A 51037-nucleotide genomic window follows, 5' to 3' on the forward strand; every position below is an offset into this window, starting at 1 on the left:
CATCCCGAACACGGAAGTTAAGCTCTTTTGCGCCGATGGTAGTTGGGGGTCTCCCCCTGTGAGAGTAGGACGTCGCTGGGCACCTGAAAAGTCGTTACCGTAGCCGGTAACGGCTTTTTTTGCGTTCATTTATCTAGATGAATGAAACGGTCTGCTTAAAAAGAAGTGAAGAATTTCTGTATAATGGAGTCTATTAAAGCAAATAAGGATGGCGATTATGACACAGCGAAAACCTTTAGTAGAAGCGTTAACCGAATTTCAGCGGAAGCGGCCCATTTCTTTTCATGTGCCTGGGCATAAAAATGGATTGCTTTCAGAGCTTCCAGCCGACTTTAAACAAGTACTTCCATATGATATGACAGAGCTCACCGGCTTAGACGATTTGCATTATCCTGAAGAAGTAATCAAAGAAGCTCAGCAACTGTTAGCAGAAACTTATGGCGCGGAGCATAGTTTTTTCTTAGTAAATGGTTCCACTGTTGGGAATTTGGCAATGATTTATGCAGTTTGCGGTAAAGGAGACCAGGTAATCGTCCAGAGAAATTCGCATAAATCCATTTTCCATGCCTTGGAGTTGACCAAAGCATGCCCTGTTTTTATCTCACCTGAATGGGATGGCACTTCATTGACTGCTGGAGGGGTGAGGTTAAGGGATATCGAGGAAGCGATCCGAGAATATCCAAAAGCCAAAGCTGTAATTCTCACGTATCCGAATTATTATGGAATGGCTTCAAGCGACATGGAAAAAATCATCGAATTATGCCATGAACAAAGGATGCCCGTATTGGTGGATGAAGCTCATGGAGCACATTTTCAATTAGGATCGCCCTATCCTTTATCCTCTTTAGCGATGGGTGCAGATGCGGTCGTCCATTCCGCACATAAGACATTGCCGGCTATGACGATGGGGTCGTTTCTGCATGTTCAAGGACCGTTGCTTTCCGCGGAGAAAATAAGAAAGTATTTGCGGATGCTTCAATCCAGCAGCCCGTCATACGTCATTATGGCGTCGTTGGATGATGCCAGGGCCTACCTGCAAAACTACTCGCAGCCGGACAAGAAGAATTTTGCTGAAAAGCGCAACCAATTCATAGAGAGTTTGAAGAGTTTGCCGAATTTAGAAGTTTACGAAGCTGACGATCCGTTAAAGTTGTTGCTTCGTGTGCCACATCATAGCGGTTATCAATTAAAAGAACTATTCGAGCAGGAAGGCATTCATGCCGAGCTGGCCGATCCTTACCAGGTCTTATTGATTTTGCCTTTATTGAAGTGGGGGCAGGACTTTTCGTTTGCAGAAGTGAGAAGCCGAATTAAAAAGGCTTTGGAGAAATTAAAAGAAGTACCGCACAATGCGGCAAATGTGACGGTGCATCCTCAGGAGGCGTTGAGTACGTTAGAAGCAACGTTTGCTGAATTGGAGACTGAAGGGGAATGGATTTCTTATACGAAGGCTCAGGGGCGTATATCGGCAGCTATGATTGTGCCTTATCCGCCTGGAATTCCGCTCGTATTGGCAGGAGAGAGATGGAGCACCGATAAATTAAAGAGTTTGCTGGACTATTTGGCAGCCGGTGCACAAATTCAAGGAGAGCACAGGCTTTCTGAAAAATTAATTCGGGTGCTTCCTGAAAAAAGCCGTCGATGAATGCTTAAAAATGGGTATGGAGGAGTATAAGAAATCCTACAGTCAGGAAGTGATGGTCATGATGAGCGAGGAAAAGTATGCGATTGTGGATATCGGTTCTAACACGATGCGATTGGTGATCTATACGCGGGATAAGAGCGGAAGATTGACGGAAAGCGAAAACGTCAAGGCAGTGGCACGCCTGCGCAATTATTTGACGGCGTCTGGTGCAATGGGAAGTGAAGGGATTGACGTCCTGGTACATACTTTGCAGAGTTTCCAGGAAGTCACACGGCATCATCAGTTGCAGGAAGTGAAATGTGTAGCTACTGCAGCGATTCGCCAAGCCAATAACCAGCAGGAAATCATTGAGCGGGTAGAAGAGGAGACCGATTTCTCGATCCGTATTTTATCGGAATACGAAGAAGCCAATTACGGTTTTTTGGCAGTCGTCAATTCAACCCCTTTTAGAGATGGGATAACCGTGGATATTGGCGGGGGCAGTACTGAGATTACATTTTTCAAAAATCGCAAATTGATTTATTTCTATAGTTTTCCGTTCGGGGCGCTGTCCTTAAAACAGCAGTTCATCAAAGGCGATATGCCGACGAAAGATGAACTGCGAAAGCTGCGGAAGTTTTTGCAGGAGCAATTTGAAAGTTTGCCTTGGCTAGCGGATAAGAAATTGCCGTTGATCGGCATTGGAGGCAGTGCCCGAAATCTGGCGCAAGTTCACCAGGAGTATATCGAATACCCGGTTGCCGGCATCCATCAATACATGATGTCCATCCATGAGGTTAAAAAAATGAACGAGATGCTGCTGTCTTTGGATTTTTCCGATGTCCAGAAAGTAGAGGGCCTTTCCAAAGACCGGTCCGACATTATCATTCCAGCCGTTGAAGTCTTTTCTTGCCTCATGGACTTAATCAAAGCCGAAACCTTTGTCTTGAGCCGAAAAGGGCTGAGAGATGGGGTGTTTTATGAAGAATTGACGAAAGACTTCGAGCTGTCCATTTTTCCGAATGTAATGGAAGAAAGCTTTTATGAGCTTGCGAGTGATTATGACATCAATTTGACGCATGCGACTCATGTCAGCACCCACGCGTTGATGATTGCACATGAATTGGAAAGAATCGGGCTGCTTGAATTAGATGAAGAAGACTTGAAATTCATCCGTCTTGGCAGCGCTTTGTATAATCTAGGCACGTATATCGATGCGGAAGCGAGCAACCAGCATACGTTCTATTTGCTGGCAAACCGGACCATCGACGGACTGCTCCATAAAGAGCGGCTGACAGTCGCTTTGATTGCTTCTTTTAAAAATAAAGAAGTATTTAAACGGAATGCGGCGCTTTACCAGGAATGGTATTCAAAAGAAGAGTTGGCCAAATACAGCCTATTTGGTGCCATTGTCAAACTCGCCTATAGTTTAAATGCGACAAAGCGGAATATTATCGAATCCGTCCATATCGAACCGGCTAAAGACGGTTTATTGTTTCATGTCAAATGCACGCAGGACTGGAAACCGGAACAATATCAGGCGGAAAAACAGAAAAAACACTTGGAGAAGCAATTAAAGAAAAATATCGATTTTCAGTTTACATGATCTTAGCAATCGAATCAGCCTTTAGGCAACAACCCTAATTTCTACGTACTAAAATTGAAGGAGCGGCAAATTGCAGATAAAGGTGGTGGTGATGGTGAAAACGATAAACAAGCAGGAGGAAGAATTGAATAGCCCTTCTTACTATAATAACCGGGAACTTAGCTGGTTGGCTTTCAATGAGCGGGTGTTAATGGAAGCGCTGGATAAGCGAAATCCGTTACTCGAGCGCTTTAAGTTTTTAGCCATCTTCAGCTCAAATCTGGACGAATTTTTCATGGTCCGAGTAGCGGGGCTGCAGGATCAAGTGAAAGTGGGCTTCAGCAAGCCGGAAAATAAAGCCGGGATGTCCCCGAGGCTCCAATTAAAAGAAATTGCGAACAAAACCCACCAATTGGTGAAGCTGCAGCATGAGACCCTTCAAAATGTGCTTATTCCGGCTATGAAGCACGAAGGGGTCAAGTTCTTTAAAATGGAAGAATTGAATCCTCAGGACTTGGCATTTGTCGAGCGTTATTATGATGAACAGATTTTCCCGGTGTTGACGCCTATGGCTATTGACGCTTACCGGCCGTTTCCTATGCTTCTCAATAAAAGCATCAATTTGGCAGTCGTTTTGGAAGACCGGAATGAAGAGCCAGAAATCCGCTATAAGACGGCGATTGTCCAAGTTCCTTCCGTTATTGACCGTTTAGTGCAGTTGGATGCCAAAGCGGGAAAAGAACGCATCGTTTTGCTCGAGGACATCATCAGCCACTTTATCGGGAAGCTGTTTCCGGGCTTTGCCGTCAAATCGGTATCGGCCTTCCGGATTACCCGAAATGCCGATATGACCATCCACGAAGAAGGCGCACGTGATTTGCTGAAAGAAATTGAAAAAGAGCTGAGAAAGCGCAAGTGGGGGGCAGCGGTCCGCCTGGAGATTCAAAAAGAGAGTTTTGACCAAGAGCTGCTGCCGTATTTAATGGATGAACTGGAAGTGCAGAAAAAGGATGTCTATGAAATCCAAGGTCCGCTTGACCTGACCTTATTTTTCAACTTTTATAAAACGATGCAGAAAACCCACGAAAAATTAATCTATACCGCCCGTATTTCCCAGCCGTCGCCTGACCTCGCCTTCAATGAAAACATCTTTTTGAAGGTGATGGAAAAGGATCTCTTTCTCCATCACCCGTATCAGTCTTTCGAGCCGGTCGTCGAATTCGTTTCCGGAGCTGCTGATGATCCGGAGGTACTGGCGATCAAGCAGACCCTTTACCGGGTAAGCGGTGATTCTCCTATTATCAAAGCGTTAAAGCGGGCGGCGGAAAAAGGCAAACAAGTGATGGTGCTGGTCGAATTGAAAGCCCGTTTTGATGAAGAAAACAACGTGCAATGGGCAAGGGAACTCGAACAGGCAGGGTGCCATGTAATTTACGGAATGACCCATCTGAAAACCCACAGCAAAATTACGCTTGTGGTAAGAAAAAGAGGCGATCACATCGAGCGCTTTGTTCATTTAGGCACCGGAAATTACAATGACCAGACGGCTAAAATCTATACGGATATGAGTTTATTTACATCGAAAAAAGAATTTGGCGTGGATGCGACGAACTTCTTTAATTATTTAAGCGGTTATACGGAAAAGCCGGAATTCCATCACCTTTCCGTTGCACCTTTTACGATCCGGTACGACTTTATCCAAATGATCGAAGATGAAATCGAATTTCAGCGGAAACATGGCAATGGCCGCATCATTGCCAAAATGAATTCGCTGACGGATAAAGCGATTATTAAGAAGCTCTATCAAGCTTCCATCGCGGGTGTCCGAATCGACTTGATCGTAAGGGGCATTTGCTGCCTTCGTCCAGGAATCAAAGGGGTGAGCGAAAACATACGGGTGATCAGCATTGTCGGCCGGCTGTTGGAGCATAGCCGCATCTATTATTTCCACCACAACGGCAAAGAAAAGGTGTTTTTGTCTTCAGCCGATATGATGACCCGCAATATGGAGAATCGCATCGAAATCCTTTTTCCGATTTTCGAGAATGAAATCAAAAACCAAGTAAAGCATATTTTGGATGTGTCGCTGCGGGATAATGTAAAGGCCAGAGAACAGGATGCGCATGGCCGCTACCACTACGTAGAACGGAAAAAAGGCGACCCCGAAATCAATAGCCAGCTTGTGCTATACAATGAAGCTTACCAAGTGGCAGAAGATGAAGAGTAGCAGAGAAGCAGATGTGCCGGACATCTGTTTTTTCTTTTAGGCACAAGGCTTACAATGTATTAAGCGGCTCCTTTCCTGTATAGTGAAAGGAGTAGAACATGAGGAAAACGGGTGAATGAATAGTGGGTTATTTGATTACATTAGAAGGCGGGGAAGGCTCGGGCAAAACGACGGTCTTGAAGCTGGTGGCGGAAGCGCTGCAGCAGCAAGGCTTTGAAGTCGAATGCACGAGAGAACCGGGCGGCATTGAAATTGCCGAACAGATCCGCCATGTCATTTTAGATAGCAAGAATACGAAAATGGACGGCCGCACTGAAGCTTTATTGTATGCGGCTGCCAGAAGACAGCATCTGGTCGAAAAAGTCATTCCGGCGTTAGATGCCGGAAAAATTGTTTTATGCGACCGCTACATAGACAGCAGTTTGGCGTACCAAGGGCATGCGAGGGGGCTCGGCGTTGCGGAAATCTATTCCATCAATAAATTCGCCATCGACGACTACATGCCGGATTTGACCTTGTATTTTGATGTCGAGCCGGAAATCGGCCTCAGCCGTATCCAGAAAGACGACGGCCGGGAAGTGAACCGCCTTGACTTGGAGTCGATGAAATTCCATCTGGCGGTCAGAGAAGGGTACCAGATGTTGGTGGAAGCATACCCGGAACGCATCCAAGTGATTGATGCGGCTCAGGAATTGGCGCTTGTGTTTGAAGACGCTTTGGAGAAAGTACAAGCTTTTGTCCAGAAGCCGGAAGCTTAGACAACGGCTTTAAAATGTGCGGAATGCTATCTTATGAAGTTTACAATTCATGGTATACTACTTATAGAAAGACTATAAAAAGGAGTGAGTGCTGATGAAACTCGTCGTAGCAGTTGTGCAGGACCAAGACAGTAACCGATTATCCAACGCTTTAACCAAAAATGATTTCCGGGCTACAAAACTTGCCAGTACAGGAGGGTTTTTGCGCTCAGGAAATACCACCTTTTTGATCGGGGTGGAAGATGGCCTTGTGCCGAAATTGATGGATTTGATCCGCGACAATTGCCGTTCACGTGAACAAATGGTTGCGCCGGTATCGCCGATGGGCGGAAATGCCGATTCTTATATTCCGTATCCGGTAGAAGTGGAAGTAGGCGGAGCCACTATTTTCGTCTTGCCGATCGAGCAATTCCATCATTTTTAAAAATCATTAATTAAATCCACGGTTGCCATATAAGTTGAACTTAAGAATTAGCTTTTACACACCGCTTCGGTCGCTCTGGGCAAAGCTCCCGCAATAAGCCGAGAAGAGCACTCGTCTTATTGCTCCGCTCAGCCCGGGGACGCGCCGGCGCTAAGAGACACCTTGATATGGAGCAAAACAGCGGAGACTCCTGCGGGACCAGTGAAGTGCTGAGATCCACTCGGGCGTCTAGCCCGAGTTAGCTTAGCGCGAGCCCGCGGAAAGCGTAGCTGTTTTGTGGAATATCAATTAGTAAAACTATTTAGTTCATCTTATATAGTCAACTATTATACAAGACACCCGTGCTCCATTCGGAACACGGGATTTTTTACAGAGGCTGAAGGTGAAAATGTGCAGAAGACAATTGAAGAGTTTCAAGAAATGCAGCCGGTCGTGATGAAAAGGCTGCAGGGCGCCTATAAGAAAGATCGATTGGCTCATGCCTATCTGTTCGAAGGCCCTGCAGGTTCCGGATTGACCGAAATCACACATTTTTTCGTGAAGCTTTTGCTTTGCGAAACTCCTTTAGAAAATGTTCCATGTGAAACATGTCGAAGCTGCCAGCTTTATAATTCCGGCAACCATCCGAATATTCTCTTTGTAGAACCGGATGGCCAAAACATTAAAATCGATCAAATCAGGGAATTGATCTTCAAGATGAATAAAACAGGCTTTAGTTCCGGCCGTAAGATATATGTGATCCAAGAAGCAGACCGTATGAATAATTCTTCTGCTAATGCGCTGTTAAAGTTCCTGGAAGAACCGGAATTCAACGTCACGGCGATTTTATTGACGGAACGGTTGAATGCCATCATGACGACGATCCGTTCCCGCTGCCAGCTCGTATCTTTCCAGCCGCTATCCAGGCAAAAAATGATGGAGAAGCTGGTGCAGGACGGCATGACCGCTTCGATGGCGGCGACAGTCAGCATGTTGACGCAAAGCACAGAAGAAGCGGTTCAGCTTGCTTCAGATGAAGATTTCATCCAACAGCGCAAGAGTGTGTTAAAATTAGTCGATGTTGCCAGCCAGAATGTCCACGAGGCGCTTTTATTGCTTCAATCGGATTGGCTTCCTTTATTTAAAGAAAAAGAGGATGCCGAAAGAGGGCTGGACATGTTATTATTTGCATATCGGGACATTGCTTCAGTGAAAGCAGGTCTTGAGACGGCAAGAACATATCCAGACATGGAAGAAACTTGGAAGCAGATGGCGTTGCAGCGTTCGTTTAACGTGTTGTCTAAGCAATTGCAGGCTGTTTTGCAAGCGAAGCAGCAATTGCCGCGCAATATGAACCGAACTCTGTTGATGGAGCAATTAATGCTGAATCTGCAGGAGGGGTAAGCGAGTGTATAACGTAATAGGTGTCCGCTTTAAAAAAGCGGGTAAAATATATTATTTTGACCCAGGGGAATTTGTGATCCAAAAAGACGATTACGTCATCGTGGAAACTGCACGGGGCGTTGAATACGGCAAAGTCGTGGTGCCGACCAAAATGGTTGAAGAACACGATGTCGTCTTGCCGCTGAAGCAAGTGGTGCGTGTAGCAAGCGACCGCGACCGAAAGCAGGTAGAAGAGAACCGCCTGGAAGCGAGCCGTGCATTTGAGATGGGAACGGAAAAAATCGAAGAGCATCGCCTGGAAATGAAATTGGTCGATGTGGAATATACCTTTGACCGCAATAAAGTCATTTTCTATTTCACGGCTGAAGGCCGCGTCGATTTCCGCAACTTGGTAAAAGATTTGGCTTCCATTTTCCGGACACGCATTGAATTGCGCCAAATCGGGGTACGGGATGAAGCGAAAATGCTTGGCGGCATCGGTCCATGCGGCCGCATGCTTTGCTGTTCCACATTCCTTGGCGATTTCGAACCGGTGTCGATCAAAATGGCGAAAGACCAAAATTTATCGTTGAATCCTTCGAAGATTTCGGGGTTGTGCGGCCGTTTGATGTGCTGCTTGAAATACGAAAACGACGAATACGAAACAGCGAAAAAAGAAATGCCGGATGTAGGCGCGCGTGTATCGACGCCGGACGGAGACGGCCGCGTCGTCAGCATGAATATTTTAGAGCGCGTTTTGAAAATCCGTCTTTCTGAGCAGGAACAGACATTAGAGTATGCATTAAGTGAGATCATGGGCCAAGGAACGAGAGCGTGAGGTGGTTTAAGTGAAAGAAAAGAACTTTTTAGACACGGTGATGGATTTTGAGCAGCAGCTCGAATCGATGCAAGAACAATTTCGCGAGTTGAAAGCAGTAGTGGCCCATACAATGGAAGAGCATCATGCCCTGCAGCTGGAGAATCATCATCTGCGCGCACGGCTGGATGAACTTCACAAAGCGGTGCCTGAAACAGCGGCAGTGGATCCGGTGAAATTGAAAAAAGCGGTCATGGATATCGGGGAAGGCTACGACAACTTAGCGCGCCTTTACCACGAAGGGTATCATGTCTGCAATGTTCATTTCGGCAGTTCCCGAAAAGGCGACGATTGCCTATTTTGTTTATCGTTCTTAAACAAACAAAATTAACATGCCATTTTAACCGAAAGGCTTCCGACACTTCGTGTGGCGGCAGCCTTTTGTTATTAAATAAGAAAATAGAGAAACGAGATTTGCGTTTTCTTTAGAGGAGTGGAACAAATGTTGATGGATGATGAACGGCTCGATTATTTATTGGCAGAAGATTTACGGATTATCCAGAGCCCTTCGGTGTTTTCGTTTTCGTTGGATGCGGTGCTCTTGGCGCGGTTTGCTTATGTGCCGTTAAAGCGCGGAAAAATCGTCGATTTGTGTACGGGAAATGGCGCGATTCCCTTGTTTTTAAGCGCCCGTACGGAATCGTCGATTGTCGGCGTGGAGCTGCAGGAGCGGCTTGTCCATATGGCACGCAGAAGCGTCGCGTATAATAAACTGACGGAACAGATCAAAATCATCGAAGGCGACGTCAAAGAAATTCCTGCCCGCTTGGGAATCGAAAAATACGATGTGGTCACTTGCAATCCGCCTTATTTTCCAGCCCATGAAATGAGCGATAAAAACATTAGTGAACATATGGCCATTGCCCGCCATGAACTTCATTTAACGTTGGATGAAGCCGTGAATGCGGCCAGCAAATTATTGAAGCAAGGCGGAAAAGCGGCGTTCGTCCATCGTTCGGGAAGGCTGATCGACATCATTTCTGCCATGCGGGCGAACCGGTTAGAGCCGAAACGCATTCGCCTCGTGTACCCGAAAGAAGGAAAAGAAGCGAATACGCTATTGATCGAAGGCATCAAAGACGGCAAACCCGATTTGAAAATCCTGCCGCCGCTGATTGTCTACAACTCCGAAGGCGAATATACAGAAGAAGTGAGAGCGCTGCTTTATGGAGACAACTGATCATTACTTCTATGTGTTGGAATGTGCAGACGGTTCCTATTACGCCGGCTACACGAACGATTTGGAAAAGCGTTTGTCAGCCCATAATGCGGGAAAAGGCGCAAAGTACACCCGGGCAAAAGGGCCGGTGAAAATGATTCACCATGAACGGTTTGACACAAAACCGGCGGCCATGAAAGCGGAATATGCGTTTAAGCAATTGGCGAAGCCGAAGAAAATCCGGTATATTGCCGAAAAGAAAGGGGAGGGCCAATGAAATCCCAAAAAAGTTTTTTGGAAAACAAAGCCACGCTTTATCTCGTTGCCACGCCCATCGGCAATTTGGAAGACATGACAGTGCGGGCGATCCGTATTTTAAAAGAAGTGGACATCATTGCGGCAGAAGATACGCGCAACACGAAACAGCTGTGCAATTATTTTGACATCCAGACGAAGCTTGTCAGCTACCATGAACATAACCAGGAGAGCGGAGGCTTTAAAATTTTGTCGTATTTGCAGGAAGGCAAATCGGTTGCGCTAGTCAGCGATGCCGGCATGCCTTGCATTTCTGATCCAGGGGAAGACGTCGTTCGCCGAGCAGTGGCAGAAGACTTTCCGGTCGTGCCGGTACCGGGAGCCAATGCCGCGCTCAGTGCGTTGATTGCTTCCGGCATTTCGCCGCAGCCATTTCTTTTTTATGGTTTCCTATCCCGCAATAAAAAAGAGCGGCAGATTGAACTTGAAGTGCTCAGCCAAAAACAAGAGACGCTCATTTTTTATGAAGCGCCGCATCGTTTGAAGGAAAGCTTAAAATCGGTGCAAAAAGCTTTTGGGGAGGACCGGAAGATCGTCATGGCACGCGAAGTGACCAAAAAGTTTGAAGAGTTTCTGCGCGGTACGGTAGGGGAAGCTGCCCTATGGGCGGAAGAGAATACAATCCGCGGCGAGTTTTGCATTATAATAGAAGGAACCGATTCGCCGGACGTAGAAATTCAAGAACAATGGTGGGAATCCCTGTCGATTTCCGCGCATGTCGAAGAATTGATGAAGAAGAAAGAACTTTCGTCAAAAGAAGCCATTAAAGAAGTCGCGGTCGAGCGAAAAATGTCGAAACGCGATGTGTACCAAGCGTATCATGTCTGATAAAAACAGCGCCAAAAGCAAAAAACCGAAACGCCAGATGCGTTTCGGTTTTTTCTAAATGATTTATTTTTTGAGGTTGCTCTGAATCTCATTTACGAGCATTTCAGCGCCTTCTTTGCTCAAAATCAGCTTACCGCCAACAAGTTGCATGTTTTCATCGGAAACTTCTCCGGTAACAGCGCAAGTCATATTTGGTAAGTATTTTTTCAAGATAATTTTGTCGTCGTCTACGTAAATTTCCAAAGCGTCTTTCTCAGCAATTCCTAGTGTGCGGCGCAATTCAATTGGAATAACAACGCGGCCTAATTCATCAACTTTACGTACAATTCCTGTCGATTTCATAATAATAGTCTCCCCTCGATTTTGTCGGATGTTTTCGTCAAAATTCGACATTTACCACTTCCTGTCATAAATCATACCAACTACTGGCAATTTGGTCAATAAAAAACTATCGAAATCATAATAAATTTCATTAATTCGTGACGTGAATTTGATATATTTTTTCATTTTTTTATTCTATTTTTAAAATTTCTTTTTTAGAGGTCAAATTTGCCTTTTTTTATGGAATAATTTGTATTTATTTTGTCGAAAAAGGGTGGAGGAATTGAAAGATTGTACAAAATTGTCGACTTCGTTAAAATAAGAACTATACAAAGAAACTGGAGGAATTTTTCGTGACTGCTAAAAACAAAACATTTTACCTCACCACACCTATTTATTATCCAAGCGGAAAATTCCATATCGGCACGGCTTATACGACCGTAGCGTCCGATGCAATGGTCCGTTACAAACGCTTGCGTGGTTTTGACGTCCGGTTTTTGACTGGAATGGACGAGCATGGCCAAAAAATTGAAGAGAAAGCGCAAGAAGCAGGACTAGCACCGCAAGAATACGTCGACAACATGGCAGCAGCAGCCAAAAACGTCTGGTCGATCATGGACATCACGTACGATGATTTCATTCGTACGACGGAAGACCGCCATAAAAAAGGCGTCGAAAAGATTTTCCAGACGTTCCTCGACAATGGCGATATTTATAAAGGGGAATACGAAGGCTGGTACTGCACGCCTTGCGAATCGTTCTATACCGAAGCGCAACTAGTAGACGGCAAATGTCCGGATTGCGGGCGCCCAGTCCATAAAGTAAAAGAAGAGTCGTACTTCTTTAATATGAAGAAATACGCTGACCGCTTATTGGATTACTATGAAAATCATTTGGAATTCATTGAACCGGAATCACGGAAAAATGAGATGATCAACAACTTCATCAAGCCCGGCCTGGAGGATCTTTCGGTTTCCCGTACTTCCTTTGACTGGGGCATTCCAGTTCCTGGAGATCCAAAACACGTAATTTATGTATGGGTGGATGCGTTATCCAACTACATTACGTCTCTCGGCTACGGATCCGAAGACGATTCGGCATTCAATAAATACTGGCCGGCAGATGTGCATGTGGTCGGAAAAGACATTGTCCGCTTCCACACAATCTATTGGCCGATTTTCTTGATGGCACTCGATTTGCCGTTGCCGAAGAAAATCTTTGCACACGGCTTTATCATGATGAAAGACGGCAAAATGTCGAAATCAAAAGGCAATGTCGTTTATCCGGAAATGCTTGTTGAACGCTACGGCTTGGATGCTACTCGCTATTTCCTTTTGCGTGAGCTGCCATTCGGCTCGGACGGCGTCTTTTCACCGGAATCATTCGTGGAACGCACCAACTATGACCTAGCGAATGACTTAGGGAATCTTTTGAACCGCACAGTTTCGATGATCAATAAATACTTCAACGGGGAAATTCCGCAAATTCAAGGGCAAGTAACAGAATTTGACGGCGTTCTGCAGGAAGTGGCGAAACAGACGGTTGAAACGTATGAACAGCATATGGAAAAAATGCAGTTCAGCATGGTCTTAAGCGAAGTTTGGGCGTTGATTTCCCGTACGAATAAATACATCGACGAAACGCAGCCATGGGTCCTGGCCAAAGATGAAGCGCTAAAAGGCCAATTGGCTTCTGCTATGGCGCATCTGGCAGAAAGCTTGCGCATGACAGCGGTAATGCTGCAGCCGTTCTTGCCAAATGCTCCTAAACAAATCATCGAGCAGCTGGGTCTGACAGAAGAAGCGTTGGCATGGGAGACATTGGACAGCTTCGGCAACATCCCTGCAGGCACCAAAGTGGTTGCCAAAGGAACGCCGATTTTCCCGCGTCTTGAAGTAGAGCCGGAAGTGGCTTACATCCGTGACCAAATGCGCGGAGATACGGCTCCTGCAGAAGCGGAAGAAACAATAGAAGAAACTCCGGAAGTGCCGGATGTTCCAGAGATCACAATCGATGATTTTATGAAAGTCGATTTGCGTGTCGGAACCGTTACGGCGTGTGAGCCGGTGCCGAAAACATCGAAACTGTTAAAGCTGCAGCTGGATATGGGCTATGAGCAGCGCCAAGTCGTATCCGGGATTGCTGAGCATTACAAACCCGATGAATTGGTCGGCAAAAAAGTGATTGTTGTGGCGAATTTAAAACCGGTTAAACTTCGTGGAGAATTGTCGCAAGGCATGATTCTCGCCGGAGAGAAAAATGGCTATTTAACATTGGCGGAAGTCGATCAAAAATTGCCAAACGGTGCCCAAATTAAGTAAACTGAAAGCATGTTTGAAGAACAAAAAAATAATAAAATGGTCTGTTTATTGATGCAGACCATTTTTTATTTTGGCTAAAATTGGTCCATATTTATCAGGTAAAGCTCATTTTGATATCGAAAAAACATGTTTTGTTATACAAATGTAATATTGGTGTGAAGAAAGAAACAGGATAAACCATTAAAATAAGGATTAATGTGAGGAGAATGAATATGTTTATTGATACCCACGTACATTTAAACGCAGATCAATACGATGAGGACTTGCAAGAGGTCATTAACCGTGCATTAGAAAACAATGTTACAAAAATGATTGTCATCGGCTTTGATCGCCCGACAATTGAACGGGCCATGGAGTTAACGGAAACATACGAGTTTATATACGCGGTAGTAGGCTGGCATCCGGTCGACGCGATCGATTGCACGCCTGAGGATTTACAGTGGATTGAAGAATTGGCAGCCCACCCGAAAGTGGTCGGCATCGGCGAAACCGGTTTGGATTACCATTGGGACAAATCGCCAAAAGATGTGCAACAGGATATTTTCCGGAAGCAGATTCAATTGGCTAAGAAAGTGAAGCTTCCAATTATTATCCACAACCGGGAAGCGACAGAAGATGTTTTGCGCATCTTGAAAGAAGAGAAGGCAGAAGAAATTGGCGGCGTGATGCATTGCTTCAGCGGCAGCGTCGAAACGGCCCGTGAAAGCATTGAGATGAATTTTATGATTTCGTTAGGAGGTCCTGTAACTTTCAAAAATGCCAAAAAGCCGAAAGAAGTGGCTGAATTGATTCCGATCGAACATTTGATGATTGAAACGGATGCCCCTTACCTTGCGCCGCATCCTTACCGCGGCAAGCGAAACGAACCTTCTTATGTGCCGCTTGTGGCCGAAGAAATTGCCCGTTTAAAAGGGCTGACGGTAGAAGAAGTAGCTGAAAAAACAACCAAGAATGCAGAGCATTTCTTTAATTTGAAATAAGAAGCCCGAATACTCAGCAGGATGATTTTTTTCTTGCTGAGCCCTTATTTGGGAAAAATGTAGCGATCGTCCCTAAAAGCCTTTATGTTGACACGTTGAATTCGAGACTATATAATCACTCAAGTGAATGAGGAGGAGTTATTTTTGACAGAAAAAGCAAATAATAGTAAGTCCGTAAATGCGTTTAAAGGAAAATCTTTAGTTGTGGCGATCGCTACTGTGTTACTTTTTGCTGCTGTTTTGACGTTTGCTATTTATGAAGGAACGAAAAACACGGTAACCATGACAGCGAATGGAAAAACGACAGAAGTGAAGACGCATGCGGACTCCGTAGGGGCATTTCTTGAAGAACAAGAAATCCAAGTCAGTGAACATGATTATTTAAGCCAACCCAAAGATGCAGCCATCGAAGAGGATGTAGCCATCGAGTGGGAACAGGCAAAAGAATATAAAGTCGAAGTAGACGGCAACAAGCAAACTGCTTGGACAACCGATAACACAGTGGAAGCGATTTTAGCAAAAGCGGACATTGAAGTAACGGAGCACGATAAAGTATCACCTGCATTAGAAGAAGAAGTAGATGCGGATACAGCGATTTCTGTAGAAAAAGCATACGAGGTGACAATCCTTGATGGTTTGGAAGAGAAAAAAGTATGGTCCACTTCGACTACGGTCGCTGACTTTTTAAAACAGCACAAGATTTCTTTAGGCGAACTTGACCGGGTTGAAAATGGAATGGACGAAATGGTCGTTCCAAATTCGAAAGTAAAAGTAGTTCGCGTCGAAAAGGTCACCGATGTAGTTGAGGATTCTGTAAAATTCGCTGAAGAAACGAAGAAAGACGATTCGCTTCTAAAAGGGAAAAAGAAACTTGTTCAAAAAGGTGAAAACGGCGTCGTTGCGAAAACGTACGAAGTTGTAAAAGAAAACGGCAAAGAAGTAAAACGCGTGTTGAAAAAAGAAAAAACGGTAAAAGAACCGAAGAAACATGTAGTTGCTGTTGGAACAAAAGTGATGGTAGCAAGCGTTTCACGTGGAGCGAAAGCAAAAGCTCCGGCTCCTAAACCGGCTACTAAGCAAGCAGTGGTCAAAACGGCTGCATCAAATAATGCAGCGCCATCAGGCGGCAAAGAGTTTTATGTATCTGCCACTGCCTATACGGCCAGCTGTGCAGGATGCTCCGGCATTACGGCTACCGGCATCAATTTAAAAGCCAATCCCGGCTTAAAAGTGATTGCCGTGGATCCGAGTGTGATTCCGTTAGGTTCAAAAGTTTGGGTTGAAGGCTACGGCTATGCGGTTGCCGGCGACACAGGCGGTGCCATCAAAGGAAATAAAATCGACCTATTCGTTCCAAGCCAGTCCGATGCATTGGCTTTTGGACGCAAGCAAGTAAAAGTTAAGGTCCTGAATTAGTATAGAAGGATTTTCTTTAAAGGCTTTCCCTACCCGGGAAAGCCTTTTACATATCCAGGCGGCTGCGTGTAAAATGGAACAAGATAGGCAGGAAAGAGGAAGACGAATGAAGATTAATGAAATCATTGTAGTAGAAGGCAAAGACGACACCGTGGCTATTAAGCGGGCAGTGGATGCAGATACCATCGAAACGAATGGTTCAGCTATTTCAAAAGAGACGCTGCAGCGCATTCGCCATGCCCAGGATAAGCGCGGCGTCATTGTGTTTACAGATCCGGATTATCCAGGGCAGCGAATCCGTGCTATTATTGAAGAACATGTGCCGCAAGTGAAGCATGCATTTTTGGCGAAAGAAAAGACCATTGCGAAAAACGGCAAAGGGCTTGGCATTGAACATGCATGTGATGAAGACATTCGAGAAGCATTATCGGCCATTTACACGCCGCGGGAAAAAGACAGTGCGATTGAGATTACAATGGAAGACTTGATCGATGCCGCACTTGTTGCACATCCTCAAGCTAAGATACGCCGAACACGAATAGGCGAGCTTTTGCAGATTGGCTATACGAATGGAAAACAGCTTCAAAAGCGGCTTCATATGTTCGGGATTACAAAAGCGCAATTTATCGAAGCGGTACAAGCGGTAAATCAGGAGGAACTTTAATGACTAAAGATATTGCAACCCCCATTCGGACCCAGGAAATCATGGCCAAATACGGCTTGAAAGTAAAGAAGAGCTTGGGTCAGAACTTTTTGATCGACCCGAATATTCTGCGGAAAATTGTGGGACAGGCAAATTTGACGAAAGAATCAGCGGCCATTGAAATCGGGCCAGGCATCGGGGCCTTAACCGAGCATTTGGCAAGAGATGCGGGGAAAGTGCTGGCATTTGAAATCGACCAGCGGCTTTTGCCAGTCCTTGAAGATACGTTGTCGCCTTACGATAATGTGGCCATCGTCCATTCCGATGTGTTGAAAGCAGATGTCCTTGCAGAAATTGAAAAAGAATTGGCTGGCTATGAAGACATCATGGTCGTCGCCAACTTGCCTTACTATGTCACGACGCCGATCATTATGAAACTATTGCTTGAAAAATTGCCGATCCGCGGATTGGTTGTTATGCTGCAAAAAGAAGTGGCAGAGCGCATCACCGCAAAACCCGGAAGCAAAGCTTATGGATCTTTGTCGATCGCAATCCAATACTACACAGAAGCGGAAATGGCTTTAACGGTGCCGAAAACGGTCTTCATGCCGCAGCCGAATGTGGATTCTGCCGTTATTCGGATGATCAAGCGTCCGGAACCGCAAGTCAAAGTCATCGATGAAGACTTTTTCTTTACTGTGACAAGAGGTTCTTTCGTCCAACGGAGAAAAACCATTTTCAACAACCTTCAATCGGCGATGCCGCTTGGCAAAAAAAAGAAAGAATTTATTTTGAAAGCGTTGGAAGAAGCGGGAATCGAGCCATCGCGCCGAGGAGAAACCTTGACGATCAAAGAATTCGGTCTGCTTTCTGACAAGCTTTATGCCTATTTCAAGTAATTTGATTGCTTGTTACAATATTGGCACATGAACCCTTTAAAAAAGATATTTCGAATAAAAAAATATTGACAGTAACTATGCAACGCTGATAAAATATTAAATTTGCTTGACAAAATAGTCGTATTTCGCTATAATTTATTTATAGTGAGGTGTAGACAAGATGCCCAAAACTTTGGCGGATATTAAAAAATCGTTAGATCTACATTTAGGGAAACGATTGATTTTGAAGGCAAACGGAGGACGCAAGAAAACGGTGGAACGTGCCGGAATCCTGCGGGAAACGTATCACTCCGTGTTCGTAATTGAGCTTGATCAAGATGAGCATGCATTTGAACGTGTGTCTTACAGCTACGCAGACATCCTGACAGAGGCAGTAGAAATTACTGTTTATGAAGGAACAGAAGAAGAACTTGTTGTTAGATAATGAATTTATATTTATATTTTGTAAAATCCACACTTGTTGATTTCAACGAGATCGTGGATTTTTTTGTTTTTACAAGGAGAGCTGATTTCTGATTTTCTTAATTCTTCCTATTCGGGCCGCTTGTGTTAAAATAGTCTTCATCAGTATAGTAAAGGAGGCAGTGGAATGCTCTACGTAAAGGCGCCTGCCAAAATCAATTTGACGTTGGATGTTTTACATAAAAGGCCGGACAATTACCATGAAATCGAAATGATCATGACGACTGTCGATCTAGCTGACCGCATCGGCTTGAAGGCGACAGAAAGCGGAATCCATATTGAATCCGCTGACCGCTTTGTCCCGAACGATTCGCGCAACTTGGCCTACCAAGCCGCACAGCTGCTGAAAGAGAAGTTCCACATCAAGTCGGGTGTCATTATTTCATTGGATAAACAGATTCCGGTAGCGGCCGGGCTTGCCGGAGGAAGCAGTGACGCAGCTGCCACCCTAAAAGGTTTAAATCAGTTATGGCAATTAAACTTGTCGTTGGACGAACTCGCAGAGCTTGGAGCGCAGATCGGTTCAGATGTATCGTTTTGCGTCTACGGCGGCACAGCGCTAGCTAAAGGGCGGGGAGAAATCATCCAGGAACTGCCGACACCGCCGAATTGCTGGGTGATTCTTGCGAAGCCGACAATCGGCGTTTCGACTGCAGACGTTTACGGCGCTTTCGATGTTGCGAAAGCGGAGCATCCGAATACCCAGGAGATGATCCGGGCGTTGGAAACCGGCGATTACCAGGCTATGTGCGACAATCTTGGCAATGCGCTGGAAAGTGTGACGTTGAATTTGTATCCGGAAGTGGCACAGATCAAAGAACAAATGAAGAAGTTTGGGGCAGATGCTGTTTTAATGAGCGGAAGCGGCCCGACTGTATTTGGCTTGGTCCACCAGGAAGCCCGGATTCCCCGTATTTATAATGGTTTAAGAGGATTTTGCGCAGAAGTCTATGCCGTCCGTTTGATCGGTGAACGGGATCCCCTTGCTTAAATACGTATATTTATGGTAAATTTTCTATAAAACATTCGTGTTTAGGAGAGGGTAGTATGAAGTGGAAGCGCAGTGAACGTTTAGTTGATATGACGCATTATCTTTTGGAACATCCACATAAGTTGATTCCTCTTACATATTTTTCGGATCTTTACGAATCCGCTAAGTCTTCGATCAGCGAAGATTTGGGGATTGTTAAAGAGACCTTTGAAGAAAAAGGAATTGGGCTTTTGATGACCGTGCCGGGAGCAGCAGGCGGCGTAAAGTACGTCCCGAAACTGCAAAAGCCGGAAATCAAAGCGATTATGGATGAATTGATCGAAGAACTTAGCCATTCGGACCGGCTATTGCCCGGCGGCTATCTTTATATGACGGATGTCTTGGGCAACCCAAGCATCATGAACCGGGTCGGCAAAGTCTTTGCCACCGCTTTTGCGGGTGAAAAGATTGATGTCATTATGACCGTGGCGACAAAGGGCATCCCGATTGCCCATGCCATTGCCCGCCATTTAAACGTGCCGGTGGTTATTGTCAGACGCGACAGCAAGGTAACAGAAGGATCTACCGTCAGCATCAATTACGTGTCGGGTTCGTCGCGCCGCATCCAGACGATGGTGTTGTCAAAGCGCAGCATGAAGAGCGGCCAACGCGTACTCATCACCGACGATTTCATGAAAGTCGGAGGCACGATGAACGGCATGAAGAATTTATTGGAAGAATTCGAATGCACGCTCGCCGGAGTCGCTGTATTGGTTGAAGCCGAGCATTCAGATGAACAGCTCGTAGAAAAATACTTGTCACTGGTTAAGTTGCGTGAAGTCAGTGAGAAAGAACGCAAAATTGCGCTTGAAGAAGGAAACTATTTTACAAATGGAGGCGTTTAATATGAAATTTGTAGCAACCGATCAAGCCGCCGCAGCAATTGGCCCATACTCGCAAGGTGTGATTGCAGGCAATCTGTTTTACAGTTCCGGCCAGATTCCATTGACGCCGTCAGGAGAAATGGTGGAAGGGTCGATTGTCGAACAAGCCCACCAAGTATTCGCCAACTTAAAAGCGGTCTTGGCAGAAGCCGGCTCTTCTCTTGAAGGCGTGGTCAAAACCACGGTCTTCATTAAAGACATGAATGATTTTGCCGCATTGAACGAAGTGTATGCGTCGTATTTCGGCGGTCACAAACCTGCGCGCTCGACTGTAGAAGTGGCGCGTTTGCCGAAAGATGCAAAAGTTGAAATTGAAGTTATCGCAGCACTTGCTGAATAAACCATCCTTCGGGGTGGTTTTTCTTTGTTTTTTAAGTTTCAAGAACTTGTAAGGCGGTTTCCGCATTTCTTGGCGCCCAGCTGCAAGAGCCAGCTCATCTTATGCCGGCGAATCTACCCAGCTGCCGCCGCTTTTCTGTTCATTAATTAAATTTTCTAATAAATTTTGTAATTTATGAAGGAGTTTAGTCCTTTGCATCGAATTACCTTAAGAGCATTATTTTTTGCAACTTAGAAGAGAGGTGGTGAAACAATGGAAGTAACTGATGTAAGGCTTCGGCGGGTGCAGACGGATGGCCGGATGCGGGCAATCGCTTCCATCACATTGGACAACGAATTTGTTGTACACGATATCCGGGTGATCGACGGCAATGAAGGATTATTTGTAGCGATGCCAAGCAAACGGACACCAGATGGGGAGTTTAGAGACATCGCCCATCCGATCAACTCCAGCACACGCAACAAACTACAGACAGCGGTATTGACTGCTTACCAGCAAAGTGAAAATGATCCGGTTTTTGAAGAAGCCGGTGTTTAATTGAGCCATCTCTTGAGCCTTCGCCCATTGAAAGGCTCTTTTTTATTTTTCTGAAATAATGTCATCGGATTGTCATCCTCCGAAACCTTGAAAAATCAAGGTTTTTCAGATATAGTTAAGGATAGTGCGGGAACTTGTCATGCAATAAGAGTATCCAGATTCGCACTTTTTTACTCAACAATCGCCTCGTGACCTGTTCTGTTTTCCATACGCAAGATCCAAATCGTCGAATCGGCGTTTTTTTTTGGAGATTTAGTTATGGTTGGGGCAGAACCGGGAATATGGACAAATAGATACGAAATACATACAGACGGAGGATCGACTATATGACAAATACATATGCAGTCATTTTAGCTGCTGGGCAAGGAACACGCATGAAGTCAAAGCTTTATAAAGTGCTTCACCCTGTTTGCGGCATGCCGATGGTCGAGCATGTTGCCAACAATGTACAACAATTGGGTGTTGAAAAAATTGTTACGATCGTCGGCCACGGCGCTGAAAAAGTGCAGCAGCAGCTCGGGGGAAAAAGCGAGTATGCGCTGCAGGAAGAACAGCTTGGAACAGCGCACGCTGTCCAGCAGGCAGCTTCCATGATCGAAGGGCTGCCTGGCACGACTTTAGTCGTCTGCGGTGATACACCGTTGATCCGTCCGGAAACGATGGAAGCTTTGCTTAGCCATCACGCAGAAACAACTGCCAAAGCAACCATTTTAACAGCGATTGCTGAGAACCCAACCGGCTATGGCCGAATTCTTCGCGATGAAACGGGAGGCGTTTCAAAAATCGTTGAGCAAAAAGACGCTTCCGCAGAAGAGCAGAGCGTAAAAGAAATCAATACCGGTACTTATTGCTTCGATAATGAAGCCCTTTTTGAAGCATTGAAACACGTTTCCAATAACAATGCGCAAGGCGAATATTATTTGCCGGATGTGATTGAAATCCTTCAAAAACAAGGTGAAGTGGTGGCAGCATATGCGACGGACAGCTTTGAAGAAACATTGGGCGTCAACGACCGTGTCGCTTTAAGCCAAGCGGAAGGCATCATGCGCAGCCGCATCGCTGAAAAGCATATGCGTGCAGGCGTGACCATCATCGATCCGGCGACCGCCTATATCAGTGCAGAAGCGGTTATCGGAGCGGATACGATCATTCAGCCGAATGTCACGATTGAAGGGAACTCGGTGATTGGCGAAGATTGCGTGATCACGTCAAACACCCATATCAGCAACAGCACGATTGGCAGCCGCACAGAAATCCGTTCTTCGCATGTCTACGACAGCAAAGTCGGAGAAGACACCGCAGTTGGGCCATTCGCACATTTGCGTCCGGAAACCGAACTGGGCAATGAAGTGAAGATCGGCAATTTTGTCGAAGTGAAAAAATCCACTGTCGGAAACGGCAGCAAAGTTTCCCATCTGAGCTATATTGGAGATGCCAGTGTAGGAACAAACGTCAATATCGGCTGCGGCAGCATCACAGTCAATTACGACGGTAAAAATAAGCATTTAACGACGATTGAAGACGATTCGTTTATTGGCTGCAACTCAAACTTGGTTGCACCGGTAACAGTCGGCAAAGGCTCGTTTATTGCAGCGGGCTCGACGATTTCTAAAGACGTTCCAGCAGATTCGTTAGCGATCGCACGCGCTCGGCAAGAAAACAAAGAAGGCTATGTCAGTAAATTAAACCTGAAAAAATAGGAGGCTACACACGTAATGAGTTATCAAATTGATGCAGCGACCACTAAAATGAAAATCTTTTCATTGAATTCCAACCAAGGATTAGCAGAGGAAATTGCACAGCACGTAGGGTTGCCATTAGGAAAAAGTTCAGTTACCCATTTCAGCGACGGTGAAATCCAGATCAATATCGAAGAAAGCATCCGCGGCTATGATGTCTTCATCGTTCAATCGACTTCACAGCCGGTCAACGAAAACCTAATGGAACTCTTAATTATGATCGATGCTGTTAAACGTGCTTCGGCTCGTACAGTAAACGTTGTAATGCCTTATTACGGCTATGCGCGCCAAGACCGCAAAGCTCGTTCACGCGAACCGATTACGGCTAAACTGGTAGCGAACCTACTAGAGACTGCGGGAGCGACGCGCGTTATTGCACTCGATTTGCATGCTCCTCAAATCCAAGGATTCTTTGATATCCTGATTGACCATTTGGTCGCTGTGCCTCTTATTTCAGATTACTTCTTAAAAGAAAGCGGCATCGATTTGGAAAACGTCATCGTTGTTTCTCCTGACCACGGCGGTGTAACACGTGCGCGTAAAATGGCAGATCGCCTGAAAGCGCCGATCGCCATCATCGACAAACGCCGTCCGCGTCCGAACGTTGCGGAAGTGATGAACATCATCGGGAATGTTGAAGGCAAAACGGCTATCATCATCGATGACATCATCGACACAGCCGGAACGATTTCGATTGCGGCGAGCGCATTGATTGAAAGCGGAGCGAAAGAAGTCTATGCATGCTGTACGCATCCTGTCCTATCAGGGCCAGCTGTCGGCCGCATCAACGATTCCGTGATCAAAGAATTGATCATTACGAACTCTATTGCGTTGCCGGAAGAAAAGAAATCGCCGAAAATCAAGCAGCTTTCTGTTGCGAAATTATTGGCTGAAACCATTGTCCGCGTCCACGAACAAAAATCTGTCAGCACGCTGTTTGATTAATGACAAAGTGCAGCTCATGCCGTTGAAAGGTTTGGTTTTTGCAAGATAGGGGTATTTACTCACTATGCATAATTAAACTGGAGGATGAGGTATATGAGTACAAAAATTACAGCACAAAAAAGAGAGAGCGGCACACCGCACTCGTCATTAACCGAACTAAGAGGAAAAGGCGATGTTCCTGGAGTTGTTTACGGCTTCCAGACAGAGACGACGCCTTTAGTGGTATCGGAAATCGATTTGATTAAAACATTGCGTGAGTCTGGACGCAATGGCGTCATCAATTTAGAGATTGATGGAAAATCCATAAATGTAGTATTGAACGATTTCCAAAGAGATGCGTTAAAAGGAAACTTTGAGCATGTCGATTTCTTAGCGATTAACATGTCTGATGAGCTTGAAGTTTCAGCAACTGTGCATACAGTCGGCGAATCTCCAGGGGAAAAAGAAGGCGGCATTGTCAACCAGCCGAACCGTGAAGTGACAATCAAAGTGAAGCCTTCAGACATCCCGGATGCAATCGAAGTGGATATTTCGAATCTGGCGATTGGCGATACGGTGACAGTCGGCGATATCCGCGGAAACGTTTCGTATGACATTTTAGACGAAGACGACTTCATTTTAGTATCCATTGCAGCTCCTCGCACTCAAGAAGAGTTGGATGAACTGGAAGCGCCTGCTGAAGATGCAGCTGGCGAGCCAGAAGTCATCAATGGCGACGCTGAAGACGGCGAAAAAGAAGCTTAATCAAAAAAAGAAAAGGGGCTGTCTCGCGACAGCCCCTATTTTTCTGTTTTAATGAACGTTTATGGTAAAATGTGAAGCAGTGAAAACAGCAAAGGAAGATGGCTATGAAATTGATTGTGGGCCTGGGAAATCCCGGGAAAGCATATGAATCAACCCGGCACAATGTCGGTTTTCAAGTAATCGACTATTTGGCGTCTAAATGGAATGCCCCTTTGACTCAATCAAAATTCAAAGGAATGTATTCGATCATCCACCGTCCGGAAGGAAAAGTCATGTTATTGAAGCCGTTGACCTACATGAACTTGTCGGGTGAGAGTGTCGGCGCTCTAATGGACTATTACGATATTGCGATTGAAGACTTAGTGGTTATTTATGACGATCTCGACTTGCCGACGGGGCAGCTTCGGCTTCGCCAAAAAGGCAGCGCCGGCGGGCATAACGGCATCAAATCGCTTATTCAGCATTTGGGCACTCAACAATTCAACCGCATGCGTGTCGGCATCAGCCGCCCGCCGGCCGGGATGAAAGTGCCGGACTATGTACTGGCGCGTTTTTCGGAAAATGAAGCTCCGGAAATTTCCGAAGCCATCAAGAAAAGTGCAGAAGCCTGTGAACTATGGCTGTCAAAGCCGTATCTAGAAGTCATGAATGATTACAATGCAACGGTCAAATAGAATTTCGCTTTGGCGCAAGACCGCGTCCAGAGCTTTTTTCTGTTTCTGAATGACGCATGAAAATCACGAATACACTGTTTATTTTGAAAGGAGGAAGCGGGATGGACCGTATACTAAAATCGTTTGCTGAGGATTCTCATACCCAGGCATTAATTAGCGATTTGAAAAAAGGGCAGGACCACCAATTGATTTCAGGGCTGTCCGGCAGTGCGCGCCCCATTTTTTACCAGACGGTTTGGGCAGAATCGAATACGCCTTTATTGATTGTGGCCCCGAATTTATTGCATGCCCAGCGCACTTATGACGATTTGGTCAAATTGATGGGAGAAGAGCTTGTCCATTTGTATCCGGCAGATGAATTGATCGCGGCAGATGTGTCATTCTCCGGCCCAGAACTGCGTGCCCACCGAATTGATACACTGGATCACATGAAAAATGTCGGAAAAGGCATTTACATCACACCGGTTGCGGGCATGCGAAAACTGATGCCTTCTCATGAGCAATGGGAATTTTCAACTTTGCGTACGCACATGGGAGATGAAATTGACACAGAAGAATGGATCGGGAAATTGGTGGCGATGGGCTATTCGCGCACGCCGATGGTCACGACTCCAGGCGAATTTGCTTTGCGCGGCGGGATATTGGATATTTATCCGCTGAACTTTGAACACCCGGCCCGCATTGAGCTGTTCGATACCGAAGTCGATTCCATCCGCCAGTTTTCAGCCGAAGACCAGCGTTCACTTGAGAAGATGGAGTCCTTGTGCATCTTGCCCGCCACGGAACTGGTGCTGACGCGTCTGCAAAAGCTTGAGCTGGCAGAAAAAATCGAAGAGAAATTGGCAGCTACTTTGAAAAAAGTGAAAGCGGATGACACAAAAGAAGCGTTGCTTCTGCATATCCAGCATGATATCGATATGCTGCGGGAAGGCAATGTGCCGGAACAGGTGGCGAAGTATGCGGCCTTGGTGGACAGCCAATCAGCTTTCTTGGGCGATTATTTCCCGGGGAATGGCGTGATTTTCTTTGATGAACTTGGCAGAATCCAGGAAATGACCGAAACCTTGGAGCGTGAAGAAGGCGATTGGATCGTTTCGCTGCTTGAGGAAGGGAAATTCCTTCAGGATCTCCCGTTGTCGTATACGTTCCGTGAAGTGCTCCAGAAAACAAAACAGCAAGTCTCATTTCTTTCTTTATTCGTCCGGACATTTCCGTCGATTCAAATAAAGAAATCGATTACGTATTCGTGCAAGCCGATGCAGTCTTTCCATGGGCAGATGAATTTGCTGAAAGCGGAAGCCGAGCGCTGGGCATTGGCCAAATTCCAGGTGTTTATCATCGCGGAAGGCGAAGAGCGGCTGCGCAAAGTGCGTTCGGTGCTCGAAGACTATGGAATGGAAGCGGAAATCATTACAGATGCAACCACCGTGCAAGGGGGACATATGTATTTGGTCGACGGCGATTTGTCGGGCGGTTTTGAAATGCCGCTGCAGCGCATGGCCGTCATCACCGATGCAGAAATGTTCAAACTGCAGGCAAAGAAAAAGACGCGTCCGCAAAAACTGACCAACGCGGAGCGCATCAAGAGCTATTCGGAAATCAAACCGGGCGACTATATTGTCCATATCCACCATGGCATTGGCCGTTATATCGGCATTGAAACGTTGGAAATCGGCGGCGTCCATAAGGATTATTTGCACATTGTCTATAAGGCAGACGATAAATTATTCGTACCGGTCGACCAGATTGACTTAATCCAGAAATACATTGCTTCCGAAGAGAAAGAGCCGAAGCTGCATAAGATGGGCGGAGCCGAATGGAAGAAGACGCGCCGGAAAGTATCCGCGGCGGTTCAGGATATCGCAGATGATCTTATTAAACTCTACGCAGAACGCGAAGCTTTGAAAGGCTATGCATTCTCCGAAGAGCAGGATATGCAGCGGCAATTCGAAGCGGAATTCCCGTATGAGGAAACCACGGATCAGCTGCGTTCGATTACAGAAGTGAAGCGCGATATGGAAAAAGAACGGCCAATGGACCGCTTGATATGCGGAGACGTCGGCTACGGCAAAACCGAAGTCGCGATTCGTGCCGCATTCAAGGCAGTGCTTGATGGCAAACAAGTAGCCTTCCTCGTGCCGACGACCATCCTGGCGCAGCAGCATTTTGAAACGATGAGTGAAAGGTTCAAAGACTACCCGATTACCGTCGGGTTGATGAGCCGCTTCCGTTCGAAAAAGCAGCAGGCTGAAACGGCCAAAGGCTTACGTAACGGGACAGTTGATGTGGTCGTCGGAACCCATCGCATCTTATCGAAAGACATTGGCTATAAAGACTTAGGGCTGCTGATCATCGATGAAGAACAGCGCTTTGGAGTTACCCATAAAGAGAAGATTAAGCAGATGAAGACGAATGTGGACGTTCTGACCTTGACGGCGACACCGATTCCGCGGACGCTACACATGTCCATGATCGGCGTGCGTGACCTTTCCGTTATTGAAACGCCGCCGGCTAACCGGTTCCCGGTGCAAAGTTATGTCATGGAGCACAACGGTGCGCTTGTGCGCGAAGCGATTGAACGTGAAATGGCGCGGGGCGGCCAAGTGTTTTATTTATACAACCGGGTAGATGATATGACCCGCAAAGTAGAAGAAATTCAAGCTTTGGTGCCGGAAGCGCGCATCGGGCATGCCCACGGGCAAATGTCCGAAACCGAATTGGAGTCCGTTATTCTCGGATTCCTGGACGGCGACTACGATGTGCTCGTAACGACGACGATTATTGAAACCGGAATCGATATTCCGAATGTCAATACCTTGATCGTCCATAATGCAGACCGCATGGGCTTATCGCAATTGTATCAATTGCGTGGACGCGTCGGCCGTTCGAGCCGTGTCGCTTATGCGTACTTCATGTACCAGCGCGATAAAGTGCTGACAGATGTAGCAGAAAAGCGCCTCATGGCCATCAAGGAATTTACAGAACTCGGATCCGGCTTCAAGATTGCGATGCGGGATCTGTCCATTCGCGGTGCCGGAAACCTGCTCGGATCGCAGCAGCACGGCTTTATTGACTCCGTCGGTTTTGACCTGTACTCGCAGATGCTTGAGCAGGCCATCGAAGAGCGCCGCACCGGCATTAAGAAAGAGGAGATTCCGGAAGTGGAGATTTCGCTTGATGTGGATGCTTATATTCCAGACAGCTACATTGGCGACGGCTACCAGAAAATCCAGATGTACAAACGCGTCAAAGGCATTGAAACCGAAGAGGAAGTTACGGAGCTGCAAGATGAATTGATCGACCGTTTCGGCGATATGCCGATTGAGACCGATCGCTTGCTGAGCGTTGCGCGCATGAAAGTTTGGGCCCGCATGACCGGTGTCGAGTCGATCAAGCAAACCGGCAAAATCATCACGATCAAGCTATCGGCTGAAGGGACCGCTGCGATGAACGGCGGCAAGCTTGTGGAAGAATCTGCCGCTTACGGCCGCGCTGTCGGTTTCAGTATGGCCGGACAGCAGCTCGTGATGACCATTGATGAAAATAAAACCAAGAAGCACCATCCGTTCGATGTGCTGGAAGGCATGATGAAGCTGCTTCCGGAATCGCTTCGGGAAGAAAAGCCGGTCAGTTAATTTAGTAGAGGGAATGAGTGAAGCCCGTTGGCGAATGAAGGAACAATGAAAACATTTATGAAAGGCGCAGTTCTTTTGACGATGGCGGGCTTTATCGTCAAATTGCTGAGTGCCATTTACCGTGTGCCTTTCCAAAACTTAGTCGGGGACCAGGGCTTTTATATTTACCAGCAAGTGTATCCGTTTGTCGGCATTTTCAGTGTCTGGACTTCTTACGGTTTTGCAGTAGCGGTCTCAAAGCTGCTTGCTGATTCAGAGAAACCGGACCATGGCGCAATTTTGCGGATTTCTCTCGGTTTTATTGCGGCTGTGTCGCTCGCGGTTTTCCTGGTGCTGTTTTTGGGTGCGGAAGGATTGGCCGGTTGGATGGGCGACCGTCAACTCGCCCCGCTTTTGCAAATTGCGGCTTTGGCGGTATTGCTGATGGCACCGATTGCAGTGATGAAAGGGCATTTCCAGTCCCGTAATCATATGCAGCCCGTCGCCTATGCCCAAGTGATGGAGCAGGCCATCCGGGTATCGGTCATTTTGCTTGGTTCTTGGCTAGTCGTCATGGCAGGCTATTCGCTGTATGCGGCAGGAAGCATGGCGATACTCGGTGCCGCTGTCGGTGAACTGGCAGCCGTGCTTTTGCTGTTTTATTTTTTCCGGCGTTCGTACCATCGAGAAGAACGCAGGACTCCAGCGATCCGTCCGTGGCCGATCATCAAAAAAATGACTGTCATCAGTTTGAGCATCAGCATGAGTTCATTGATTCTGCTGTTCTTTCAACTGGTCGATTCGTTTTCGGTCTTTCGTCTGCTGACAGAGGCAGGCGTAGATCGGATGGAAGCAATGGAGCAAAAAGGCGTCTATGACAGAGGGCAGCCCCTTGTGCAATTCGGCATTCTCATGGCCACGTCGCTTGCGCTTGCCATCGTGCCGCTTGTGGCACAAATGGCAAAAAAACCATCCGGCAGGCCGGCTCAAGCTTATGCGCAATTGGCTTTCCGGGTGTCATTTTTATTTGCCTTTGCTTCAGCTGCCGGCCTGTCGCTCGTGATGCCATATGTAAATGAAATGCTGTTTGAAACCCGTGAAGAATCAGCCGCGTTGATCGTTTTCAGCTGGCAGATCGTCTGGATGGCGTTATTGCTGGTTTTGACTTCCTTGCTTTACGGATTGGGAAAAGTGAAGATTCCGGCTTGGCTATTAGCCGGAGGCATCGTGGTCAAAATCATCGGCAATTGGCTGTTGATACCGATTGGGGAAGTGACGGGTGCTGCGCTTGCAGGAAACATGGGGCTCGCCTTTGTCGTTTTCGGCCTCCTTCTTTATTTCAAACGGGTCTGGCCGATCCGGCTGGCGCCAAAGCGCTATTACGGCTGGATTTTCGCTGCAGCTTCAGCCATGGCGATTGCGGTTGCCGGTTGGTCACTGTTCGCTGACGGGGTCCTCTTCGATGGCTTGGAAAGCCGCTTATCTGCTGCCTTGATTGCCGTGACGGCTGTTCTTCTCGGTGCGGCGGTATTTCTAGTTGTGGTGGCGCGCAGCCGCATCATCACGGAAAGAGAATGGTTTATCATTCCGTTCGGCAGGAAACTGGCAGGGCTTCAATTGAAATTGAACGCCAGAAAAAAAGGAGATCGTATATGAACACCATCCATGTAATCGGGCTGGGCGCAGGAGATTTGGATCAACTGCCGCTTGGCGTCTATAAAAAATTAAAGAATGCTTCGAAGTTGTATGTGCGGACGGAAGACCATCCCGTCTTGCAGGAATTGGCCGAAGAGGGCATGAGTTTTAACTCTTTCGATGCCGTTTACGAAAAACACGATACCTTTGCCCCGGTCTATGCAGAAATTGCAGATACGCTGATTGCCTTAGCAAAAGAGCAATCGGTCATTTATGCCGTACCGGGCCATCCATTGGTCGCCGAGCAGACGGTTCAATATTTAGTGGAAGCCGAAAAAGATGGAGGTTTCCGCTTAGTGATCGAAGGCGGGCAAAGTTTTCTGGATCCGATTTTCGGAGCGCTCCGCATCGACCCGATTGAAGGGTTCCAGCTGCTCGATGGCACAGCGATGGCAAGCGACGATGTCAATATGACGCAGCATGTGTTAATTGCGCAAGTCTACGATTCCTTTAGTGCATCGGAAGTGAAGTTGACGCTAATGGAAAAATATCCGGAAGACTACGAAGTGACCATCGTGACCGCGGCGGGTTCAGCAAACGAAGTGCTGCGGAAGGTTCCGCTCTATGAACTGGACCGTGCAGCGGAAGTGGATAATTTAACGACGATTTATGTGCCGCCGGCCGTGGACCAAATGGATCGCCTAAAGGAATGGCAGACGTTCCGCCAGATTGTCGCCCGTTTAAGAAGCCCTGAAGGCTGCCCATGGGACCGCGAGCAAACGCATGAATCATTGCGCCCGTATTTATTGGAAGAAGCGCACGAGCTGCTCCAGGCGATTGAGGAAGAAGATGACGAAGCAATTGCGGAAGAATTGGGCGATGTGCTGCTTCAAGTATTCCTGCATGCACAAATTGGCCAGGACAACGGCTATTTCCAGTTGGAAGATGTCTTGTCAGCAGTCAGCGCGAAAATGATCCGGCGCCATCCGCATGTCTTCGGCGATGTGGAAGCTGTCACGTCAGACGAAGTCGTATCGAACTGGCAAGCGATCAAAGCCCAGGAAAAACCGCAGACGGCTTCCATTCTGGACGGACAGGAACGCTTCAGTTCCTCGTTGATGACGTCTTATAATTACCAGAAAAAAGTGGCCAAAGTCGGCTTTAGCTGGTCGGATGCAGAAGGGGCTTGGGAGAAATTCCAAGAAGAATTGCAGGAATTTCAGGAGGAAGCGGCGAAAGGTTCTAAAGAGCGGCAGCTCGATGAACTGGGCGACCTGCTATTTACTCTCGTCAATATTGCCCGCTTTTATGGATTGTCGCCTGAACAGGCCATGGTCCATGCCAACCAGAAATTCCAGCAGCGCTTCAGCCATGTCGAAAAGCGCGTCAACGAAGGAAGCGGCAATTTCAGCGACTATACATTAGCGCAATTAGATGAATTTTGGAACGAAGCCAAAACATTGGCAAGAAGGGAAGAATGACGATGCGTCTGGATAAATTTTTGAAAGTCTCCCGTTTGATCAAACGCCGTACGTTGGCTAAAGAAGTAGCTGACCAAGGACGGATTACCGTAAACGGCAATAAAGCAAAGGCAAGCTCGGTCATCAAAGAAAATGACGAATTGCAAATCCGCTTCGGCCAAAAAGTGGTCACGGTACGTGTGGATATGCTGAAAGAAAATGCCCGTAAAGAAGAAACGGCCAATATGTACACCATCTTAAAAGAAGAAAAGCTGGATAAAATTGAACCCGAATTCATCGATGACGAAGCGTGAGGGTTTGAAAAAGAAAAAGCTGTTCCGGAAGCCAAGCGCTTTCGGAACAGCTTTTTTGTATTTATTGGCCAGCCATCAAGGCGACAAGCAAGGCTTTCTGTGCATGCAGACGATTCTCCGCTTCCTGGAAAACGACCGAATGCGGACCTTCAAGGATGCCCGTTGAAACTTCTTCTTCACGGTGAGCCGGAAGGCAGTGCATAAAGATATAATTTGGATTTGCGTGAGCTGCCAGTTCTTCGTTCACTTGATAGCCCTGAAAATGTTCCAAGCGCTCCAAAGCTTCCGCTTCTTGGCCCATGCTCGCCCAGACATCGGTGTAAATGACGTCGCAGCCGGCCACTGCTTCAACCGGATCTGTTGTGACCAAAATCGTTGCCCCCGTTTTCAAGGCAATCGCCTGAGCTAGTTCGACCATTTCAGGTTTTGGTGCATAAGCGGCAGGGGAAGCGATTGCGATGTCCATGCCGACTTTCGCCGCGCCGATCATCAGTGAATTCGCCATATTGTTGGCATCGCCGATATAAGCCATTTTCTTTCCTGCACAGCTGCCGAAATGTTCTTGGATCGTGAGCAAATCGGCCAGTACCTGGCATGGGTGAAAATCGTCCGTCAATCCGTTAATGACCGGCACCGAACTGTGGTCTGCCATTTCCTGGACCGTTGCTTGGTCGAATGTCCGGATCATGATGCCGTCGAGGTAGCTGGATAACACTTGTGCAGTATCTGAAATCGCTTCGCCGCGCCCCATTTGGATGTCGCGTGTGCTGAGGTGCATTGCATGTCCACCGAGCTGCAACATGCCTGCTTCAAAAGACACACGCGTGCGGGTGGACGACTTTTCAAAAATCATGCCGAGCACTTTGCCTTCCAATAACGGAAGGTGTTTATTCTCCGGTTTCTTGAGTTCTACTGCGAGCTCAAGCAACTCCAAAATCTCTTCGCTGCTGTAATCCTTTAGCGAAAGCATGTGTTTTTGGGCAATTTGTGGAGCATAAGGCAAAATCGCTGTCATTGGACAAGCACTCCTTTCGGTTTTCCGTTAATGGCTTTGACATATTCCTGGAAAGCACGGATGGTTTCCGTACGCGTCCAAACGTGAAGGCGATGGACAGCGGCTGTAGCTGCCTGGATTTTGTCGGGATCCTGCACTAAATCGATATACGCTTTTTTATTCTCCGTTTTCAGCCATTTCTCGAATGGCATCGATGCAGCGGTCTGGAAGGTGAAGCCTTGAGCGTTCCAAAAGTTCTCATCAATGAGCGAAAGCGAAGCCTCCGTAATGAAAATGGTGCCGCCGCCTTTCAGCGAAGCGAGTTGCTGAGAAGCGCCGTCCAGCGCTTTTTGCATGGCGAAATTTGAGTCCGGGCTGCTGCCGATGACTTCCCCCGTTGACATCATTTCGGGCGACAGGACAGGAGACAAGCCAGGCAATTTAATATGAGAAAATACTGGAGCCTTTACGGTATATTCCGGCTGGCCATTGTAGGATGCCTCGATGCCCAGCTCCTCAAAAGGAACACCGAGCATCAACGCTGTCGCCAATTGCACAAGCGGAACATCGGTCGCTTTCGAACTGATCGGCACCGTACGCGAAGCCCGCGGGTTGATTTCCATGACGTATAGTTGATCCTCTTCATAAACAAACTGGATGTTGAATAAACCCGTGTATTTCATATTGCCGGCGATATGCCGTGCGGTCGCGGTTAAGGCTGCAAGTGCTTTCGAAGACAGCGAAACCGGCGGTGTGATGGAAAGGCTGTCGCCGGAATGGACGCCGGTTCCTTCAATGTGTTCAAAAACAGCGGCAATCCATACATTTTCACCGTCCGATAAGATGTCCGCTTCCACTTCTTTCCCTGTGATGAAGTGATCTACGAGCACGGGATAAGACATGGAGGTTTGCACAAGCCATTGCTGCAATTCTTGCTCGTCGTGCAAAATCGTCATGCCTTTGCCGCCGATGACATAAGAGGGGCGCAGCATGACCGGGTAGCCAAGAACGCCTGCGAACTCTTGAACTTCTTCCGGCGTCTCCGCCGTGAAGCTCGGGATAACCGGCAAGCCGATCGATTCCAAAAATCCATAAAATCGCTCCCGGTCTTCCATTTGATCCAATAGATCCACTTCGGAACCGAGGATTGTGATGCCGGCCTCTTCCAATTCCGCTGCCACATTCAACGAGGTCTGGCCGCCGAATTGGACAATGACTTGCGTAATGCCTTCAAAATCGAGCACATTCAAAATGTCTTCAGCGGTCATCGGTTCAAAATACAAAGCATCTGCAATTTCATAATCGGTGGAAACCGTTTCCGGATTGTTGTTGATCATGATCGCTTCATAGCCATGCTGCTGAAGGGCGAGCACACTGTGCACGCAGCAATAATCGAATTCGATGCCTTGTCCGATGCGGATCGGGCCGGAACCGATCACCGCCACTTTTTTCTTCGTGGACGTTCGTCCGTCTGCCTGGCCGTTCCAAGTGGAATACAAATAGTTCGTCTGCGAACGGAATTCCGCTGCGCACGTATCAATCACCCGGTAAGACGGGAACAAGCTCCAGCTTTTGCGCTGGCCCCAAATCTCAGCAGGAGAGACATGCCATAGCGCCGCTAGTTGCTTGTCGCTGAACCCGAGGGCTTTCGCCTGCTTCAACCGGCTGTAAGTCATGCTGTTCCAGGACAATAAATGCAGTTTATGCCATTCATCAACGATGCGTTTCAAGACATACAAGAAATAAGGGGCAATCGCAGTCACATCATGCAATTGCTGGACTGTTTTATTGCGGATCAGCAATTCGAATAAAACGAAGAGCCGGCGGTCATCCGGTTCTGCAGCCATTTTTTCAAGCGTGCCGATCGGCAATTCGGCGAGGGCCGGCAAACGGAAGCCGTCGAGCGGCATATCGAGTGACCGGATGGCTTTTTGAAAAGCGGCTTCCATGCTGCGTTCAATCGCCATCACTTCGCCGGTCGCTTTCATCTGCGTGCCGAGTGTGCGGTTGGCTTGCTGGAATTGATCAAAGGGCCAGCGCGGAATTTTGACCGTGACGTAATCGAGCGCCGGTTCAAAGCTTGCAAAAGTAGTACCGGTCACAGGATTTTTCAATTCATTCAATGTGTAGCCGATTGCCAGTTTGGCGGCAATTTTTGCAATCGGGTAGCCGGTTGCTTTGGAAGCGAGTGCCGAAGACCGGCTGACCCGCGGATTGACCTCGATTAAATAATAGGCGGAAGTTTCAGGGTGCAAGGCGAATTGGACATTGCAGGCACCGACAATTCCTAATGCATCGATAATGTTGATCGATGCTGTACGGAGCATATGATACTCGCGGTCATTCAATGTCTGGCTCGGAGCCACTACAATGGAATCGCCTGTATGTACGCCGACCGGATCCAGATTTTCCATATTGCAGACCGTGATGCATGTGCCGTTTTGGTCGCGCATCACTTCATATTCAATTTCCTTGTAGCCGGCAATGCTTTTTTCAACCAGGCATTGACGAATCGGGCTCGCGCTTAAACCTTGCGCAACAAGCGAAACATATGCGGCTTCATCTGCCGCGATGCCGCCGCCGAAACCTCCGAGTGTGTAGGCAGGGCGGACAATCAAAGGATAGCCGGCTGTATCGGCAAAGTTCAAGGCTTCTTCGATGGAATAGACGATATCGCTGCTTGGAACAGGCTGCTCCAAGTGGTTCATCAGCGCACGGAACTGTTCGCGGTCTTCTGCTTTTTTGATCGAATCCATATTGGTTCCAAGCAGCGAGACGCCATATTTGGCGAGGATGCCGGCATCCGATAACGCCATGGCCAAATTTAAGCCGGTTTGGCCGCCGACTGTCGCCAGCAAGCCATCAGGACGTTCTTTTTCCAAAATGCGGGTAAGGCTATCAACAGTCAGTGGTTCAAAATACACTTTATGGGAAATGGTTTTATCGGTCATGATGGTAGCGGGATTGTTATTGACAAGAATTACTTCAATGCCTTCCTCCTTTAAAGCGAGGCAGGCTTGAGTCCCTGAATAATCAAATTCCGCGGCTTGGCCGATCACAATGGCGCCGGAACCAATCACCAATACTTTCTGGATGTCTGGATGTTTAGGCATGTAGGGTCACCTTCTTTTTCTGATGGATAAATGCGAGAAACTCATTGAATAGTTCTTGGTGTTCAGCAGGGCCTGGCGCTGCTTCCGGATGAAATTGAACCGTCAGCAGCGGAAGTTCGGGATGGCTCAACCCTTCTATGCTTCCGTCATTGACGTTTTTATAAAGAATGGAAAGCGGGGTTTCCAAAATGCTTGCTTCTTCGACGACGTAGCTGTGGTTTTGGGAACTCATGGTCACTTGCTGCGTCTTTATATGGATGACAGGATGGTTGGCGCCGCGATGGCCATAAGGCAATTTCGCCGTTCGTGCGCCAAAAGCGGAAGCGATGATTTGATGGCCGAGGCAAATCCCGAACGTGGGATAGCGCTCTGCCCAGTCCCGGTAGACCGGAAACAGCGGAGCTAACGCAGCGGGGTCGCCAGGGCCATTGGAAAACAGCAAGCCGTCCAGCTGAAGCGCATCCAGCTTCTCGGTCGGCAAATGATGGGGAAGAATGCTGACTTTGCAATTGCGCTGCAGCAATTCCGTTAAGATAGAAGATTTAAAATGGAAATCGACTAGTCCAATATGAATCTCCCCGTCGCCGAACACCGTAATTTCCTCTGTAAGCGGCTGTTCCGGGAGAAAATCGGTTTGGATAGGGTTCCATGAAATCGGAGAAGAAGGGAAGGGGCTCATTTCCGACTGCATTGTTCCGTATTCGCGGACAATTTGAATAATGGAGCGGGTGTCTACGCCGGTTAAAATCGGCACCTGTCCATTTGCTGCAAACTCACTAAGAGGCACTGCCCCTTTTTCTAAAGGCCCTTCGTATAGCTCGGCTACAACAATTCCAGCTGCCTGAATCTTCTCGGATTGAATATGCTGGCTTTGGATGCCGTATTGGCCGATCAGCGGATAGGAGAACACGATGAGCTGCCCCTTATAGGAAGGGTCCGTCAGCACTTCTTCATATCCCGTCATGCCCGTGAAAAAAACAATTTCGCCTTGAATGGCTGTTTGAGCACCGTGCCACTGCCCTTTGAAGCTGATTCCGTTCGAAAGTGTTAACAAGCCTGCCATATTTCCACTCCATTCTTTATTCATTGATAATGCATATTTATAAATGTAATTTCAAAATCAACGTCAATTCACTTAATAAAATAAGTGTTTTTGAATAATGTCTCTTATTATATAATGTATAAAAATTAAGTCAATAGTATTTTTATTAATTAAAATGAATGTTCGGCTAAATCTATTCCCAAAAATGTTTCAAAAGTAGTAAGAATTGCAAAAAAACCTTATACTTACTGGGTTTTTCATGTATAATGACATCAAAGTGAGTCGGAGGAGGGAAGAGTCATGAGTTTGAAGAGAGAAAAGCCGTCGGAACAGCGCGAAGTCGCTTCAATTCGCAATGACTATGTCCGCTCGGTTGAACGGAAAGAAAAGCGCCATCAAGCACATAAAGTTCGGTTATTCAGACGTCTGTCTGTTTTTGGCATTTTGGTGTTAATGGCGAGCATTTGGATCGGCACCACTATCTATGCGCAATCCCAGACGATTTCTGAAAAAGAACAGATGCGTGCGGAAACCTTAGCTTCGCTGGAAAAAGCGGAGAAAGAACAGAAGAAGCTGGAAGAGCAGATTCTGCTACTGAATGACGATGAATACATTGCGAAATTAGCGCGCAAAGAGTACTTTTTATCTGAGGACGGGGAAATCATTTTCACGCTTCCAAACGAGGACCAAAAAACAAAAGAAAAAGCCGATGGAAAAGAGTAGTCAGTTGACACTCTTTTTTTGATGGTTATAATAAAAAGTGGGACAAGTGCCCGTTATAAAGAGCTTATGGCCCAAGTCGGTGTCATTTTAATTTTTAAGGAGGAGCATTTTTTTTATGTCGATTGAAGTAGGCAGCAAGTTAGAAGGTAAAGTTACAGGTATTACAAATTTTGGAGCGTTCGTTCAGCTTCCAACCGGTGCAACAGGCCTCGTGCATATTAGTGAAGTTGCTGACAATTATGTCAAAGACATCAACGATCATCTTAAAGTCGGCGAAATGGTTGAAGTGAAAGTGATGAATGTGGAAGCAGATGGAAAAATCGGGCTTTCAATCCGTAAAGCGAAGCCACAGCCAGAAGGTGCGCCACAGCGTCCAGACCGCCCACAACGTCCACGTCCAAGCAACAACCGTTCGTTTGAACGTGCTCCTAAAGAGAACTTTGAAACAAAAATGGCGAAGTTCCTAAAAGAAAGCGAAGACAATTTGACTTCTTTAAAACGCGCTACAGAATCTAAACGCGGTGGCCGCGGTGCAAGAAGAGGCTAACTTGCTAGCTGTTTTAATAGCATAGGAAAATGCTTCAACACAGCTTAACAATTTAAACTGAAACGCTTCTCAATCGGGAAGCGTTTTTTTTATCAAATAAAGCTGGAGGGGTGCAGGGATGGAAAAAATGCAGCTGATTGATGGATTGAATGATTACGAGGTATTTTTAGCGTCACTGAATACTTCAGTGAGAACGGAAGCGGAGGCGAACACGCCGATTGCTGAAGGAAAATGGTCGATTGCCCAAATCATTATGCATCTGGCTGAATGGGACCGTTTCATGAGGGAAGAGCGTTTGCCTCAAATGGAACAAGGCGGGGAAGTGGAGAGATTGCCGGACGTGGATGCGTTTAATGAAGCGGCAGTAAAACCGGTAGCTTCAATGAAATTCCAGGAAGTGCTAGCCCATGCCCAAAAACAGCGGGCCTTATTGGTGCGGGAAATCGAAGGCATGAGCGATGCAAGATGGCATTTCCGCTTTCGCATTGGCCAGCGAGAAATGGATCCGGCTGCGTATTTCGCAGGCATCCTTGAACATGACGCCCATCATCGCCAGCAGATAGAAGATTTTTTGGCATGAAAAAAGCAGCACCCGGTATGGGTGCTGCTTTTAAAAAGAATGATGGCGGCAGAGGGGATCGAACCCCCGACCTCACGGGTATGAACCGTACGCTCTAGCCAGCTGAGCTACGCCGCCTTGATTAAACGAACATTTAATATCATACTATCGAATAGTTGGTGTGTCAATTGCAAGTTGAAAATAATTTGCAGGCTGATGGACATATTGAAATTGAAACAAAAGAGGTGGCCGGTGCATGAACACATTTCATCAGAAATTGATGGATTATATAGACAGCCATCGTTTGCTTGAGCCGGAAGACCATGTATTGGTGGGGTGTTCTGGAGGAATCGATTCATTGGTCTTGCTGCATTTTTTGAAAACCCACGAACAGCGTTACGGCATTCGGCTTTCTGCCGTACATGTAAATCACATGCTGCGAGGAGAAGAGTCTTTGCAGGACCGCATTTTCACGGAGCGCCTATGCGAGGAATGGGGCATCCACTGTTTTAGCCGCGATATTCCGATCCCGAGCATCTTACAGGCAGAAGGCGGCAACAAACAGCAAGTATGCCGGCAGCAGCGCTATGCGTATTTTGCTGAAATCATGAAGAGCAGCGGCGCTAATAAATTGGCCACTGCCCATCATGCAGACGATCAGTTGGAAACGATTCTTTTATCCGGTCTGCGGGGAACGCTTGAAACGGCCAGTTTCGGCATGCCGCAGCGCCGTCCTTTTGAAGGCGGTGAATTGATTCGCCCGCTGCTCGCCGTTACAAGAGAAGAAGTGGCAAATTATGCAGCTGAAGAAAAGATCGCTCATCGCGAAGACTCCAGCAACGCAGAAACGGCTTATACAAGAAATCGCATACGCCATACGATTTTGCCGCTGTTGAAAAAAGAGAATGTGCGAGTATCTGAACATTTCGCAGCACTTGCGGAAGCGATCCAGGAGGACCGGCAGTTTTTATCCGAGCTTGCCCGCATGAAACTGGAGGAAATTGCCGTTTTTGATGGAGGAACCATCTCTTTATCGGCGGAAAAGTTTACTACAGAAGCACTTGCTTTACAAAAAAGAATGGTTCTACTACTATTAAATTATCTATATAATGAGCAGGAAGTGCCGATTAATAAGCATTTGGCAGAACAAATCCGAGAAACGATGGGAAGTTCGTCAGGTACTGTTTATTTGCATTTGCCGGGTCATTATCAGATGGTTCGCGAGTATGACACGGTTTTATTCAGCCGGCGTTTATCGGTTGAACCGACACAATCAGTTATTTCCACTATATCTACGGAGTGGTCTGAAATAATGAATGGTTTTCGCTACAAAGCAGTACCGGCTAGCCAGCTCGATGAAGAAGATGCTGCATATTGGTATTTTGATTCAACGAAAGGGTCATCGTTAGTATTGAGGAGCCGAAAACCGGGGGATCGCATCCAGCTTGCTGGAATGGAGCGCCCTAAAAAAGTGGCACGCTTGATGATTGATGAAAAAGTGCCAACTCTGCAACGGGAAAATTGGCCAGTCATTGCGGCACCAGAAGGTGAAGTGCTGCTTGTGCCAGGTTTACGCCATTCTTGTTTTTTCAGCCGGAACCAACGGCCAAAAGACGATTGGGTACTCATTGAACAACATGTTAAGATCGCAAAAAGCGGATTATAGGAGGTCCACCATGCTAGAGAAAGACATTGAAGAAATATTGATTACTGAAGAACGTTTGCAGGAAAAGGCAAAAGAATTAGGGGCTATGTTAGCGCGTGACTACGCAGACAAATATCCTCTGGCTATCGGTGTATTAAAAGGCGCCATGCCGTTTATGGGAGATTTGATGAAGCGCATGGACAGCTACGTGGAAATGGATTTCATGGATGTTTCAAGTTACGGCAATGCGACCGTTTCTTCAGGCGAAGTAAAAATCATCAAAGATTTGAATGCAAGTGTGGAAGGCCGCGATCTTCTCATTATTGAAGATATCATTGACAGTGGATTGACGCTTAGCTACTTGGTGGATCTATTTAAGTACCGTAAAGCAAATTCCATCAAAATTGTTACATTGCTCGATAAACCTTCAGGTCGCAAAGTGGATTTGAAAGCGGATTACATCGGATTCGAAGTGCCGGATGCATTTGTGGTCGGATACGGATTGGATTACGCTGAAAAATACCGGAACTTGCCGTATATCGGCGTTCTAAAACCTTCTGTTTACAGCGGGGAAGAAGAATAGTCAAGAGTTGGTCACAGACGTTAGAGTTGTCGGCAACGGCAAGGGCTTTTCGTTGTATGCTTAAATGTTCCTATGTTAGTATTTAGTATAGTTTTGGGAAACTTTGTGAGGAGGCTTAGGATGAATCGGATATTTCGATACACCATATTTTATTTACTGATTTTCCTTGTTATTATCGGTATCTTGGGAACATTTAACAATAGTAACCAACCGACTAAAAATATAGGATATAACGAATTTCTGGACGCGCTGGAGAGTGGCGAAATCACGGAAGTAACCATTCAGCCAGATGCCATGGTTTATGAAGTGACAGGGAAGATGGCCGGCTATGAAGAAGGCGAATCTTTCATTACGAACATTCCATTGGAAAACGAAGCATTGACAGCTGAAATCGATGCTGTTGCAAAAGCACAAGATGGCGTTGAAGTAAATTACTTGAAAGCGCCGCAGACTAGCGGTTGGGTTTCATTCTTCACGGGGATCATTCCTTTCATCATTATCTTCATCCTCTTCTTCTTCTTGCTTAACCAATCACAAGGCGGCGGTGGCGGCCGAGTAATGAATTTCGGGAAAAGCAAAGCGAAGCTGTATGACGATCAAAAGCATAAAGTCCGCTTCCCGGATGTTGCCGGAGCAGACGAAGAGAAACAGGAACTTGTGGAAGTGGTTGACTTCCTAAAAGATCCGCGCAGATTTGCTGATATCGGCGCGCGCATTCCAAAAGGGATTTTGCTTGTCGGGCCTCCGGGTACTGGTAAAACACTTTTGGCTCGTGCAGTTGCCGGAGAAGCGGGTGTTCCGTTCTTCTCAATCAGTGGATCGGATTTCGTTGAGATGTTCGTCGGAGTCGGGGCTTCCCGTGTCCGTGACCTTTTCGAAAATGCGAAAAAGAATTCACCTTGCATCATTTTCATCGATGAAATTGATGCAGTAGGGCGTCAACGTGGAGCTGGCCTCGGCGGCGGACACGATGAGCGCGAACAAACTTTGAACCAGTTGCTCGTTGAAATGGATGGCTTTGGCGCAAACGAAGGCGTCATTATCATTGCAGCGACTAACCGTCCGGATATTCTGGATCCGGCACTTCTGCGCCCAGGCCGTTTTGACCGTCAAATCACGGTCGGACGTCCAGACGTAAAAGGCCGCGAAGAAGTATTGCGCGTTCATGCACGCAATAAACCGCTTGATGAAAACGTTGATTTGAAAGCAATTGCTCAACGTACACCTGGTTTCTCAGGGGCGGATTTAGAGAACCTCTTAAACGAAGCAGCGCTTGTAGCTGCCAGACGCAACAAAGCGAAAATCGATATGTCCGATTTGGATGAAGCTTCTGACCGCGTTATTGCGGGACCTGCTAAAAAGAATCGCGTCATTTCGAAAAAAGAACGCAATATCGTGGCTTTCCATGAATCTGGCCATACTGTTGTCGGCTTGACATTGGACGATGCAGATGTTGTGCATAAAGTGACCATCGTTCCTCGCGGACAAGCTGGCGGCTATGCAGTTATGCTTCCAAGAGAAGATCGCTACTTTATGACAAAACCCGAATTGCTTGATAAAATTGCCGGCTTGCTTGGCGGCCGTGTAGCGGAAGATTTGATTTTCGGCGAAGTTTCTACAGGCGCCCACAATGATTTCCAGCGCGCGACAGCTATTGCCCGCAGCATGGTAACTGAGTACGGGATGAGCGATAAGATCGGACCGATTCAATTTGGCCAGGCGCAAGGCGGAAACGTCTTCTTGGGCCGTGACTTTAACTCAGAACAAAACTACTCAGATGCAATTGCTTTCGAGATTGACCAAGAAATCCAACGCATCATCAAAGAGCAGTATATCCGCACGAAAGAAATTCTGACTGAAAAGAAAGAGTTGCTTGAATTGATTGCGAATACATTGCTTGAAGTTGAAACGCTGGATGCGGCTCAAATTCTTCACTTGAAAGAACATGGCACACTGCCGGAACGTTCTTATGAAGCGTTAAACGGAGATTTCGGAAATGATTCAACTACACCGAATCTAAAAAAAGATAACGACGTAAATCCGGATGTGACCGGTGCTCCAGCGGATCCTTCAGCAGGCGATTTGCCGAAAGAAGGCCAAACAGGCGAAGCACGCGGACCAATTCAGGAAGATCGTAAATAAAATGAAATCGAAGCTGTTTGCTGATCCTTTTAAAAGGGACAGCAAACAGCTTTTTTCATTCGGTTAAAGAATATGGGTTTTTCTAATTTGTCTAAAAATATGGTATGATGTGTTGGAAAAATTGTTGATAAATGGGGACGCAAATATGATTTTAGTAATGGATGTCGGCAACACCAATATTGTTTTAGGCATTTATGAGCAAGACCAACTCGCTTATCATTGGCGTTTGGAAACAGCCCGCCATAAAACAGAAGATGAATTTGGCATGCAGATCAAGGCTTTATTGAATGATGCTGGTTTGGCGTTTAACGACATTACGGGCATTATCATGTCTTCGGTTGTTCCGCCGATCATGTTTTCTCTGGAGCGGATGTGCAAAAAATATTTTCATCTTGCTCCGGTAGTGGTGGGCCCGGGTGTTAAGACGGGATTGAATATTAAATACGATAACCCGAAAGAGGTAGGGGCAGACCGGATCGTGAACGCGGTGGCAGCAATCCGCGAATACGGTGCGCCGCTCATTATTGTTGATTTTGGTACGGCAACGACGTATTGCTATATTGATGAACATGAGCAATATATGGGTGGAGCTATTGCGCCAGGAATTGGCATTTCAACAGAGGCGCTTTATGACCGCGCCTCCAAATTGCCGCGCATCGAAATTATCCAGCCTTCTCATGTCGTCGGCCGAAACACGGTGGCTGCCATGCAATCCGGCATTGTCTATGGCTATGTAGGACAAGCGGAAGGCATCGTCAGCCGGATGAAAGCGCAAAGCCGGAAAAAGCCGACCGTGATTGCGACGGGCGGCATGGCTTCGCTAATTGCCAACGAATCCGCCATAATCGATAAAGTGGATCCATTTTTGACGTTAAAAGGGTTATATTTAATATACAAACGCAATCAAGCGTAAAGAAAGGAACGATCACAGTGGGAGATTATTTAGTGCGCGGATTGGCTTTTAACGGAAGTGTCCGCGCTTTTGCAGTCGATACGACTGAGACGGTCGCTGAAGCGCAGCGGCGCCATATGATGTGGCCGACAGCTTCGGCTGCATTAGGGCGCACCATGACAGGCGGCGTTATGCTTGGAGCGATGCTAAAAGGCGACAATAAGGTCACGATTAAAATTGACGGCGGAGGTCCGATTGGATCGATCCTTGTGGACAGTGATGCAACAGGCGGCGTGCGCGGCTACGTCACCAACCCGCAAACGCATTTTGATTTAAATGAAAAAGGGAAATTGGACGTGCGCAGAGCTGTCGGAAATGAAGGGATGCTTTCCGTCGTGAAAGATTTAGGCCTTCGCGAAAATTTCACAGGGCAAAGCCCGATCGTGTCAGGAGAAATCGCGGAAGACTTCACTTATTATTTCGCGGTGTCTGAACAAGTGCCTTCTTCTGTCGGTTTGGGTGTGTTGGTCGATACGGACAATTCCATCTTGGCAGCAGGCGGATTTATCATTCAATTGATGCCGGATACCGAAGACGAAGTCATCAACCAATTGGAAAAGCGCTTATCGGCGATTGAGCCGGTTTCCAAAATGATTCAGCGCGGGTTGAATCCAGAGCAGATTTTAGAAGAAGTTCTGGGAGAAGGAAATGTTCAAATCTTAGATACAATGCCGGTGAAATTTGAATGCAATTGTTCAAAAGAACGATTTGCCGCGGGGCTTATTGGCCTTGGGCAACAGGAACTTGAACAGATGATCAGCGAAGATGGGATGGCAGAGGCCCAGTGCCATTTCTGCCTTGAAACGTACCATTATTCTAAAGAGGAATTAGAAGCGTTCATCGATGAGCTCCAATCTTAATCGTCGGCGGCCCGCACCTTCACCGGCAGAACCCGGGCGCCCGAAACGAAAACTAAAGACAGGGCCGTTGCTTGTCCTGTTGCTTATTTTATTTCTTGGAAATTTACTTTGGTTTATCGCCTGGCTCATCCCGAATGACAAAGGCGGCAGCAAGGAAGAAGTGGCTTCGGTCAGCGGAGATGAAATCACGCGCGAAGAATGGCTAGCAGCAATGGAAGACCAGCACGGCCGCGATACCTTGCTTGAATTGGTCAACCAGAAAGTGATGGAGACAGCGGCGAAAGAATACGGCATCAAAGTCACCGATAAAGAAGTGGACTTGGAGCTGGCTATGCTGCGTTCGACGCAAGACAGCACTGAAACCGCTCTTTTTGCAGGGGATTCCGATCGAGTGCGCGACAAATTGAAAGCCCAATTGATTTTGGAGAAAGTGCTGACGAAAGACGTCGTCGTGGAAGAGGAGCAGATCAAAGACTTCTACGAAGAAAACCAGTCGCTTTACGATGTGCCCGATGCTTACCGCACGCGCATGATTGTGGTTGATTCGATGGAAAAAGCGGAAGAGGCCATTGCTGAGCTTGAAGACGGCTCTTCTTTTGAAGCTTTGGCAAGAGAGCTTTCAATCGATACAGCAAGCGGCAGTTTGGGAGGGGATATCGGCTATATCTCCTCGAAGCAATCCTCCGTTGATGCGGTGATTTCGGAAACGGCGTCTTCATTGGATGTTGGCAAATGGTCAAAACCATTGACCTTGGAAAATGGGGATATTGCGATCATCACTGTTACTGAAAAAGCAGATGGCCAAACGTTTTCTTTCAAAGAAGTTTCAGGGCATATCAGCCGCGAGCTGGCACTAGAACAATTGCCGCAATCGGTAACGCCTGAAGCCTTCTGGAACGAATTTGATGCTGAATGGTTTTACAGCGAATAAAACACCAGGGTTTTCCATGGGCTGCGGCTCAATGGAAAGCCTTTTTTATTGGTAAAAAGCTAACTCGAAAAATTAGGACCTTCTCCTTTTTGGACGATTCATACAATTTGACAGAGTTCCAAAAACACTGATACGATGAAGAGAGTATAATGCAGATAAAATTAGTAGGAATTAGGAGTGTTGACAAATGGCGCGTATTGGAAATTCTGTGGCTGATTTAATCGGTCAAACACCTATTGTAAAGTTAAACCGTCTGACAGGTTCGGAAGATGCAGAAGTCTATTTGAAATTGGAATACTTCAATCCCGGCAGCAGCGTAAAAGATCGCATTGCATTAGCGATGATCGAAGCGGCTGAAAAGCACGGCGATTTAAAAGAAGGCGACACGATTATTGAACCGACTAGCGGGAACACGGGTATCGGCTTAGCGATGATTGCTGCCGCTAAAGGCTACAAATCGGTATTGGTTATGCCGGAAACAATGAGCACGGAACGCCGGAATTTATTGCGTGCTTATGGGGCTGAACTTGTATTGACGCCAGGCCCAGACGGTATGAATGGACCAAATGGCGCCATCAAAACGGCAGAAAAACTAGCAGCTGAAAATGGCTGGTTTATGCCGCAGCAATTCAAAAACGAAGCAAATCCGGAAATCCACCGCTTAACAACAGGGCCGGAAATCGTTGAAACAATGGGCGATCAACTCGATGCTTTCGTATCTGGGATCGGTACAGGCGGTACAATCACCGGAGCGGGCCAAGTGCTAAGAGAGAAGTATCCTGAAATTTTGATTGCGGCTGTAGAACCGACAGATTCACCCGTTCTATCCGGCGGCAAGCCAGGCCCGCACAAAATCCAAGGGATCGGCGCAGGATTTGTTCCAGATATCTTAGACACGAAAATCTACGACGAAATCATTCAAGTAACAAACGACCAGTCCTACGAAATGGCTCGTAAAGCAGCTCGTGAAGAAGGCATTTTAGGCGGCGTTTCTTCCGGAGCGGCAATCTATGCGGCGCTTCAATTAGCTAAGCGCCTTGGCAAAGGGAAGAAGGTATTGGCAATCATCCCGTCAAACGGCGAACGTTATTTGAGCACTCCGCTTTATCAATTCGACGAAGAAAAATAAGCTTTTCTAAAAAAAGAGCGTGCGCCTTGCATGCTCTTTTTTGTGTGGCAAAAAAGGGTTCATTCGCGTTAAGATAAGGCAATGGAAACTACTAGAAAGTGCAGGTGTACATAATGGAGATCAACTTCGAGGAAAAAACGTGGGTAATGGGGATTTTGAACGTTACACCGGATTCTTTTTCGGATGGCGGCAATTACACGACCATCGACAATGCGGTATCCCGTGCTAAACAGATGGTGCGGGACGGAGCGGATATTATCGATGTCGGAGGCGAATCAACCCGGCCGGGCTATACCATGATTTCGGATGAAGAAGAGATCAATCGGATTGTGCCGGTTATTCGAGCCTTGGTTAATGAAGTAGATGCCCTGATTTCGGTTGATACCTATAAAGCAGCAGTGGCCGAGGCAGCTATTGAAGCAGGTGCCCACATTATCAATGATATTTGGGGAGCCAAATACGAACCGGAAATTGCGGCTGTTGCGGCTAAGTGGAATGTGCCAATCATTCTCATGCACAACCGTAACGATACGTCATACGTGAATTTCTGGAAAGATGTAAAGAAAGATATGGAGAACAGCATCCAGATCGCTTTGGATGCAGGTGTTCAAAAAGCGCAAATATGGTTAGATCCTGGTATTGGCTTTGGAAAAACGACTGCTCATAACATTGAAATGATGCAGCATCTCGATCAATTTGTTGCGCTTGGCTATCCCGTCCTGCTTGGAACTTCCCGTAAATCATTAATTGGCAAAGTATTGGATTTACCGGTTGCGGAACGTTTAGAAGGGTCTTTGGCAACGGTATGCTACGGTGTGGAAAGAGGATGCCATATCGTCAGAGTTCATGATGTGAAAGAAACAAGCCGAACGGTGCATATGATGGATGTATTAACAGGGAAACGAATTTATAAAGGAGTGGAGTAATGGATTTTATTCATCTGAACGAAATGGAGTTTTATGGGTATCATGGCGTTTTTCCGGAAGAAACCAAACTTGGCCAGCGCTTTCGATTAACGGTGTCGCTAGCGGTCGATTTGAAGCAGGCGGGCGAAACGGATGCGCTGGAACATACGGTGCATTACGGAGAAGTGTACGAAACGTGTAAATCTGTGGTGGAAGGCGAACCGAAAAAATTGGTAGAAGCTGTCGCGGAAGAAGTGGCCAGCCGCATCTTATCGGAATTTCCGCTGGTCCAAGGAATTCGGGTGCAATTGATCAAGCCGGATCCGCCGATTCCTGGCCATTATAAATCGGTAGCGATCGACATAACGCGAGGAGAATTTGTATGAACATCAGTTACCTCTCACTAGGGTCGAATATGGGAGACCGCTTCGATATGCTGAAGCAGGCTGTGAAATTATTGGATCAGCATCCGCAAATTTGGGTGAAAAGCATATCCTCTTTATATGAAACTGATCCTGTCGGTTATACAGAACAAGAGCCGTTTTTGAATATGGTGGTTTGTCTTCATACGGCAATGACAGCGATCGATCTGTTGGATGTCTGCCAGGGAATTGAACAGAAATTGGATCGCAAGCGCCTCATTAGATGGGGGCCCCGAACGATCGACCTCGACATCCTGCTTTATAACCAGGAGACGATTGAGACTGAACGGCTTGTCGTTCCGCATCCGCGCATGTACGAAAGGGATTTTGTGCTTATCCCCTTAATAGAGATTGCCCCGTCTTTAAAAGAAGAGGCCAAGCCGTTGAACCAGGGCGTGCGTCTCTGGAAAACTTATACGAGTGTTGAAGATTTTATTGAATAATGGCAGTTGAAAAAGATGCAGTTCAAGCGGAAAGTGCAAGCCACCTCAAATTTATGGCAGCTTTCTATGTAGATTGAAGAGAAATTGTGTACAATAGATGAATACACGAACGAGCGTCGTTTTTATAAATAAAGGAGTGTAGGACATGTCAGAAGAGTTAAATGATCAATTAGTGGTGAGACGGCAAAAAATGCAGGCTTTCAGAGAACAGGGAATGGATCCCTTTGGCGCACGTTTTGAACGTACGCACGCTTCTCAGGAAGTCATTGACCAATACGGTGAGTTTTCAAAAGAAGAACTTGAAGAAAATCCACACGAAGTAGTAATTGCTGGACGCATTATGACCAAGCGTGGAAAAGGGAAAGCTGGATTTGCGCACGTTCAAGATCTGCGAGGGCAAATTCAAATTTATGTACGCAAAGATGCGATTGGCGATGAAGCTTATGAAATTTATAATTCTGTAGACTTGGGCGATATCGTTGGCGTTAAAGGAACTGTTTTTAAAACAAATGTAGGTGAATTGTCCGTTAAAGCAAAAGAATTCGTCTTTTTAACAAAAGCGCTTCGACCGCTTCCGGATAAATTCCATGGTTTGAAAGACGTTGAACAACGCTACCGCCAGCGTTATTTGGATTTGCTTACAAGTGAAACAAGCAAAGAAACGTTCATCCTTCGCAGCCGCATTATCCAATCGATGCGCCGCTATTTGGATAACCAAGGATTCTTAGAAGTAGAAACACCGATGCTGCATTCAATTGCAGGGGGAGCGGCAGCCCGCCCATTTATTACACATCACAATGCGCTAGACATGGAATTATATATTCGCATTGCCATTGAGCTGCATTTGAAGCGATTAATTGTCGGCGGACTAGAAAAAGTATACGAAATCGGCCGCGTGTTTCGAAATGAAGGAATCTCTACGCGCCACAATCCGGAATTTACAATGCTCGAGCTTTACGAAGCATACGCGGATTACAAAGACATCATGGCGCTAACCGAAAACTTAATTGCACATGTTGCGCAAGAAGTCTTCGGCACCACAACCGTTCAATACGGTGAAGATCAGATCAACCTGGCACCAGGCTGGAGACGCCTGCATATGGCAGATGCAGTTAAAGAATATACAGGAGCAGATTTCTGGCAGCATATGACCAAAGAGCAAGCCCAAGCTCTAGCTAAAGAACACAACGTAGAAATAAAACCTACTATGGAAGTAGGGCATATTTTAAATGAGTTCTTTGAACAAAAAGTTGAAGAAGAATTAGTTCAACCTACTTTTGTATACGGTCATCCTGTGGAAATCTCACCATTAGCTAAGAAAAATCCTGAAGATGAGCGCTTTACTGACCGTTTCGAATTATTTATTGTTCGTCGAGAACACGCCAACGCTTTCACAGAATTAAATGATCCGATAGATCAGCGTGAACGCTTCGAAGCACAGTTAATCGAAAAAGCCGAAGGTAATGATGAAGCTCATGAAATGGATGAAGATTTTATAGAGGCATTGGAGTACGGTATGCCGCCAACTGGTGGATTAGGAATTGGGATTGACCGCTTAATTATGCTGTTGACTAACTCCGCATCTATTAGAGATGTTTTGTTGTTCCCTCAGATGCGCCCCCGGGACTAATCCTTTTGATCTTATATAATAGAGCTCTGAAATAGAAAATATTCAGAGCTCTATTATTTTTTGTAAATAAGTGTTGCGGTGAAGTATAAGAGGTGCTACAATAATTGATGTCGTGTTTTTAGTAATTAAATCACGAAAAAATATTTTTAAAAAGCTGTTGACTTCTGGTTAACAAGCTGATAATATTGAAAAGTCGCCATTACGAATTGGTGATGAACATGAACCTTGAAAACTGAACAGCAAAACGTCAACGAATACTCGATACGAGCGTTTATCGCGCGTACGAGAATTTGCGAAGGC

General features: G+C 46.6%; 47 protein-coding genes, 1 tRNA gene and 1 rRNA gene. 44 read left to right on the forward strand and 5 right to left on the reverse strand.

Annotated features, from left to right (window positions below):
• The 12 genes from rrf to rsmI all read left to right on the forward strand — a co-directional run.
• Nucleotides 1-81 (forward strand): 5S ribosomal RNA (gene rrf / locus MTR82_RS07605); the annotation flags it as partial.
• A 136-nt stretch (nt 82-217) separates the two neighbouring features.
• Entirely contained in the window at nt 218-1645 is a 1428-nt protein-coding gene (locus tag MTR82_RS07610; RefSeq protein WP_246808589.1) for an aminotransferase class I/II-fold pyridoxal phosphate-dependent enzyme, read from the forward strand.
• Between the two features lie 16 nt (nt 1646-1661).
• A complete protein-coding gene (gene ppx, locus MTR82_RS07615) occupies nt 1662-3230 on the forward strand; it encodes an exopolyphosphatase (protein WP_425023908.1) in 1569 nt (522 codons plus the stop codon).
• 91 nt (nt 3231-3321) lie between these two features.
• The gene (locus MTR82_RS07620) at nt 3322-5436 is read left to right on the forward strand and encodes an RNA degradosome polyphosphate kinase (protein ID WP_246808590.1); all 2115 of its coding nucleotides are present in this window, start codon (nt 3322-3324) and stop codon (nt 5434-5436) included.
• Nucleotides 5437-5558: 122 nt separating this feature from the next.
• Nucleotides 5559-6194: a dTMP kinase gene (tmk, locus tag MTR82_RS07625; RefSeq protein ID WP_052649533.1), complete on the forward strand. Its 636-nt coding sequence runs from the start codon at nt 5559-5561 to the stop codon at nt 6192-6194.
• A 94-nt stretch (nt 6195-6288) separates the two neighbouring features.
• Nucleotides 6289-6618 (forward strand): cyclic-di-AMP receptor, encoded by a 330-nt coding sequence (locus tag MTR82_RS07630; protein WP_052649532.1) that lies wholly within the window; start codon nt 6289-6291, stop codon nt 6616-6618.
• Nucleotides 6619-7008: 390 nt separating this feature from the next.
• Entirely contained in the window at nt 7009-8001 is a 993-nt protein-coding gene (gene holB / locus MTR82_RS07635) for a DNA polymerase III subunit delta' (RefSeq protein ID WP_052649531.1), read from the forward strand.
• A 4-nt stretch (nt 8002-8005) separates the two neighbouring features.
• A complete protein-coding gene (locus tag MTR82_RS07640; RefSeq protein ID WP_246808591.1) occupies nt 8006-8818 on the forward strand; it encodes a PSP1 domain-containing protein in 813 nt (270 codons plus the stop codon).
• Nucleotides 8819-8828: 10 nt separating this feature from the next.
• The gene (gene yabA / locus MTR82_RS07645) at nt 8829-9188 is read left to right on the forward strand and encodes a DNA replication initiation control protein YabA (protein WP_052649529.1); all 360 of its coding nucleotides are present in this window, start codon (nt 8829-8831) and stop codon (nt 9186-9188) included.
• 111 nt (nt 9189-9299) lie between these two features.
• The gene (locus MTR82_RS07650) at nt 9300-10037 is read left to right on the forward strand and encodes a tRNA1(Val) (adenine(37)-N6)-methyltransferase (protein WP_279577032.1); all 738 of its coding nucleotides are present in this window, start codon (nt 9300-9302) and stop codon (nt 10035-10037) included.
• Entirely contained in the window at nt 10024-10293 is a 270-nt protein-coding gene (locus MTR82_RS07655; RefSeq protein ID WP_246808593.1) for a GIY-YIG nuclease family protein, read from the forward strand. The genes MTR82_RS07650 and MTR82_RS07655 overlap by 14 nt, the downstream gene beginning before the upstream one ends.
• Nucleotides 10290-11159, forward strand: a complete 870-nt coding sequence (rsmI, locus tag MTR82_RS07660) for a 16S rRNA (cytidine(1402)-2'-O)-methyltransferase (RefSeq protein WP_246808594.1) — start codon at nt 10290-10292, stop codon at nt 11157-11159. Before MTR82_RS07655 ends, rsmI begins: the two co-directional genes overlap by 4 nt.
• Nucleotides 11160-11222: 63 nt before the next feature.
• On the opposite strand, the gene MTR82_RS07665 is transcribed toward rsmI, so the two are convergent.
• Entirely contained in the window at nt 11223-11507 is a 285-nt protein-coding gene (locus tag MTR82_RS07665) for an AbrB/MazE/SpoVT family DNA-binding domain-containing protein (RefSeq protein ID WP_199876640.1), read from the reverse strand.
• Nucleotides 11508-11833: 326 nt separating this feature from the next.
• On the opposite strand from MTR82_RS07665, the gene metG reads away from it, so the two are divergent.
• The 18 genes from metG to MTR82_RS07755 all read left to right on the forward strand — a co-directional run bounded on the left by metG (nt 11834) and on the right by MTR82_RS07755 (nt 32117).
• A complete protein-coding gene (gene metG, locus MTR82_RS07670) occupies nt 11834-13801 on the forward strand; it encodes a methionine--tRNA ligase (RefSeq protein WP_052649524.1) in 1968 nt (655 codons plus the stop codon).
• A 212-nt stretch (nt 13802-14013) separates the two neighbouring features.
• Nucleotides 14014-14781, forward strand: coding sequence for a TatD family hydrolase (locus tag MTR82_RS07675; RefSeq protein WP_246808595.1), 768 nt, complete (start codon nt 14014-14016; stop codon nt 14779-14781).
• Between the two features lie 144 nt (nt 14782-14925).
• Nucleotides 14926-16197, forward strand: coding sequence for a G5 and 3D domain-containing protein (locus MTR82_RS07680; protein WP_246808596.1), 1272 nt, complete (start codon nt 14926-14928; stop codon nt 16195-16197).
• Between the two features lie 106 nt (nt 16198-16303).
• The gene (gene rnmV, locus MTR82_RS07685; RefSeq protein WP_246808597.1) at nt 16304-16861 is read left to right on the forward strand and encodes a ribonuclease M5; all 558 of its coding nucleotides are present in this window, start codon (nt 16304-16306) and stop codon (nt 16859-16861) included.
• Complete coding sequence (rsmA, locus tag MTR82_RS07690; RefSeq protein ID WP_246808598.1) at nt 16861-17739, forward strand: 16S rRNA (adenine(1518)-N(6)/adenine(1519)-N(6))-dimethyltransferase RsmA; 879 nt, start codon at nt 16861-16863, stop codon at nt 17737-17739. Before rnmV ends, rsmA begins: the two co-directional genes overlap by 1 nt.
• 160 nt (nt 17740-17899) lie before the next feature.
• Nucleotides 17900-18163: a biofilm formation stimulator Veg gene (gene veg, locus MTR82_RS07695; protein ID WP_052649519.1), complete on the forward strand. Its 264-nt coding sequence runs from the start codon at nt 17900-17902 to the stop codon at nt 18161-18163.
• 165 nt (nt 18164-18328) lie between these two features.
• Nucleotides 18329-19192, forward strand: coding sequence for a 4-(cytidine 5'-diphospho)-2-C-methyl-D-erythritol kinase (ispE, locus tag MTR82_RS07700; protein ID WP_246808599.1), 864 nt, complete (start codon nt 18329-18331; stop codon nt 19190-19192).
• A 56-nt stretch (nt 19193-19248) separates the two neighbouring features.
• Nucleotides 19249-20076 carry a pur operon repressor gene (gene purR, locus MTR82_RS07705; protein WP_246808600.1) on the forward strand — a complete coding sequence of 276 codons (828 nt, stop codon included), beginning with the start codon at nt 19249-19251 and terminating at the stop codon, nt 20074-20076.
• Between the two features lies 1 nt (nt 20077).
• The gene (locus MTR82_RS07710; RefSeq protein ID WP_246808601.1) at nt 20078-20455 is read left to right on the forward strand and encodes a RidA family protein; all 378 of its coding nucleotides are present in this window, start codon (nt 20078-20080) and stop codon (nt 20453-20455) included.
• Nucleotides 20456-20707: 252 nt separating this feature from the next.
• A complete protein-coding gene (gene spoVG, locus MTR82_RS07715; RefSeq protein WP_052649515.1) occupies nt 20708-20992 on the forward strand; it encodes a septation regulator SpoVG in 285 nt (94 codons plus the stop codon).
• 326 nt (nt 20993-21318) lie between these two features.
• A complete protein-coding gene (glmU, locus tag MTR82_RS07720; RefSeq protein ID WP_052649514.1) occupies nt 21319-22692 on the forward strand; it encodes a bifunctional UDP-N-acetylglucosamine diphosphorylase/glucosamine-1-phosphate N-acetyltransferase GlmU in 1374 nt (457 codons plus the stop codon).
• A gap of 15 nt (nt 22693-22707) precedes the next feature.
• Nucleotides 22708-23676, forward strand: coding sequence for a ribose-phosphate diphosphokinase (locus tag MTR82_RS07725; protein ID WP_052649513.1), 969 nt, complete (start codon nt 22708-22710; stop codon nt 23674-23676).
• 93 nt (nt 23677-23769) lie between these two features.
• A complete protein-coding gene (locus MTR82_RS07730; protein WP_246808602.1) occupies nt 23770-24420 on the forward strand; it encodes a 50S ribosomal protein L25/general stress protein Ctc in 651 nt (216 codons plus the stop codon).
• 104 nt (nt 24421-24524) lie between these two features.
• Complete coding sequence (gene pth, locus MTR82_RS07735; RefSeq protein WP_246808603.1) at nt 24525-25094, forward strand: aminoacyl-tRNA hydrolase; 570 nt, start codon at nt 24525-24527, stop codon at nt 25092-25094.
• 101 nt (nt 25095-25195) lie between these two features.
• A complete protein-coding gene (mfd, locus tag MTR82_RS07740; RefSeq protein ID WP_246808604.1) occupies nt 25196-28729 on the forward strand; it encodes a transcription-repair coupling factor in 3534 nt (1177 codons plus the stop codon).
• A 27-nt stretch (nt 28730-28756) separates the two neighbouring features.
• Nucleotides 28757-30364 (forward strand): putative polysaccharide biosynthesis protein, encoded by a 1608-nt coding sequence (locus MTR82_RS07745; RefSeq protein WP_246808605.1) that lies wholly within the window; start codon nt 28757-28759, stop codon nt 30362-30364.
• Nucleotides 30361-31824 (forward strand): bifunctional methyltransferase/pyrophosphohydrolase YabN, encoded by a 1464-nt coding sequence (yabN, locus tag MTR82_RS07750; RefSeq protein ID WP_246808606.1) that lies wholly within the window; start codon nt 30361-30363, stop codon nt 31822-31824. The genes MTR82_RS07745 and yabN overlap by 4 nt, the downstream gene beginning before the upstream one ends.
• A gap of 2 nt (nt 31825-31826) precedes the next feature.
• Nucleotides 31827-32117 (forward strand): RNA-binding S4 domain-containing protein, encoded by a 291-nt coding sequence (locus tag MTR82_RS07755; protein ID WP_052654258.1) that lies wholly within the window; start codon nt 31827-31829, stop codon nt 32115-32117.
• Nucleotides 32118-32178: 61 nt separating this feature from the next.
• Here the strand turns inward: MTR82_RS07755 and argF are convergent, their stop codons facing one another.
• Genes argF through MTR82_RS07770 form a run of 3 tightly spaced genes read right to left on the reverse strand, consistent with a single transcriptional unit; the run spans nt 32179 to nt 37287 of the window.
• Nucleotides 32179-33132, reverse strand: a complete 954-nt coding sequence (argF, locus tag MTR82_RS07760) for an ornithine carbamoyltransferase (protein ID WP_246808607.1) — start codon at nt 33130-33132, stop codon at nt 32179-32181.
• Nucleotides 33129-36224 carry a carbamoyl-phosphate synthase (glutamine-hydrolyzing) large subunit gene (carB, locus tag MTR82_RS07765; protein ID WP_246808608.1) on the reverse strand — a complete coding sequence of 1032 codons (3096 nt, stop codon included), beginning with the start codon at nt 36222-36224 and terminating at the stop codon, nt 33129-33131. The genes argF and carB overlap by 4 nt, the downstream gene beginning before the upstream one ends.
• Nucleotides 36217-37287: a carbamoyl phosphate synthase small subunit gene (locus MTR82_RS07770; RefSeq protein ID WP_052649505.1), complete on the reverse strand. Its 1071-nt coding sequence runs from the start codon at nt 37285-37287 to the stop codon at nt 36217-36219. The genes carB and MTR82_RS07770 overlap by 8 nt, the downstream gene beginning before the upstream one ends.
• Nucleotides 37288-37566: 279 nt before the next feature.
• Here MTR82_RS07770 and MTR82_RS07775 point away from each other — a divergent pair, with 279 nt between their 5' ends.
• The 3 genes from MTR82_RS07775 (at nt 37567) to MTR82_RS07785 (ending at nt 39116) form a co-directional block, all read left to right on the forward strand.
• The gene (locus MTR82_RS07775) at nt 37567-37989 is read left to right on the forward strand and encodes an FtsB family cell division protein (protein WP_052649504.1); all 423 of its coding nucleotides are present in this window, start codon (nt 37567-37569) and stop codon (nt 37987-37989) included.
• A gap of 115 nt (nt 37990-38104) precedes the next feature.
• Entirely contained in the window at nt 38105-38536 is a 432-nt protein-coding gene (locus MTR82_RS07780) for a S1 domain-containing RNA-binding protein (RefSeq protein ID WP_235197775.1), read from the forward strand.
• A 118-nt stretch (nt 38537-38654) separates the two neighbouring features.
• Nucleotides 38655-39116: a DinB family protein gene (locus MTR82_RS07785; protein WP_246808609.1), complete on the forward strand. Its 462-nt coding sequence runs from the start codon at nt 38655-38657 to the stop codon at nt 39114-39116.
• Between the two features lie 43 nt (nt 39117-39159).
• Here MTR82_RS07785 and MTR82_RS07790 read toward each other — a convergent pair.
• Nucleotides 39160-39233, reverse strand: a tRNA-Met gene (locus tag MTR82_RS07790).
• A gap of 118 nt (nt 39234-39351) precedes the next feature.
• On the opposite strand from MTR82_RS07790, the gene tilS reads away from it, so the two are divergent.
• The 11 genes from tilS (at nt 39352) to lysS (ending at nt 50737) form a co-directional block, all read left to right on the forward strand.
• Nucleotides 39352-40761 carry a tRNA lysidine(34) synthetase TilS gene (gene tilS / locus MTR82_RS07795; RefSeq protein ID WP_246808610.1) on the forward strand — a complete coding sequence of 470 codons (1410 nt, stop codon included), beginning with the start codon at nt 39352-39354 and terminating at the stop codon, nt 40759-40761.
• A 10-nt stretch (nt 40762-40771) separates the two neighbouring features.
• Nucleotides 40772-41323 (forward strand): hypoxanthine phosphoribosyltransferase, encoded by a 552-nt coding sequence (hpt, locus tag MTR82_RS07800; RefSeq protein WP_246808611.1) that lies wholly within the window; start codon nt 40772-40774, stop codon nt 41321-41323.
• A 120-nt stretch (nt 41324-41443) separates the two neighbouring features.
• Nucleotides 41444-43465 carry an ATP-dependent zinc metalloprotease FtsH gene (gene ftsH, locus MTR82_RS07805; protein ID WP_052649499.1) on the forward strand — a complete coding sequence of 674 codons (2022 nt, stop codon included), beginning with the start codon at nt 41444-41446 and terminating at the stop codon, nt 43463-43465.
• Between the two features lie 145 nt (nt 43466-43610).
• Nucleotides 43611-44378: a type III pantothenate kinase gene (locus MTR82_RS07810; protein WP_052649498.1), complete on the forward strand. Its 768-nt coding sequence runs from the start codon at nt 43611-43613 to the stop codon at nt 44376-44378.
• Between the two features lie 17 nt (nt 44379-44395).
• Nucleotides 44396-45277 (forward strand): Hsp33 family molecular chaperone HslO, encoded by an 882-nt coding sequence (hslO, locus tag MTR82_RS07815; RefSeq protein WP_246808612.1) that lies wholly within the window; start codon nt 44396-44398, stop codon nt 45275-45277.
• Nucleotides 45261-46208 (forward strand): peptidyl-prolyl cis-trans isomerase, encoded by a 948-nt coding sequence (locus MTR82_RS07820; RefSeq protein ID WP_246808613.1) that lies wholly within the window; start codon nt 45261-45263, stop codon nt 46206-46208. The genes hslO and MTR82_RS07820 overlap by 17 nt, the downstream gene beginning before the upstream one ends.
• Before the next feature lie 187 nt (nt 46209-46395).
• Nucleotides 46396-47337, forward strand: a complete 942-nt coding sequence (cysK, locus tag MTR82_RS07825) for a cysteine synthase A (protein WP_246808614.1) — start codon at nt 46396-46398, stop codon at nt 47335-47337.
• A 113-nt stretch (nt 47338-47450) separates the two neighbouring features.
• Nucleotides 47451-48263: a dihydropteroate synthase gene (gene folP, locus MTR82_RS07830; RefSeq protein WP_246808615.1), complete on the forward strand. Its 813-nt coding sequence runs from the start codon at nt 47451-47453 to the stop codon at nt 48261-48263.
• Nucleotides 48263-48628, forward strand: coding sequence for a dihydroneopterin aldolase (gene folB / locus MTR82_RS07835; protein ID WP_246808616.1), 366 nt, complete (start codon nt 48263-48265; stop codon nt 48626-48628). Before folP ends, folB begins: the two co-directional genes overlap by 1 nt.
• Nucleotides 48625-49107 (forward strand): 2-amino-4-hydroxy-6-hydroxymethyldihydropteridine diphosphokinase, encoded by a 483-nt coding sequence (gene folK, locus MTR82_RS07840; RefSeq protein WP_246808617.1) that lies wholly within the window; start codon nt 48625-48627, stop codon nt 49105-49107. The genes folB and folK overlap by 4 nt, the downstream gene beginning before the upstream one ends.
• A 145-nt stretch (nt 49108-49252) precedes the next feature.
• Entirely contained in the window at nt 49253-50737 is a 1485-nt protein-coding gene (gene lysS / locus MTR82_RS07845; protein ID WP_246808618.1) for a lysine--tRNA ligase, read from the forward strand.
• Nucleotides 50738-51037 lie beyond the last annotated feature (300 nt).

Origin of the sequence: Planococcus ruber (assembly GCF_022819085.1) — a bacterium.
Taxonomy (GTDB): domain Bacteria; phylum Bacillota; class Bacilli; order Bacillales_A; family Planococcaceae; genus Planococcus; species Planococcus ruber.

Excerpts from the sequence above, each read along its gene's own strand:
- MTR82_RS07610 (WP_246808589.1), top strand. The coding sequence starts at position 218 with ATGACACAGCGAAAACCTTTAGTAGAAGCGTTAACCGAATTTCAGCGG.
- ppx (WP_425023908.1), top strand. The coding sequence starts at position 1,662 with ATGGAGGAGTATAAGAAATCCTACAGTCAGGAAGTGATGGTCATGATG.
- MTR82_RS07620 (WP_246808590.1), top strand. The coding sequence starts at position 3,322 with ATGGTGAAAACGATAAACAAGCAGGAGGAAGAATTGAATAGCCCTTCT.
- MTR82_RS07630 (WP_052649532.1), top strand. The coding sequence starts at position 6,289 with ATGAAACTCGTCGTAGCAGTTGTGCAGGACCAAGACAGTAACCGATTA.
- MTR82_RS07650 (WP_279577032.1), top strand. The coding sequence starts at position 9,300 with ATGTTGATGGATGATGAACGGCTCGATTATTTATTGGCAGAAGATTTA.
- MTR82_RS07655 (WP_246808593.1), top strand. The coding sequence starts at position 10,024 with ATGGAGACAACTGATCATTACTTCTATGTGTTGGAATGTGCAGACGGT.
- rsmI (WP_246808594.1), top strand. The coding sequence starts at position 10,290 with ATGAAATCCCAAAAAAGTTTTTTGGAAAACAAAGCCACGCTTTATCTC.
- MTR82_RS07675 (WP_246808595.1), top strand. The coding sequence starts at position 14,014 with ATGTTTATTGATACCCACGTACATTTAAACGCAGATCAATACGATGAG.
- rnmV (WP_246808597.1), top strand. The coding sequence starts at position 16,304 with ATGAAGATTAATGAAATCATTGTAGTAGAAGGCAAAGACGACACCGTG.
- rsmA (WP_246808598.1), top strand. The coding sequence starts at position 16,861 with ATGACTAAAGATATTGCAACCCCCATTCGGACCCAGGAAATCATGGCC.
- veg (WP_052649519.1), top strand. The coding sequence starts at position 17,900 with ATGCCCAAAACTTTGGCGGATATTAAAAAATCGTTAGATCTACATTTA.
- ispE (WP_246808599.1), top strand. The coding sequence starts at position 18,329 with ATGCTCTACGTAAAGGCGCCTGCCAAAATCAATTTGACGTTGGATGTT.
- purR (WP_246808600.1), top strand. The coding sequence starts at position 19,249 with ATGAAGTGGAAGCGCAGTGAACGTTTAGTTGATATGACGCATTATCTT.
- MTR82_RS07710 (WP_246808601.1), top strand. The coding sequence starts at position 20,078 with ATGAAATTTGTAGCAACCGATCAAGCCGCCGCAGCAATTGGCCCATAC.
- spoVG (WP_052649515.1), top strand. The coding sequence starts at position 20,708 with ATGGAAGTAACTGATGTAAGGCTTCGGCGGGTGCAGACGGATGGCCGG.
- glmU (WP_052649514.1), top strand. The coding sequence starts at position 21,319 with ATGACAAATACATATGCAGTCATTTTAGCTGCTGGGCAAGGAACACGC.
- MTR82_RS07725 (WP_052649513.1), top strand. The coding sequence starts at position 22,708 with ATGAGTTATCAAATTGATGCAGCGACCACTAAAATGAAAATCTTTTCA.
- MTR82_RS07730 (WP_246808602.1), top strand. The coding sequence starts at position 23,770 with ATGAGTACAAAAATTACAGCACAAAAAAGAGAGAGCGGCACACCGCAC.
- pth (WP_246808603.1), top strand. The coding sequence starts at position 24,525 with ATGAAATTGATTGTGGGCCTGGGAAATCCCGGGAAAGCATATGAATCA.
- mfd (WP_246808604.1), top strand. The coding sequence starts at position 25,196 with ATGGACCGTATACTAAAATCGTTTGCTGAGGATTCTCATACCCAGGCA.
- yabN (WP_246808606.1), top strand. The coding sequence starts at position 30,361 with ATGAACACCATCCATGTAATCGGGCTGGGCGCAGGAGATTTGGATCAA.
- MTR82_RS07755 (WP_052654258.1), top strand. The coding sequence starts at position 31,827 with ATGCGTCTGGATAAATTTTTGAAAGTCTCCCGTTTGATCAAACGCCGT.
- argF (WP_246808607.1), bottom strand. The coding sequence starts at position 33,132 with ATGACAGCGATTTTGCCTTATGCTCCACAAATTGCCCAAAAACACATG.
- carB (WP_246808608.1), bottom strand. The coding sequence starts at position 36,224 with ATGCCTAAACATCCAGACATCCAGAAAGTATTGGTGATTGGTTCCGGC.
- MTR82_RS07770 (WP_052649505.1), bottom strand. The coding sequence starts at position 37,287 with ATGGCAGGCTTGTTAACACTTTCGAACGGAATCAGCTTCAAAGGGCAG.
- MTR82_RS07775 (WP_052649504.1), top strand. The coding sequence starts at position 37,567 with ATGAGTTTGAAGAGAGAAAAGCCGTCGGAACAGCGCGAAGTCGCTTCA.
- MTR82_RS07780 (WP_235197775.1), top strand. The coding sequence starts at position 38,105 with ATGTCGATTGAAGTAGGCAGCAAGTTAGAAGGTAAAGTTACAGGTATT.
- MTR82_RS07785 (WP_246808609.1), top strand. The coding sequence starts at position 38,655 with ATGGAAAAAATGCAGCTGATTGATGGATTGAATGATTACGAGGTATTT.
- tilS (WP_246808610.1), top strand. The coding sequence starts at position 39,352 with ATGAACACATTTCATCAGAAATTGATGGATTATATAGACAGCCATCGT.
- hpt (WP_246808611.1), top strand. The coding sequence starts at position 40,772 with ATGCTAGAGAAAGACATTGAAGAAATATTGATTACTGAAGAACGTTTG.
- ftsH (WP_052649499.1), top strand. The coding sequence starts at position 41,444 with ATGAATCGGATATTTCGATACACCATATTTTATTTACTGATTTTCCTT.
- MTR82_RS07810 (WP_052649498.1), top strand. The coding sequence starts at position 43,611 with ATGATTTTAGTAATGGATGTCGGCAACACCAATATTGTTTTAGGCATT.
- MTR82_RS07820 (WP_246808613.1), top strand. The coding sequence starts at position 45,261 with ATGAGCTCCAATCTTAATCGTCGGCGGCCCGCACCTTCACCGGCAGAA.
- cysK (WP_246808614.1), top strand. The coding sequence starts at position 46,396 with ATGGCGCGTATTGGAAATTCTGTGGCTGATTTAATCGGTCAAACACCT.
- folP (WP_246808615.1), top strand. The coding sequence starts at position 47,451 with ATGGAGATCAACTTCGAGGAAAAAACGTGGGTAATGGGGATTTTGAAC.
- folB (WP_246808616.1), top strand. The coding sequence starts at position 48,263 with ATGGATTTTATTCATCTGAACGAAATGGAGTTTTATGGGTATCATGGC.
- folK (WP_246808617.1), top strand. The coding sequence starts at position 48,625 with ATGAACATCAGTTACCTCTCACTAGGGTCGAATATGGGAGACCGCTTC.
- lysS (WP_246808618.1), top strand. The coding sequence starts at position 49,253 with ATGTCAGAAGAGTTAAATGATCAATTAGTGGTGAGACGGCAAAAAATG.